The sequence below is a fragment of the Saccharopolyspora sp. NPDC050642 genome (genome assembly GCF_040654735.1).
Lineage (GTDB): Bacteria > Actinomycetota > Actinomycetes > Mycobacteriales > Pseudonocardiaceae > Saccharopolyspora > Saccharopolyspora elongata.
The window spans coordinates 119,989-176,575 of sequence record NZ_JBFAIN010000014.1 but is presented as its reverse complement, the minus strand read 5'-3'; the positions used below and the strand labels follow the sequence as shown (position 1 = coordinate 176,575).

General features: G+C 70.7%; 56 protein-coding genes (1 of these 56 cut by a window edge). 20 read left to right on the top strand and 36 right to left on the bottom strand.

Annotation, left to right across the window (positions count from 1 at the left end; all coding sequences use genetic code 11):
* From AB0H93_RS22855 to AB0H93_RS22840, 4 genes are all read right to left on the bottom strand, one after another.
* A protein-coding gene (locus AB0H93_RS22855; RefSeq protein ID WP_358575032.1) for a glycerate kinase crosses the window boundary here: on the bottom strand, positions 1-788 show its 5' portion. 340 nt of this gene lie to the left of the window's left edge; only the first 788 of its 1,128 coding nucleotides appear in the window; the start codon lies at positions 786-788; its stop codon lies off the left edge, out of view.
* A 265-nt stretch (positions 789-1,053) separates the two neighbouring features.
* Positions 1,054-2,757 (bottom strand): glyoxylate carboligase, encoded by a 1,704-nt coding sequence (gene gcl, locus AB0H93_RS22850; RefSeq protein ID WP_358575031.1) that lies wholly within the window; start codon positions 2,755-2,757, stop codon positions 1,054-1,056.
* Positions 2,758-3,024: 267 nt separating this feature from the next.
* Positions 3,025-3,954 carry a 2-hydroxy-3-oxopropionate reductase gene (locus AB0H93_RS22845; protein ID WP_358575030.1) on the bottom strand — a complete coding sequence of 310 codons (930 nt, stop codon included), beginning with the start codon at positions 3,952-3,954 and terminating at the stop codon, positions 3,025-3,027.
* Positions 3,955-3,980: 26 nt separating this feature from the next.
* Positions 3,981-4,778 carry a TIM barrel protein gene (locus tag AB0H93_RS22840; protein ID WP_358575029.1) on the bottom strand — a complete coding sequence of 266 codons (798 nt, stop codon included), beginning with the start codon at positions 4,776-4,778 and terminating at the stop codon, positions 3,981-3,983.
* A gap of 206 nt (positions 4,779-4,984) precedes the next feature.
* Here AB0H93_RS22840 and AB0H93_RS22835 point away from each other — a divergent pair, with 206 nt between their 5' ends.
* The 9 genes from AB0H93_RS22835 (at position 4,985) to AB0H93_RS22795 (ending at position 12,224) form a co-directional block, all read left to right on the top strand.
* Positions 4,985-5,242 carry a thiamine-binding protein gene (locus AB0H93_RS22835; protein ID WP_358575027.1) on the top strand — a complete coding sequence of 86 codons (258 nt, stop codon included), beginning with the start codon at positions 4,985-4,987 and terminating at the stop codon, positions 5,240-5,242.
* The gene (locus AB0H93_RS22830; protein ID WP_358575026.1) at positions 5,220-5,618 is read left to right on the top strand and encodes a helix-turn-helix domain-containing protein; all 399 of its coding nucleotides are present in this window, start codon (positions 5,220-5,222) and stop codon (positions 5,616-5,618) included. The genes AB0H93_RS22835 and AB0H93_RS22830 overlap by 23 nt, the downstream gene beginning before the upstream one ends.
* Positions 5,619-5,969: 351 nt before the next feature.
* On the top strand, positions 5,970-6,479 hold the full coding sequence (uraD, locus tag AB0H93_RS22825) for a 2-oxo-4-hydroxy-4-carboxy-5-ureidoimidazoline decarboxylase (RefSeq protein WP_358575025.1): 510 nt from the start codon (positions 5,970-5,972) through the stop codon (positions 6,477-6,479).
* Positions 6,476-6,811, top strand: coding sequence for a hydroxyisourate hydrolase (uraH, locus tag AB0H93_RS22820; RefSeq protein ID WP_358575024.1), 336 nt, complete (start codon positions 6,476-6,478; stop codon positions 6,809-6,811). Before uraD ends, uraH begins: the two co-directional genes overlap by 4 nt.
* Positions 6,812-6,818: 7 nt before the next feature.
* The gene (gene pucL, locus AB0H93_RS22815; protein WP_358575022.1) at positions 6,819-7,709 is read left to right on the top strand and encodes a factor-independent urate hydroxylase; all 891 of its coding nucleotides are present in this window, start codon (positions 6,819-6,821) and stop codon (positions 7,707-7,709) included.
* Between the two features lie 278 nt (positions 7,710-7,987).
* On the top strand, positions 7,988-9,493 hold the full coding sequence (locus AB0H93_RS22810) for a nucleobase:cation symporter-2 family protein (protein ID WP_358575021.1): 1,506 nt from the start codon (positions 7,988-7,990) through the stop codon (positions 9,491-9,493).
* Positions 9,494-9,845: 352 nt separating this feature from the next.
* The gene (locus AB0H93_RS22805) at positions 9,846-10,907 is read left to right on the top strand and encodes a S8 family serine peptidase (RefSeq protein ID WP_358575020.1); all 1,062 of its coding nucleotides are present in this window, start codon (positions 9,846-9,848) and stop codon (positions 10,905-10,907) included.
* 181 nt (positions 10,908-11,088) lie between these two features.
* The gene (locus tag AB0H93_RS22800; RefSeq protein ID WP_358575019.1) at positions 11,089-11,289 is read left to right on the top strand and encodes a hypothetical protein; all 201 of its coding nucleotides are present in this window, start codon (positions 11,089-11,091) and stop codon (positions 11,287-11,289) included.
* 23 nt (positions 11,290-11,312) lie between these two features.
* Positions 11,313-12,224 carry a serine/threonine-protein kinase gene (locus AB0H93_RS22795; RefSeq protein ID WP_358575018.1) on the top strand — a complete coding sequence of 304 codons (912 nt, stop codon included), beginning with the start codon at positions 11,313-11,315 and terminating at the stop codon, positions 12,222-12,224.
* Between the two features lies 1 nt (position 12,225).
* Here AB0H93_RS22795 and AB0H93_RS22790 read toward each other — a convergent pair whose 3' ends face one another.
* Entirely contained in the window at positions 12,226-13,626 is a 1,401-nt protein-coding gene (locus tag AB0H93_RS22790) for an MFS transporter (RefSeq protein WP_358575016.1), read from the bottom strand.
* Between the two features lie 125 nt (positions 13,627-13,751).
* Here AB0H93_RS22790 and AB0H93_RS22785 point away from each other — a divergent pair, with 125 nt between their 5' ends.
* Positions 13,752-14,066, top strand: a complete 315-nt coding sequence (locus AB0H93_RS22785) for a helix-turn-helix domain-containing protein (protein WP_358575015.1) — start codon at positions 13,752-13,754, stop codon at positions 14,064-14,066.
* A gap of 1 nt (position 14,067) precedes the next feature.
* Here AB0H93_RS22785 and AB0H93_RS22780 read toward each other — a convergent pair whose 3' ends face one another.
* Positions 14,068-14,943 (bottom strand): SDR family NAD(P)-dependent oxidoreductase, encoded by an 876-nt coding sequence (locus tag AB0H93_RS22780; RefSeq protein ID WP_358575014.1) that lies wholly within the window; start codon positions 14,941-14,943, stop codon positions 14,068-14,070.
* Positions 14,944-15,017: 74 nt separating this feature from the next.
* Here AB0H93_RS22780 and AB0H93_RS22775 point away from each other — a divergent pair, with 74 nt between their 5' ends.
* Positions 15,018-15,620 (top strand): TetR family transcriptional regulator, encoded by a 603-nt coding sequence (locus AB0H93_RS22775; protein ID WP_358575013.1) that lies wholly within the window; start codon positions 15,018-15,020, stop codon positions 15,618-15,620.
* Positions 15,621-15,627: 7 nt separating this feature from the next.
* On the opposite strand, the gene AB0H93_RS22770 is transcribed toward AB0H93_RS22775, so the two are convergent.
* Entirely contained in the window at positions 15,628-15,954 is a 327-nt protein-coding gene (locus tag AB0H93_RS22770; protein WP_358575012.1) for a hypothetical protein, read from the bottom strand.
* A gap of 150 nt (positions 15,955-16,104) precedes the next feature.
* Here AB0H93_RS22770 and AB0H93_RS22765 point away from each other — a divergent pair, with 150 nt between their 5' ends.
* On the top strand, positions 16,105-16,500 hold the full coding sequence (locus AB0H93_RS22765; RefSeq protein ID WP_358575011.1) for a nuclear transport factor 2 family protein: 396 nt from the start codon (positions 16,105-16,107) through the stop codon (positions 16,498-16,500).
* Positions 16,501-16,504: 4 nt separating this feature from the next.
* On the opposite strand, the gene AB0H93_RS22760 is transcribed toward AB0H93_RS22765, so the two are convergent.
* The gene (locus AB0H93_RS22760) at positions 16,505-17,107 is read right to left on the bottom strand and encodes a hypothetical protein (RefSeq protein ID WP_358575010.1); all 603 of its coding nucleotides are present in this window, start codon (positions 17,105-17,107) and stop codon (positions 16,505-16,507) included.
* A gap of 93 nt (positions 17,108-17,200) precedes the next feature.
* The gene (locus tag AB0H93_RS22755) at positions 17,201-18,304 is read right to left on the bottom strand and encodes an alcohol dehydrogenase catalytic domain-containing protein (protein WP_358575008.1); all 1,104 of its coding nucleotides are present in this window, start codon (positions 18,302-18,304) and stop codon (positions 17,201-17,203) included.
* 309 nt (positions 18,305-18,613) lie between these two features.
* On the opposite strand from AB0H93_RS22755, the gene AB0H93_RS22750 reads away from it, so the two are divergent.
* The gene (locus AB0H93_RS22750) at positions 18,614-19,690 is read left to right on the top strand and encodes a hypothetical protein (protein ID WP_358575007.1); all 1,077 of its coding nucleotides are present in this window, start codon (positions 18,614-18,616) and stop codon (positions 19,688-19,690) included.
* A 43-nt stretch (positions 19,691-19,733) separates the two neighbouring features.
* Here the strand turns inward: AB0H93_RS22750 and AB0H93_RS22745 are convergent, their stop codons facing one another.
* The gene (locus AB0H93_RS22745) at positions 19,734-20,987 is read right to left on the bottom strand and encodes an aldolase (protein WP_358575006.1); all 1,254 of its coding nucleotides are present in this window, start codon (positions 20,985-20,987) and stop codon (positions 19,734-19,736) included.
* Between the two features lie 138 nt (positions 20,988-21,125).
* On the bottom strand, positions 21,126-22,718 hold the full coding sequence (gene aceB, locus AB0H93_RS22740; protein ID WP_358575005.1) for a malate synthase A: 1,593 nt from the start codon (positions 22,716-22,718) through the stop codon (positions 21,126-21,128).
* 241 nt (positions 22,719-22,959) lie between these two features.
* On the opposite strand from aceB, the gene AB0H93_RS22735 reads away from it, so the two are divergent.
* On the top strand, positions 22,960-23,739 hold the full coding sequence (locus AB0H93_RS22735; protein ID WP_093265570.1) for an IclR family transcriptional regulator: 780 nt from the start codon (positions 22,960-22,962) through the stop codon (positions 23,737-23,739).
* Between the two features lie 101 nt (positions 23,740-23,840).
* Here the strand turns inward: AB0H93_RS22735 and AB0H93_RS22730 are convergent, their stop codons facing one another.
* From AB0H93_RS22730 to glmS, 6 genes are all read right to left on the bottom strand, one after another.
* A complete protein-coding gene (locus AB0H93_RS22730) occupies positions 23,841-24,518 on the bottom strand; it encodes a DedA family protein (RefSeq protein ID WP_358575004.1) in 678 nt (225 codons plus the stop codon).
* Positions 24,515-24,994, bottom strand: a complete 480-nt coding sequence (tsaE, locus tag AB0H93_RS22725; protein WP_358575003.1) for a tRNA (adenosine(37)-N6)-threonylcarbamoyltransferase complex ATPase subunit type 1 TsaE — start codon at positions 24,992-24,994, stop codon at positions 24,515-24,517. Before tsaE ends, AB0H93_RS22730 begins: the two co-directional genes overlap by 4 nt.
* On the bottom strand, positions 24,991-26,085 hold the full coding sequence (locus tag AB0H93_RS22720) for an alpha/beta hydrolase (protein WP_358575001.1): 1,095 nt from the start codon (positions 26,083-26,085) through the stop codon (positions 24,991-24,993). Before AB0H93_RS22720 ends, tsaE begins: the two co-directional genes overlap by 4 nt.
* The gene (gene alr / locus AB0H93_RS22715) at positions 26,082-27,275 is read right to left on the bottom strand and encodes an alanine racemase (RefSeq protein ID WP_358574999.1); all 1,194 of its coding nucleotides are present in this window, start codon (positions 27,273-27,275) and stop codon (positions 26,082-26,084) included. Before alr ends, AB0H93_RS22720 begins: the two co-directional genes overlap by 4 nt.
* A 285-nt stretch (positions 27,276-27,560) precedes the next feature.
* Positions 27,561-29,078: an NAD(P)H-hydrate dehydratase gene (locus AB0H93_RS22710; RefSeq protein ID WP_358574998.1), complete on the bottom strand. Its 1,518-nt coding sequence runs from the start codon at positions 29,076-29,078 to the stop codon at positions 27,561-27,563.
* Between the two features lie 194 nt (positions 29,079-29,272).
* Entirely contained in the window at positions 29,273-31,135 is a 1,863-nt protein-coding gene (gene glmS, locus AB0H93_RS22705; RefSeq protein WP_358574997.1) for a glutamine--fructose-6-phosphate transaminase (isomerizing), read from the bottom strand.
* 116 nt (positions 31,136-31,251) lie between these two features.
* Between glmS and AB0H93_RS22700 the strand changes: the two genes are divergently transcribed.
* Positions 31,252-32,088, top strand: coding sequence for a dienelactone hydrolase family protein (locus AB0H93_RS22700; protein WP_358574996.1), 837 nt, complete (start codon positions 31,252-31,254; stop codon positions 32,086-32,088).
* A gap of 1 nt (position 32,089) precedes the next feature.
* Here the strand turns inward: AB0H93_RS22700 and AB0H93_RS22695 are convergent, their stop codons facing one another.
* The 16 genes from AB0H93_RS22695 to AB0H93_RS22620 all read right to left on the bottom strand — a co-directional run bounded on the left by AB0H93_RS22695 (position 32,090) and on the right by AB0H93_RS22620 (position 45,254).
* On the bottom strand, positions 32,090-32,929 hold the full coding sequence (locus AB0H93_RS22695; RefSeq protein WP_358574995.1) for a hypothetical protein: 840 nt from the start codon (positions 32,927-32,929) through the stop codon (positions 32,090-32,092).
* 219 nt (positions 32,930-33,148) lie between these two features.
* Positions 33,149-33,571, bottom strand: coding sequence for a hypothetical protein (locus tag AB0H93_RS22690; RefSeq protein WP_358574994.1), 423 nt, complete (start codon positions 33,569-33,571; stop codon positions 33,149-33,151).
* 5 nt (positions 33,572-33,576) lie between these two features.
* A complete protein-coding gene (locus AB0H93_RS22685; protein WP_358574993.1) occupies positions 33,577-36,324 on the bottom strand; it encodes a hypothetical protein in 2,748 nt (915 codons plus the stop codon).
* The gene (locus AB0H93_RS22680) at positions 36,324-36,629 is read right to left on the bottom strand and encodes a hypothetical protein (RefSeq protein ID WP_358574992.1); all 306 of its coding nucleotides are present in this window, start codon (positions 36,627-36,629) and stop codon (positions 36,324-36,326) included. Before AB0H93_RS22680 ends, AB0H93_RS22685 begins: the two co-directional genes overlap by 1 nt.
* A gap of 145 nt (positions 36,630-36,774) precedes the next feature.
* The gene (locus AB0H93_RS22675) at positions 36,775-36,993 is read right to left on the bottom strand and encodes a hypothetical protein (protein WP_358574991.1); all 219 of its coding nucleotides are present in this window, start codon (positions 36,991-36,993) and stop codon (positions 36,775-36,777) included.
* Between the two features lie 28 nt (positions 36,994-37,021).
* Positions 37,022-37,231, bottom strand: a complete 210-nt coding sequence (locus AB0H93_RS22670) for a hypothetical protein (protein WP_358574989.1) — start codon at positions 37,229-37,231, stop codon at positions 37,022-37,024.
* A 216-nt stretch (positions 37,232-37,447) separates the two neighbouring features.
* Positions 37,448-37,591, bottom strand: a complete 144-nt coding sequence (locus AB0H93_RS22665) for a hypothetical protein (RefSeq protein WP_358574988.1) — start codon at positions 37,589-37,591, stop codon at positions 37,448-37,450.
* A 9-nt stretch (positions 37,592-37,600) separates the two neighbouring features.
* Complete coding sequence (locus AB0H93_RS22660; RefSeq protein WP_165968348.1) at positions 37,601-37,756, bottom strand: hypothetical protein; 156 nt, start codon at positions 37,754-37,756, stop codon at positions 37,601-37,603.
* 51 nt (positions 37,757-37,807) lie between these two features.
* Entirely contained in the window at positions 37,808-39,142 is a 1,335-nt protein-coding gene (gene glmM / locus AB0H93_RS22655; protein ID WP_358574986.1) for a phosphoglucosamine mutase, read from the bottom strand.
* A 322-nt stretch (positions 39,143-39,464) separates the two neighbouring features.
* On the bottom strand, positions 39,465-39,866 hold the full coding sequence (gene rpsI / locus AB0H93_RS22650) for a 30S ribosomal protein S9 (RefSeq protein ID WP_235883929.1): 402 nt from the start codon (positions 39,864-39,866) through the stop codon (positions 39,465-39,467).
* Positions 39,867-39,970: 104 nt separating this feature from the next.
* Complete coding sequence (gene rplM, locus AB0H93_RS22645) at positions 39,971-40,417, bottom strand: 50S ribosomal protein L13 (protein WP_132491634.1); 447 nt, start codon at positions 40,415-40,417, stop codon at positions 39,971-39,973.
* 365 nt (positions 40,418-40,782) lie between these two features.
* Entirely contained in the window at positions 40,783-41,073 is a 291-nt protein-coding gene (locus AB0H93_RS22640) for a WXG100 family type VII secretion target (RefSeq protein ID WP_132491632.1), read from the bottom strand.
* A gap of 61 nt (positions 41,074-41,134) precedes the next feature.
* The gene (locus AB0H93_RS22635; RefSeq protein WP_132491630.1) at positions 41,135-41,446 is read right to left on the bottom strand and encodes a WXG100 family type VII secretion target; all 312 of its coding nucleotides are present in this window, start codon (positions 41,444-41,446) and stop codon (positions 41,135-41,137) included.
* 138 nt (positions 41,447-41,584) lie between these two features.
* Positions 41,585-41,929: a hypothetical protein gene (locus AB0H93_RS22630; RefSeq protein WP_358574983.1), complete on the bottom strand. Its 345-nt coding sequence runs from the start codon at positions 41,927-41,929 to the stop codon at positions 41,585-41,587.
* Positions 41,930-41,993: 64 nt separating this feature from the next.
* Positions 41,994-43,805: a type VII secretion-associated protein gene (locus tag AB0H93_RS22625; protein ID WP_358574982.1), complete on the bottom strand. Its 1,812-nt coding sequence runs from the start codon at positions 43,803-43,805 to the stop codon at positions 41,994-41,996.
* Positions 43,806-44,093: 288 nt separating this feature from the next.
* Positions 44,094-45,254 (bottom strand): MFS transporter, encoded by a 1,161-nt coding sequence (locus tag AB0H93_RS22620; RefSeq protein ID WP_358574981.1) that lies wholly within the window; start codon positions 45,252-45,254, stop codon positions 44,094-44,096.
* Between the two features lie 97 nt (positions 45,255-45,351).
* On the opposite strand from AB0H93_RS22620, the gene AB0H93_RS22615 reads away from it, so the two are divergent.
* Complete coding sequence (locus AB0H93_RS22615; RefSeq protein WP_358574980.1) at positions 45,352-45,678, top strand: helix-turn-helix transcriptional regulator; 327 nt, start codon at positions 45,352-45,354, stop codon at positions 45,676-45,678.
* A 105-nt stretch (positions 45,679-45,783) separates the two neighbouring features.
* On the opposite strand, the gene AB0H93_RS22610 is transcribed toward AB0H93_RS22615, so the two are convergent.
* Both AB0H93_RS22610 and eccCa read right to left on the bottom strand, forming a co-directional pair.
* Complete coding sequence (locus AB0H93_RS22610; protein ID WP_358574979.1) at positions 45,784-46,185, bottom strand: hypothetical protein; 402 nt, start codon at positions 46,183-46,185, stop codon at positions 45,784-45,786.
* A 102-nt stretch (positions 46,186-46,287) separates the two neighbouring features.
* Complete coding sequence (eccCa, locus tag AB0H93_RS22605) at positions 46,288-50,391, bottom strand: type VII secretion protein EccCa (RefSeq protein WP_358574978.1); 4,104 nt, start codon at positions 50,389-50,391, stop codon at positions 46,288-46,290.
* A 292-nt stretch (positions 50,392-50,683) separates the two neighbouring features.
* On the opposite strand from eccCa, the gene eccD reads away from it, so the two are divergent.
* A complete protein-coding gene (eccD, locus tag AB0H93_RS22600; protein WP_358574977.1) occupies positions 50,684-52,123 on the top strand; it encodes a type VII secretion integral membrane protein EccD in 1,440 nt (479 codons plus the stop codon).
* An 11-nt stretch (positions 52,124-52,134) separates the two neighbouring features.
* Entirely contained in the window at positions 52,135-53,547 is a 1,413-nt protein-coding gene (gene mycP, locus AB0H93_RS22595; protein ID WP_358574976.1) for a type VII secretion-associated serine protease mycosin, read from the top strand.
* Positions 53,548-53,606: 59 nt separating this feature from the next.
* Here the strand turns inward: mycP and AB0H93_RS22590 are convergent, their stop codons facing one another.
* Positions 53,607-54,302: a hypothetical protein gene (locus AB0H93_RS22590; RefSeq protein ID WP_358574975.1), complete on the bottom strand. Its 696-nt coding sequence runs from the start codon at positions 54,300-54,302 to the stop codon at positions 53,607-53,609.
* A 142-nt stretch (positions 54,303-54,444) separates the two neighbouring features.
* On the opposite strand from AB0H93_RS22590, the gene AB0H93_RS22585 reads away from it, so the two are divergent.
* Positions 54,445-55,569: a sensor histidine kinase gene (locus AB0H93_RS22585; protein WP_358574974.1), complete on the top strand. Its 1,125-nt coding sequence runs from the start codon at positions 54,445-54,447 to the stop codon at positions 55,567-55,569.
* The gene (locus AB0H93_RS22580) at positions 55,566-56,237 is read left to right on the top strand and encodes a response regulator transcription factor (RefSeq protein WP_358574973.1); all 672 of its coding nucleotides are present in this window, start codon (positions 55,566-55,568) and stop codon (positions 56,235-56,237) included. The genes AB0H93_RS22585 and AB0H93_RS22580 overlap by 4 nt, the downstream gene beginning before the upstream one ends.
* The last annotated feature ends 350 nt before the right edge of the window (positions 56,238-56,587 follow it).

The window sequence follows — 56,587 nt, the reverse complement described above, 5'->3', positions numbered from 1 at the left end:
CCCAGCACCGCGAGCGCCCCGTAGCCGACGCCGCCGGCCGCCCCGGCACCCGGCTGTTCGGCGACGTCGCGGCCGCCCGCGGCCAACACCGCGCGCGACCAGTTGCCCAGCGCCTCGTCCAGGAAGCGGACCTGTTCCGGGTCCGCGCCCTTCTGCGGCCCGTACACGTGCGCCGCACCGCGCTCGCCGAGCAGCGGGTTGTCCACATCGGACGCGAGGATGAATTCGGTTTCGGCCAGCCGGGGGTCCAGGCCAGAAAGGTCCACTGTGGCCACTCGGCCCAGTGGTCCACCGCCTGGGGGCAACGGGTTATCCGCAGCGTCCAAGACCCGCGCCCCCAGGACGGTGAGCATTCCGGCGCCGCCGTCGGTGCTCGCACTGCCACCGACGCCGAGCACCACGGTCCGCGCTCCCGCGTCCAAAGCCATCAGGATCGCCTCGCCGGTGCCTTCGCTGGAGGCCGCCAGCGGGGCGAGTTCTTCCGGGTCGAGCAGCGCCAGCCCGGAGGCCGAGGCCAGCTCGACCACGGCGGTGTCGCCGCTGATCGCGATCTCGGTGTCCACCGGCTCGCCGACCGGGCCCGCGACCCGCACCGGAATCGGCGCGTATCCGCTGGCCAGCGCGGCCTGCACGGTGCCATCCCCGCCGTCGGCCACCGGCGCCAAGCGCACCTGCGCGTCGGGGCGGGCCCGGCGCAGCCCGGCGGCCACCGCCTCGGCGACTTGCGGCGCCGTCAGCGAGCCCTTGAACTTGTCCGGCGCGATGAGGACGGGTCCTGGCACAACCAACTCCGATCGCTAGGGCGGCATCCTCCGCCGGGACGCCCGGCACGAACCCGGCGGAGGACACCAAGGGGTCTTACGGATATTCCACCCGAGGACCCCGTCCGTGGGAAATGCGGGGCACGCTCGCCGACCACGCCACCGCGCGTCGCCGGCGAGCGCACCTCGCGCAGGGCTGCCCTGAAGCCCCGCCTGGGGTGCGGGAGTGTGTGACAGGACCAACCGACGCGGTTCCCGTACGCGTCGGCCAGCCTCCGCACCCCGAGGACCATCACGCGTTGGGCACCGGCTCCGGCTCGATCATGGCGTCGATGCGGATGCCCCGGGCGGTGTTGGCCTCCCGCTCGATCATCACCTCGACCAGGACCGGGCGGCTGGTGGCGACAGCCTCCTTGCGGGCCCACTCGATGGTGTCGGCCAGGTCGCCGGGCTCGAACACCCGGCGGCCGGAGCAGCCGTAGGCCTCCATGATCTTGACGTTGTCCGTGCCGTACTCGTCGTAGTGGATGTCCACCTCGGTCTTCATGCCGAACGCGTCGCCCTCGGCCTGGCGGATCAGGCCCAGGTACTCGTTGTTCAGCATGATGATCACGAACGGGACGTTGTACTGGGCGGCCACCGCCAGCTCCTCGACCAGGAACTGGAAGCCGTAGTCACCGACCACCGCGACGACCTCGGCGTCCGGCTCGGCGGACTTCACGCCGATCGCCGCCGGGATCTCCCAGCCGAGCGGACCGGCCTGGCCGCACACCTGGTAGTGCCGCGGCAGGTGCGCGGTCTGGAACTGCCCGCCCCAGATCTGGTACAGGCCGATCGCGGTGACGAAGTACGCCTCCGGCGGGAAGATCTGGTTGATCTCCCGGTACACGCGCGGCGCCTTGATCGGCACGGTGTCGTAGTCGTCCGGCCGGGTCAGGGTCTGCTTGAGCACGCCGACCCGGGAGACCCACTCGGAGTAGTCCTTCTTGGCGTTGCGCTTGCGCGCGGCCTCGATCAGCGCGTCCAGGAACAGCCGGGTGTCCGAGACGATGCCCAGGTCCGGCCCGAAGACCTTGCCGATCTGGGTGGGCTCGATGTCGACGTGGATGAACTTGCGCTCACCGCGGTAGGTGTCCAGGGCACCGGTGTGCCGGTCGCCGAAGCGGGCGCCCAGCGCCAGCACCAGGTCGGCCTCCAGGAACGACTGGTTGCCGTAGCGCTGGCTGGTCTGGATACCGGTCATGCCGGCGAACAGCTCGTGGTCCTCCGGGAAGGAACCTTTGCCCATCAGCGTGATCTGCACCGGGACGCCGAGCAGCTCGGCCAGTTCGCGGACCTGCTCGTGGGCGTCACCGAGGATGACGCCGCCACCGGCGAGGATCAGCGGCCGGTCGGCCTCCAGCAGCAGGTCCAGCGCGCGCTCGACCCGCGGCAGGTGCGGCTCGACGGCCGGGATCGGCAGCGGGGCGTCCAGCGTCGGGTCCCACTCGATCTCCTGCTTCTGCACGTCCAGCGGCAGGTCGATCAGCACCGGGCCGGGGCGGCCGGACCGCGCGATGCGGAACGCCTCGCGGAAGATCCACGGCGCCTGCGCGGCCTCCTTGACCTGCACCGCCCACTTCGTCACGGGCTTGGCGATGTCGACGATGTCGACCGCCTGGAACGCCTCCTGGTGCAGCTTGGTGGACACCGCCTGGCCGGTGATGCACAGGATCGGGATCGAGTCCGCCTGCGCGGTGTAGAGGCCAGTGATCATGTTGGTGCCCGCCGGGCCGGAGGTGCCGATGGCGACCCCGACGTTGCCGTTGGTGCGCGCCCAGCCGTCGGCCATGTGGGTCGCGCCCTCTTCGTGGCGGACGATCAGGTGCTTGATGCCGCTGTCCTCCATCGCCGCGTACAGCGGGAGGATCGCCGCGCCGGGGCAGCCGAAGGTGATGTCGACGCCCTCGGACTTCAGCACGTCGACGACGGCCTGCATGACAGGAACTTTGGGCATGGTGTAAGACTTCCTCTCGGGTGCCGCGCTTTCGAGGCGCACCTTGTTGGGAACGGGTCAGTGGTTTTGGTTGCTTGGCGGCGCTGGAACCGCTGACCCGTGACCGTCTTGCTTCGAGATCGCCCGGCCGGGCGAGTTCTTCCGCAATTTCAATGGAAATCGAACCTCTGATTTCCATTGAAATTGCGGACCTGAGGAGTGGGGTGGCGGTGTCGCGCGGGGCCGTGGCCGCAGGAGACGAGGAACTCCCCGCGCGACACCGCGGTCTCAGTCGCGGCCGTTGAGCTGCGTGATCTGCTTGAGCAGACCGGAGTGGTCGAGCTTGCCGTCGCCCTGCGCGACGGCCGCGGCGACGAGCTGGCTCACCAGCGAACCGATCGGGATCGACAGGCCCGCGTCGCGCGCGGCCGCCTGCACGATGCCCATGTCCTTGTGGTGCAGTTCGAGCCGGAAGCCCGGGGCGAACTCGCGGTTGCGCATCTTCGCGCCCTTGGCGTCGAGCACGGTGCTGCCGGCGAGCCCGCCACCGAGCACCTTCAGCCCCGCCTCGGTGTCGACGCCGTGCGCCTCCAGGAACACCAGGGCCTCGGCTACCAGCCCGATGTTGCCCGCGACGATGAGCTGGTTGGCCGCCTTCACGGTCTGCCCGGCTCCGGCGGGTCCAACGTGGACGATCGTGGTACCGACCGCGCCCAGCGCGGCCTCGGCCGCGGCGAAGGCGTCCGCCTCGCCGCCGACCATGATCGACAGCGTGCCGTCGATCGCCTTCGGCTCGCCGCCGCTGACCGGCGCGTCGATCGCCTGCACGCCCTTCTCGGCGGCGGCTTCGGCGACGCGGCGCGACACGTCGGGACGGATCGTGCTGCAGTCGATGAGGAGGGCGCCCCGCTTGGCGTTGGCCAGCACGCCGTCCTCGCCGAGCACGACGGCCTCGACGTCCGGCGAGTCCGGCAGCATGGTGAAGATGATCTCGGCGTCGCGGACGGCCTCGGCCACGCTCGCCGCGGCCTTGCCGCCGTCGGCGACCAGCTGGTCGACCTTGGCCCGGCTGCGGTTGTAGCCGGTGACCTCGTGGCCGGCCTTGACCAGGTTGGCCGCCATCGGGCCGCCCATGATGCCCAGCCCGATGAATCCGACCTTGCTCATGGTTGTGGTACCTCCGTGGTTGTCGCCGCTCGTGAGCGCTGGTTCCGGCAAGAACCGGGACGAACGCTCACGAGCGCTCAGCGCTTGATCCAGCCGAAGCTGTCGGCGCTGGCGCCGCTCGGCTTGTACTCCAGTCCGATGTGGCCGGTGTAGCCCGCCGCGTCGAGCTTGTCGAAGTAGTGCTCGAAGTCGATCTCGCCGGTGCCCGGCTCGTTGCGGCCCGGCGCGTCGGCGATCTGCACGTGCCCGATGGCGTTCGCGTGCTGGTCGATCACCGCGTCCGGGTCGTCGCCGTTGACCGTCAGGTGGTAGAGGTCGAACAGCAGCCGCAGGTTGTCGACGCCTTGGGCGTGCACGCGGTCGATCACCGCGAGCGCGTCGGCGGCGGTCTTCAGCGGATACGCGGGCGTGCCGCTGACCGGCTCGATCAGCACCACGCCGCCGATGCGCTCGGTGCCCTTCGCCGCGCGCACCAGGCTCTCGACGGCCACGTCGTCCTGCGCCGCCGCCTCGACCCCGTCGATCCGGTTGCCGTACAGGGCGTTGAAGGCCCGGCAGCCCAGCCGCTCGCCGATGCCGACCGCGACGTCGACGTTGTCGGCGAATTCGCCGGCGCGGTCCGGGTTCGACAGCACGCCGCGATCCCCCGCGGGCATGTCACCGGCGAAGAAGTTCAGGCCCACCAGCGAAACCCCGGCGTCGGAGATCGCCTGGACGAACCGGTCCACCTCGCGGTCGGTGGGCACCGCGACCGGGAACGGCCACCAGAACTCCACCTTGTCGAATCCGGCGGCCTTCGCCGCGGCGGGACGGTCCAGCACGTCCAGTTCGGTGAACAGGATCGAGAGGTTGACGTCGTAGCGGTTCGGATTCATCGGCACCCCCTCGGGAGAAGTTTCGTTATGCGGAAGTCTTATTTCGTACAACGATAGATTAGCGACAAGGGAGTCGGCGGTCAACGCCCAACCCCGGTTACCCACCGGTCACCCACGGCCGCCCCACCAGCGCAGAAGCCGCGGAGAGCCAGTCCTGCGCGGCGGCCCCACCTGGGCGGATACGGTTCAACCGGGAGGTCACACCAATGATCTTGCGAGCTGAGTTCACGACCGAGCCCTTCGAAGGGGAGGGCGAGCCGCCGGCCCACGCCGTGGCCGCCCGAGACTGCCTGCTCGCCGCCGGGCTGGAGCCCGAATTCGGCCCGCTGGGCACCTCGATCACCGGCGAGCGCGAGCAGCTGCTGCCCGCGCTCGCCGCCGTGATGGAAACCGTGCTGAGCACCGGTGCGAACCGGATCACCCTGCAGGTGACCGTCGGCGATGCCGACGACGACCGGGTTTAGGCTGGTCGGCGTGCATCCGCTCGCCAACGCGCTCGCTCCGCTGCTGGAGCACATCGGCGGCACCGCCGTGCCCGCGGACGAGCGCGAACCCGGCGACATCGTCCTGTACTGGGAGGGCGCGCCGGCGGTCGCGGTCAGACTGCCCGGTCAGGAGCTGACCAGCGCCCTCGACCGGATGATCCGGGATGTCGAGGGCGAGCTCGGCGGGCGCCTGCCGGACCTGCCGCGCCCGGACAAGCAGCGCGCCGTCCGGCTGCTGGAGGAGCGCGGCGCGTTCACCCTGCGCAAATCCGTCGAGACGGTGGCCAAGGCGCTCGGCGTCAGCCGCTTCACGGTCTACAACTACCTCAACCGCGAGCAGACCAACCGGAGCTGAACCCGGGCAGCACCTCGAAGCGCCCCGTTCCCGCTGGTCACACCCCTTGCTGCCAGAGCGGCACGAAGTGCGCACGGGCCACAGCGGCTCCCGACCCACCCCCTCCGCCGAAGCGTCGGCGCACGCCTCCACGCGCCGGGCGGTTCGCCCGGATTTGTGCCAACCGCACAACGCGCGACCAGGATTTTTCAACAAAGTGTTGACACTTGGCTGAGCACAGTCGTAGCTTTTGCCGCACCGGAGCTCGTGACCGGCAACCGCAGCACAGCCCAGGCATGCTCGGACTCTCGTCCGCCGCCTCCGCCAATCCCGAAAACCTCTTCGGGGCCGCACATCCTGTGAGAGTTTGCGATGTCAACAACCACCGAAACGGACCGGCTGAACGGCCTACCCCGAGCGGAACTCGTCCAGCGGCTCCTCGCCTGCCTGGACATCCCCCGCTGGGCCGCCGACATCGCCGACCGGCGCCCGTTCGCCGACGTGGACGCCGTCTACCAGGCCGCCGACGCCGCCGCGCCGGAGCTGACCCCCGAGGAGATCGACGGCGCGCTCGCCGCACACCCCCGAATCGGCGAGCGCGCCACCGGCGAGAACACCTCGGCCAAGTTCTCCCGCAACGAGCAGTCCGGGGTCGACGGCGGCGACGCCGAGCTGACCCGCGCACTGCGCGAGGGCAACGAGGCCTACGAGCAGCGGTTCGGGCGCGTGTACCTGGTCTGCGCCGCCGGTCGCAGCGGCGCGGAGCTGCTGGAGATCCTGCACTCGCGGCTGGACAACGAGCCCGGAGCAGAGCTGCGGATCGTCGCCGACGAACTCCGCAAGATCGCACGTCTGAGATTGGCAAAGGTGATCGAAGGATGAGTGCCGTCACCACCCACGTGCTCGACGCCGCGCGGGGCGCCCCCGCCGCCGGGGTCGCGATCCGGTTGGAGGCCGCCAAGGGCACCGACTGGAATTCGATCGCCTCCGGCCGCACCGACGACGACGGCCGGATCAAGGACCTGGGCCCGGACCGGCTGGAGGCCGGGGACTACCGGCTCACCTTCGAGACCGGCGAGTACTTCGACAGCCAGGGCGTCGCGACCTTCTACCCGCAGGTGCAGATCACCTTCCGGATCGCCGACCCCGCGCAGCACTACCACGTCCCGCTGCTGCTGAGCCCGTTCGCCTTTTCCACCTACCGAGGGAGCTGATCACCGCATGGGCATCGTCATGGGCCCCAACCAGTACGGCAAGGCCGAGGTCCGCATCGTCTCGGTGAACCGGGACAACGCGCGGCACACCATCAAGGACCTCAACGTCAGCTCCTCGCTGCGCGGCGACCTCGATGACGTGCACCTCACCGGCGACAACAGCAACTGCCTGCCGACCGACACGCAGAAGAACACGGTCTACGCCTTCGCCAAGGAAGCGCCGATCGGCGAGATCGAGGACTTCGCGCTGCGGCTCGGCCGGCACTTCGTCGGCACGGCCGACGGCATCACCGGCGCGCGCATCCTCATCGACGAGTACAGCTGGGAGCGGATCCCGGTCGGCGGCACCGGCCACGACCACTCCTTCGCCCGCTCCACCGACGAGAAGCGCACCACGGCGGTCACCATCGACGGCGACCGGGCGCACGTGGTGTCCGGGCTGAAGGACCTGATCGTCCTCAAGTCCACCGGCTCGGAGTTCTGGGGCTACCCCAAGGACAAGTACACGACGCTGGCCGAGACCAACGACCGGATCCTGGCCACCGCGGTGACCGCCCGCTGGCGCTACCTCCACACCGACGTGGACTGGGGCAAGAGCTTCGAGTCGATCCGGGCGACGATGCTGGAGGCCTTCGCCACCACGCACAGCCTGGCGCTGCAGCAGAGCCTGTACGAGATGGGCAAGGCCGCGATGGAGAAGCACCCGGAGGTGGCCGAGGTCCGGCTGTCGCTGCCGAACAAGCACCACTTCCTGGTCGACCTCGAGTACTGCGGGCTGGAGAACAACAACGAGGTGTTCTTCGCCGCGGACCGGCCGTACGGCCTGATCGAGGGCGTCGTCACCCGCGACGACGTCGAGGAAGCACCGCAGGCCTGGTACAGCCTGCCGCAGTTCTGATCGTTCACCGCAGTTCTCGCAGTTTTCGACCGCCGGGCCTCCCCACGCGCGAGGAGGACCGGCAATCGAGGATCACCGTTGATCCTGCAGTTGGGGCCACCGGAGATTCCCTGGTGGCCCCTTCTGCTACCCGAGCTTCGGGCGCCCGGCAGTCGCCCGAAAACCATCGGTCCATTGTGGATCGAAGGTTGATTTCCCGGCAATGAAGAGAAACAGCGAACAAACCCGGCGCTGATAGTGACTTGATCTGACCAGCCCCTGCGGCCCAGGAGTCCCCTATGGCCCTCTTCAAGACCCGTCGCAACCGCGGCACCAGAAACGGAAAACCCACCGATGTCCACCCGGTGGACGAGGTAATGCCGCCGGCGCGTCTGCTGGCGTTCGGCATCCAGCACATCGCCGCGATGTACGCCGGCGTGGTGGCGCCGCCGCTGATCATCGGCGAGGCCATGGGCCTGGCGCCGCTGGAGATGACCCTGCTGATCGGCGCGAGCCTGTTCACCGCGGGTCTGGCCACCATGTTGCAGTCGCTGGGCGTGTGGAAGATCGGTGCCCGGCTGCCGTTCGTCAACGGCGTCACGTTCGGCTCCGTCGCGCCGATGCTGGCCATCGTCGCGCAGCAGGGCCAGGGAAATCCGCTGTCGGTGATCTACGGCTCGGTGCTGATCGCCGGCGTGCTGGCGTTCGTGATCGCCCCCTACTTCTCCCGGCTGGTGCGGTTCTTCCCGCCGGTGGTCAACGGCACCGTGATCACGCTCATCGGCCTGTCCCTGATGCCGGTGGGCATCAAGTGGATCGCGGGCAACAACGCCGAGGCGCCCGACTACGCGGCACCGGAGAAGATCGCGCTCGGCGCGGTGACGTTCGCGCTGGTGCTGCTGTTCAACCGCTTCCTCAAGGGCTTCTGGAACCGGATCGCGCTGCTGCTCGGCCTGGTGGCGGGCACCCTGATCGCCTGGCCGGTCGGGCTGATCGACACCGAGACCTTCGAGTCGGCGCCGCTGTTCAACTTCCCGACCCCGTTCGCGCTGGGCACTCCGACGTTCAACATCACCGCGACCATCTCGATCTGCATCGTGATGCTGGTGGCGATGATGGAGACCACCGCGGACATGATCGCGCTCGGCGAGATCGTGGACCGGCCCGCGGACGAGAAGACCATCGCGGCCGGCCTGCGCGCCGACGGCGCCGGCAGCGCGATCAGCGCCGTCTTCGGCGGCTTCACCTGCAGCGCCTTCGCGCAGAACATCGGCCTGGTGGCGCTGACCCGGGTCCGCAGCCGGTACGTGGTCGCCACCGCCGGTGGTGTGCTGGTGCTGCTGGGCCTGTTCCCGGTGGTCGGCGCGGTCGTCTCGCTGGTCCCGCAGCCGGTGCTGGGCGGCGCCGCGCTGGTGCTGTTCGGTTCGGTGACCACCAGCGGCATCCGGACGCTCGGCAAGTCCGACCTGGGCGACCCGTTCAACTCGCTGATCGTGGCGGGGTCGCTGGGCATCGGCATGGTCCCGGTCGTCGCACCGCACTTCTACGAGCACTTCCCGGCCGCGCTGCGCACCGTGCTCGACTCCGGCATCAGCACCGGCTGCATCGCGGCCCTGCTGCTGAACCTGCTGTTCAACGCCTGGCGGAAGCAGCCCGCGGAGGCGGAGCCGACGGTGGGCGGTGACACGGTCGCGGTGGTCGGCACGGCCCCAGGGGAGTACCACCGCGACGAGGCCGACGCCGGTCGCGTGGACGCCGTTCCGGAGCCGCGAACGTCCGCGCAGGAATCCGAATCCACCAGGTAACAACCCCACCCGAGGGCGTCCTTCACCGGTTGCACCGGCGAAGGACGCCCTTCGCGTTTGCCGAGCTCCCCCTCCGCAGGTCTCCCCAGGTCGCCCGCAATTTCCATTGAAATCGAAGGTTCGATTTCAATGGAAATTGCGGGACCCCGGACCCCGGTACGGCCCGCAGCCGGGCGACCCACCCTCCGGGTGGAACCGGAAATCCGGCGCGGGGAAGGCATTTCCGGCGTCGGCGTTGGGCCGAGCGTCCGAACTTGGCGCGGCGAACGGCCGCTTCCGCCCCGCGCCGCGCACCGGCTCCCGGCGAGGCTCGTTGATCCGGCGAAATTCCTGCCGAAGTTGGGAGATCTCGATGCGGATGCGGGCCCTGATCACCGCCGGATTGGTCGGTTTATCGGTCCTCGCGACCCAGGCGGCCGCGAGCGGGCAGTCCGCGGTGGACCCGCTCGGCGAGAAGCAGTGGGGACTCGCCCAGCTGCGGGCCCCCGAGGCGTGGGCCACCAGCACCGGCGCGGGCCAGGTCATCGCCGTGGTGGACACCGGCGTCGACCTCGGCCACCCCGACCTGGCGCCGAAGCTGGTGCCGGGCGCGACCTTCGCCGGCTGCGGCGACCGGCCGGCGCCGTGCGGCAACGGCGACTGGCTGGGCGTGGACGGCGTGGGCCAGCCGACCGACGTGCACGGCACCCACGTCGCGGGCATCGCCGCGGCGGTCGCCGGGAACGGCATCGGGATCGCCGGCGTCGCGCCGGACGCGCGGATCATGCCGATCAAGGCGCTGGAGAACGGTTCCGGCACGTTCGCCGACATCGGCGCGGGCGTCCGCTACGCCGCCGACCACGGCGCGAACGTCGTGAACCTCAGCCTCGGCGCGCAGCCCGGCACGCAGGTCCTGACGCTGCTCGGGCTGGCCAACGAGACGAAGGACGCCATCGCCTACGCCCGCGAGAAGGGCGTGGTCGTGGTCGCCTCGGCGGGCAACGAGACCGCTCCGCTGTGCGACACCCCGGCCTGGGAGTCCGGCGCGCTGTGCGTCGCCGCGACGGACGCCAACGAGCTCCACTCCACGTACTCCAACCTCGCCCTCAAGCTGGACACCAGGGCCGTGTCGGCGCCGGGCGGCGCGTCCAAGCAGGGCTGCGACGACGACGTCTGGTCGACGGTGCCGCGCGGTGCCGGTTCGGCGAAGTGCGGGCAGGCCGACTACGACTCCTTCGCCGGAACCTCCATGGCTGCCCCGCAGGTCGCGGGCGTCGCGGCGCTGCTCGGCGCGCAGGGCCGCAACGCCGACGGCATCGAGAAGGCGCTGATGACCACCGCCCGCACGCCGCTGGTGGGGCTGCGCGGGGTCTTCAACCCGGTTTACGGCTACGGCGTCGTCGATGCCGCCGCAGCGGTCCAGCAGCCGCTGTGACCAGGCGATGACCGCTCGTCGGCGGCGATGGTCATACCACTGGCCATCGCCGCCGACGAGTCCGCCATTGGGCCGAATTCGCGAAAGGTGCAAAACTCCTCGACCGCGCCCCCGAATCCAGGAACAATGATCAAAGGACCGCGCGACCGCGCGGCCACCGATCGATGCGGGAGCTGGGCCGATGGACCTTTCGAAGCTGTTCAAGATGGTGTCACCGGCGAAGCACCATTCGCACGGGCACTCCAGCAGCGGTGGGCACCGCCGCAGGCATTCGAGCAGCGGTGGGCACCGCCGCCGGTACGACAGCAGCAGCGGGCACCGCCGCCGTCGCCACTCGAGCAGCAGCAGCCACGGCCACTACCGCCGTCGCAGCCACAGCTGACGCCGCGCAATCGGCTCGGTTCGGTGCTGATCGATTCGTTGAGCTCCTACTACTACGGCGAACCCGACCAGGACTGGGGACCGCCGGGGCCGCCGCTCGCGCCGGGTGACGTGCTCGCCCCCGGCTACCGGGTCGTCGGGCACCTGCGCCGCGGCAGCCGACTGGACGTCTACGACGTGTGGAGCGAGGAGCGGTCCTGCCGCTGCATCGCCAAGACCGTCCGGCCGGAGCGCGCCGCGGACGAGCGCGCGATCGGCTGGCTCCGCAACGAAGGCGTGCTGCTGACCCAGTTCACGCATCCGCACCTGGTGCGCGGCTACGAGATCGCGCAGGCCGACGAGCCGGCGCGGCCGGTGGTGATCACCGAGACGCTGCCGGGGCACACGCTGGGCTTCCTGATCGAGGAGCTCGGGCGGCTGCGGCCGATCGACACCGCGGTGCTGGGCATCCAGCTGTGCTCGGTGCTCGGCTACCTGCACCGCCGCGGCTGGGTGCACATCGACGTGAAGCCGTCGAACGTGGTCGAGGTCGGCGGCCGGGCGGTGTTGCTCGACCTCAGCCTCGCCTGCCGGATCGGCGAGCACAGCTCGGCCGGGACGTTCGACTACCTCTCCCCGGAGCAGGCGGCCGGCGGCGAGATGACGCCGGCGGCGGACACCTGGGGCCTCGGCATCACGCTGTACGAGGCACTTTCCGGCACCACGCCGTGGGCCGAGGTGTCCTCCAGCGAGCGCAACGACGACGGCACCCGCTACTACCCGCAGCGGCACAACACTGCCGCGCCGCTGCGCACCCACCGGCGCCTGCCCGCGGCGCTGTCCCGCACCGTCGACGCCTGCCTCGACCCGGACCCGAAGTCCCGTCCGACGGTGGGAGAGGTCGCGGACCGCCTGATCGCCTGGTCCGGCATGAACCCGGAGACCATCGACACCTGAGCTACCGGATCTCCTTGCGCGGCAAGGCGAACGCGAGCAGCACCCCGAGCACCATCCCCATCGCCGCGAGCAGCACCGCGAGCCGCCCGCCGTCGGCCAGCACGGCGGGCTCGGCGGCGTGCCCGGCGTAGGCGACGGCGGTCAGCACGGCGATGCCGATGGCGTTGCCCAGGTTCAGCGTCGTCGAAGCCATGCCGGACGCGACGCCCTGTTCCCCTGCGGCGACGCCGGATCCGGCCGCGATCCACATCGCGGTCCAGGTGATCCCCTGCCCGATGCCGGAGACCAGCAGCCCGGGAACCGCGACGAGGTAACCCGCACCGTCCTGGAAGCCGACGGCCAGGACCGCAGTCCCGACCACTCCGATGACGCCGCCCGCCACGAGCGTGGCACGGGTGCCGAACCGGGTGGCGGCGCGCTCGCCGAGCTGCGTTCCGGCGGCGATCGCCAGTGCCGGCAGCAGGAAGCCGAGCCCGGTCTGCAGCGCGCTGAATCCGTGCACCTGCTGGAAGAGGATCGTGAGGAAGTACGGCAGCGCACCGAACGTGCCCATGTAGACGAACGTGGCGGTGACACCGACGACGAGGCTCCGGTTGCGCAGCAGGCGCGGCGGCATCAGCGGATCCGCGCTGCGCACCTCGATGAACGCGAACGCGATGAGGAGTACCACCGCAAGCGCTGCAGCCACGACTACATCCGTTGCGCCCCAACCGAATTCGGCTCCCTGCACGAGCGCGTACACGAGCAGCGTGGCGCCGCCGGTGACCGTCAGCGCGCCCGGCACGTCGAAGCGCCGCCCCCGCTGCGCGGCCGCATCGCGCGGAATGACGACCAGCGCGGCGACAGCGACCAGCCCGGCCAACGGCACGTTCACGTAGAAAACCGCGGGCCAGCCGAAGAACTCGGTCAGGACGCCGCCCAGCAGGGCGCCCACGGTGAGCCCGCTGGCACCCGCCCCGCCCCACACCGCGAGCGCCCGGTTCCGCCGCGGCCCCTCCTCGAACAGCGTGTTGATCAGCGAGAGCGTCGACGGCAGCAGCATCGCGCCGCCGATGCCCTGCACCATGCGCGCGGCGATGATCAGCCCGGGGCCGGTCGCCAGCCCGCCGGCCAGCGACGAGGCCGCGTAGACGACGAGGGCCGCGACGAACATCCGGCGGCGGCCGAACAGGTCGGCCGCCCGGCCGCCGAGCAGCAGGAAGCCGCCGGCGAACACCGCGTACGCGCCGACCACCCACTGCTGGGTCTGGTTCGGGAAGCCGAGTTCGGCGCCGATCTCCGGGAGCGCGACGAACACGATGTTCAGGTCCAGCGAGAAGATCAGCTGCGCCAGGGCCAGCAGCGCCAGGCTCCACCCCAGGCTGCGACCGGTGTCGGGCGGCGATGTCGAGAGCGCGGACATGTCGGCCCTTCCATTCGATTGATCTTGATTGACTGTACGCACATTAGTGAACAGTTCACATATGCGTCAACAATCGAACGGAAGTCAGTTCACGTCCATGCGTACTTTTGCGTAGACTCGACGAGGTGATCGGCACGCATCCGGACCGCGACCAGATCCAGCTGCAGGACGTCCTCTCCGCGCTGGCCAACCCGCTGCGGATGACCATCGTCCGCGCGCTCGCCACCGGCGGCGAGCAGAGCTGCGGAAGCATCGTCGAAGGCGTGTCGAAGTCGACCCTGACCAGGCATTGGCGGGTGCTGCGGGACAGCGGCGTGATCTGGCAGCAGCCGTCCGGCCGGGAGAACCTGCTGTCGCTGCGCCACGACGACCTCGAAACCAGGTTCCCCGGCCTGCTCGACACGATCCTGGCGGCGGCCGACCGCGAAGACGGCCGCTGAATCAACCCTCGATCCGGCCGAGCTCCCGGCACAGCGCCCAGATCGCGTCCCGGTTGCGCCGGTCGCGGATGCTCGCCGGCCACGGGGCGCGTTCGGCCTTGCTGTTGAAGTAGACGCCGTGCACTTCGGCGAGCCCCGGATCGGACGCCAGGCGAATGCTGGAAGCGGCCGCTTTCTCCACCGCCGCACCGCCGTAGATGACCGGCATGAGGATCCTCAGCAGCGGCACCAACGGCCGCGCCGCCAACGGGTACGCGCTCGTCGTCAGGTTCTTGTTCATGGACGTGTAGGCGTGTCCGGGATACGCGACGTTGATCGTGATCCCGGGCTCCCGCAGGCGCTCGGCGAAGGCGCGGCTCATCGCCATCAGCGCGAGCTTGGTCTGGTTGTAGAACGCGAGCCCCGCGTAGGACTTCTCGCCTTGCAGGTTGCCCAGGTCGATCCGGCCGCGCGGCACCCCGCCGGCGATGTTGATGACCCGCCCGCGACCGGCGCGCCGAAGCTCGGGCAGCAGGAGGTGGGTGAGCACGAACGGGGCCAGGACGTTGGCCGCGAACGCCATCTCGACGCCGTCCGCGGTCAGCTCCCGGCTTTCCTTGGCGACCCCGGCATTGTTGATCAGCACGTGCAGGCCGCCGTCACGAGCCCGCACCTGCTCCGCCAGGCGGCGCAGGTCATCCTGCCTGGTCACATCGGCTATCAGCGCCTCGACGCCGGGATTGCCGGTGTCGCGCCGGAGCTCCGCGGCCGCCGCTTCGGCTCGATCCGCGTTGCGCCCGACCAGGATCACGTCGGCCCCCAGCCGCGCGAGGCCGCGCGCCGTCTCCTTGCCGATCCCACCGGTGCTACCGGTCACGAGCACCGTCTTGCCGCTCATCGTCGCCACTTCTCGCCTCCCATGTCACCAGATGTCGTGTTTGACACCTGATGACATAAAGTAGACTAGGGTGCGTGAACAGCGCGAGTGGCACCGATGGACTGCGGGCACGGGCGCGACGTGCGGTCCGCACGGAGCTCGCCGACCTGGCCCTGGAGATGTTCGTCGAGCACGGCTTCGACGAGACGACCGTGGACGAGATAGCCCGGGCCGCCGGGCTGACGAAGCGCAGCTTCTTCCGGTACTTCCCGTCGAAGGAGGACGCCGTCTTCGGTGGGATCGACGCGCTCGGCGAACAGGTCGTCGAAGACCTGCGCGCCCAGCCCGCCGACCAGCCGCCGTGGGCATGCCTGCACCACGTGCTGCGCCGCTGGGCGGAGAAGATCCACTCCTCGCAGCACGACGCGACCAGCCTCCGGCTGATCGAAACGACGCAGTCGCTGCGCGCCCGGCTGCACCAGAAGCGGGAGCAGTGGCGCCAGGACGTCGCCGATGTCCTGCGCGAACGCTCCGGACTCGACGCGTTCACCGCGGATCTGCTGACCAACGCGGCGACAGCGGCCCTCGACACCGCATCCCGGGAGTGGGTGCGCGGCGACGCGGACCGGATGAAGTCGATCGACCGGGCCTTCGAGCAGCTGGCACCGGCTTTCGCTGCCGGAGTCCCGAAGGCCTGACCGCGGATCAGCGCTTGCGGCGGAAGGCGATCGCGAAGGAGACGACGACGGCGGCGAGCGCCAGCTGGCCGCCCCAGACGATCTTGTTGACGTTGACGGCCGGGTGCCAGGCGACCTTGCCGTCGGCGGAAACCGAGAACGCGCCGACCGGGCGGGCATCCACGCCGATGCCGACGCCGTCGTCGTGACCGTGGCGACCGCCGCCGGTGCGGACGTGGGCGACCGGCAGCAAGGTGGTGTCGCCCTGCCGCACGGGTTCTCCGAAGACCTGGCGCTTGCCCAGCCGCTCGGCCAACGTCTCCAGGATGTCCCCCCGGGCGGACTGCTCTTCCATGATCTGCTCCTCGCGACGCCGTCGGACCGGACCGACGCTAGCCGCTGCCGCGGCGCCGTGCCGCGCAGTTCTCCCATTACCCGCGGGGTAATCGACGCGATGCGGCATCGCCACGAGACTCGTGGCAGTTCCGATCCGAGGAGAAACGCGATGAACTTCAGGAAAACCGTCGACGACTTCCTGCAGACCCTGGCCGGCGGCGACCCCGACGCCATCGCCGCGCTGTTCGCCGAGACCGTCGACTGGAAGATCGTCGGATCGCCTGCGGTGCCGTGGATCCGGCACTGCACGACGCGCGCCGACGTCGCCGAGTTCTTCCGCACGATGCTGGGCGGTTTCGTCCCCGGGGAAACCGCGGTGCGCCTCGGCCACATCCTCGTCGACGGGCCGCACGCGGTGGTGCTCGGCGAGGTATCGCAGGTCATCAGGGCCAACGGCCGGGCCTTCACCACCCCGTTCGCCCTGCACCTGACCGGCGAGGGCGGCCTGATCACCCGCTACCACATCTACGAGGACAGCCTCACCGTCGCCGAAGCCGCAGCGTAGCGGCCTACTCGTACGGGAGCGTGCCGCGGGATTCGCCCCGCACCTGCCCCAGCCACAGCTGCGGCGCATGCCGGCGCACTGCGCCGATCACCTCGTCGCATCCCCTGCGGCCCAGCGGAATCCGGTAGTGCAGCGCCGCCAATTCCGGGCCCAGCGGCTCGGCCGGTTCTTCGTCCCGCACGAATCGGCCCAGCACCGCGTCGTCCCGGTCGATCGGACCCGACGGCCACAACTCGATGCTGTACGAGGGCATGCGCCCCGTCTGCCTCGACCCGTCGGCCCAGTGCGAGGAGACGCCGCTGAGCTGCCGCCACTCGATCACGTGCTGCTCTTCGCCATCGCAGCACCACACCCCGGCGGCATCGACGCTCAGCCAGTCGTGCCGCCGCTTCCAGGCGGGGACCAGGAGCAACGCCGCCCCGGCGCAGCAGATCAGGAGGACCCCCGCCGCCAGCAGGCCGAATGCGGTATTGCCCGCGTTGACCGCCACCAGCACCACCACGAGCCCGAGCGCGATCAGCCCCGCCGAGAAGAGGACACCGAACAGCAGGCGACGGCGTCCCGTCCTGAGCACGGTGTCGGTGGGCTGGGCGTTCGGCGCGGACACCAGGGCGACCTTACCCAAGCACCTCGAGAGCACGAGTCGGCGAAACAGCGGGCCCTGCGCGGGAGTTCGGCGCGAACTGCCAGCCGAAACGGATCAGAAGCGGATGACCTGGCGCATGGCCCGCCCGGCGGCGAGCTCGTCCATCGCGTGGTTGATGTCGTCCAGGTCGATGGTGCCCGACACCAGCTGGTCGACCGGCAGCTTCCCGGCCCGCCACAGGTCCGCGTACTCCGGGATGTCCCGCGCGGGCAGGCCGGAACCGAGGAACGAGCCGATGATCGTGCGGGTCTCGCTCACCAGCGCCAACGGCGAGATGCTGCTGCGCGCCTCCGGCGAGGCCAAGCCGACCGAGACCGTCCGCCCGGCGGGCGCGGTCACCGAAACCGCCGTCTCGAACGCCTTCGCGTTGCCGCTCGCCTCCACGACCACCGAGGTCTTGTGCCCGGATTCGACGGCCTCCTCCGGCGTCAACGCCTTCGTCGCGCCGAGTTCGAGGCCGCGAGACCGCTTGCCCGCCAAGGGATCCACGACGGTCACGCTGCCCGCGCCACAAGCCAGCGCCACCAGCACCGCCGCCATGCCGACCCCTCCGACGCCCACCACCGTGACGTCTTCGCCGGGCTCGATGCGGGCGGCGTTCTTCACCGCGCCACCGCCGGTGAGCACCGCGCAGCCGAGCAGCGCGCCGATCTCCGGCGGCACGTCGTCGGCGACCGGCACGACGGAGTGGCGGTCGACCACGGCGTGCGTGGCGAACCCGGAAACGCCGCAGTGGTGGTGCACCTCGCGGCCGTCCCACTTCAGGCGGCGAGCGCCGGAGAGCAGCGTGCCAGCACCGTTTGCGGCCCAGCCCGGCGAGCACAGCGCCCGCCCACCCGCTCGGCACGCGTCGCATTCCTCGCACCGCGGCACGAAGTACAGGACGACGCGCTGCCCGACGGCGAGATCGGTGACGTCGGCACCGACCTCGGTGACCCGGCCGCAGGCCTCGTGCCCGAGCAGCATCGGCACCGGGCGCACCCGGTTTCCGTCCACAACGGACAGGTCGGAGTGGCAGACCCCGGCGGCCTCCAGCTGCACGAGCAGCTCGCCCGGCCCGGGTGAGTCGAGGTCGAGTTCGGTGACGGCGAGCGGCCGCGACCGCTCCCACGGCCCAGGCCGACCGCATTCCTGCAGCACCGCACCCCTGATCTCCATCACCACGCTCCTCCACGCCGCCGGATCCGTACCCATCCGCTCACACCGAACACCGACTTTCAACCCCTGCCCCGGCGCCGACCGCATCCGGGGTCCCGCAATTTCAATGGAAATCGAAGGTCCGATTTCCATTGAAATTGCGGAAGTTCTCCACAGCCTCCGGCGTGTCGGACCCCGACACGCCGAAGGACCCGTGCGCCGACGCCGGACTCGACTCCCCACGGTTCCTGACACCCGACGCCGGGTGCGTGAACCGTTTTCGGGCCCCGTGCGGACAACCGGATGTCAATCCGATGAAGGAGGCACCGAGTGAAGCATCTGGGAATCGCGGGCGCTGCCGCGACGACCGCTCTCCTGCTGGGGCAACCCGCCTCGGCTGCGGGAGCCTGGACGGAAGAACCGTTCCCAGCACAACCGGCCGACGCAGTGCTGCAGAGCGCGGCCGCAGGCGATGGCGAGGCGTGGTCGTTCGGCGTCCTGAACCGCGAGCAGGACCCGGACCTGCACACCCTGGCGTTCCGCCGCGGCGAGCAGGGCTGGGAGCAGGTGCCGACGCCGGACATCGGGCGGACCAACGCGGCGACGGTGGTCGGCCGCGACGACGTCTGGGTGGTCGGCGACGGCAAGTCGATGCACTGGAACGGCGCGGAGTGGCGGGAAGTCCCGGTGGTCGCGCCGCCGGAAGTCGACACCCAGCTGTTCGACGTGTCCGCGATTGACCCCGATGACGTGTGGACCACCGGGCTCATGCCGGAGCTGGACGGTGAAGGCGGGCGGAACACGGTCCAGCGCTGGAACGGCGACGAGTGGGCGGAAGTTCCGGTGCCGCAGATCGGCGGAATGCTCTACGGCATCGGCGGCACGGAGGCGAACGACATCTGGGCAGTCGGGCTGAAAGGCGTCGGCACCGGGGATCAGGCCCGCACGGCGGGCGCCGCACTGCACTGGGACGGTCGGCAGTGGCAGGAGTCCCCGTCGCTGGAAGTCCCGGGATGGTGGGTGAGCCTGGAAGACGTGCTGGCGGTGGCGCCCGACGACGTGTGGGCGGTCGGCGACCGTTCCTCGGATCGCGAGTCGTACCCGTTCGTCGCGCATTGGGACGGCACCAGGTGGTCCGCGGTCGAGACGCCGAACGAGCAATGCCGCCTCAGGGAGATCACGCAGGGGCCGGACGTCCTCTGGGCGATCGGATACGCCCCGGACGGCCCATGCGTCCTCCGGCACGACGGCACGAACTGGCAACGAGTGCCGGGCCCCTCAGGCCCGCAGGGCATGGGGGTCTCGACGAATGGTGGCGCAGTGCTGGACGACGGGCGGCTGATGGTGACCGGCTTCGCGGGCAACGCAGACGTATCGCAGCCCTTCGCCGCGACCTACGGCGGCTGACGCGATGAGGGCCGCCGGTGCCGGGGACCGGCGGCCTACCGGCCTAGAGGCGGCCGAGCTTGCGGATCTCCGGTTCCGCCAGGCCCGTCATCTCCTTGACCTCGTCCGCGTCGATCGCGCCGTTGTCCAGCGCCCGCACGAAGGACGCCGCCAGCGCTCGCGCCGTCGCCGGCTCGTCCAGCACCGCGCTGCCGCTGGCCGACACGTACGCCGACAGCCGCGCCGCCTCCGCCGGAGCCGAGTCGCGGAACGCCGCGAACACCGCCGCGTACCGCGTCACCAGCTGCGCCGGGTGCAGGTCCCAGCCCTGGTAGAAGCCGTGCTCCAGGGACCGGCGGGTGAGTTCGTAGTGGGTGCGCCAGCCGTAGTGCACCTGGTCGCCGACCGGCAGCACGTTCGTCGAGCCGTCGGACAGGAACACCCCGGTGCCCGCGGCGGACACCTGCATCGCGTGCCGCGCGAAGTCGCAGGCTCGGTGCGCGAGGTGCTGGTGCGCGGCGGTCAGCCCGCAGCTCGCCGTGTAGTCGTAGGTGCCGAAGTGCAGCCCGGTGACCCGGCCGGCTCCTGCCCGCAGGAACAGCGGCAGCGCGAAGCGACCGTACGAGTCCACGATGGACTGCGTGGTCTCCACCTGGATCTCGAAGCGCAGCGACTTCTCCGGCATGCCCAGCTGCTGCTCGAAGAGCTCCAGCAGCTCGACGAAGACCTCGACCTGCGCGACGTCGACGACCTTCGGGAAGGTGAGCACGAATCCGGCGGGCAGGCTGCCCCACTGCTGCAACAACGCGGTGAGAAAGACGTCCAGCGTGCGAACCGAGCGGGCGCGCAGCTCCGGGGTGTCGAAGGACTTCACCCGCAGGCCGAAGTTCGCCGGCTCCACGCCGTCGCGCAGCCACCCGGCGACCACCCCGGCGGTCCGCTCGGCGTCGGCGTCCTCGACGTCGTCACCGGGCCGCCCGTAGCCGTCCTCGAAGTCGATGCGCAGGTCCTCGACCGGCGAGTTCTGCAGCTTCGCCCGCACCCGCGGGTGCACGGCCCGGGCGATCTGCTCGTCCAGGCCGAGGATCTCGACGAGGTCCTCGGGCCGGGCGGCGTCCCGGTCGAGCGCGGCCAGCGCCTCCCGTCCCCACTGCCGCACCGTGTCGGCGTCGACCTTGCTCGCCGGCACGTAGCAGGTGTGCACCGGCTGGCGGGCCGCGCTCGCGCCCGGGTACGTGCGGGCGATGTGCTTGTCCACCTCGGACAGGCGGGCGAGCCGCTTCGCGATCTCGGTGGATTCCAGCGAGGTTCTGGCCACTTGCGCTCCCTTCGTCCGGCAGCCGGGAGGCGTCCCCGGCTGCCCAGTTCGGCTACGGCGAGGGGGCCGTGAGTGCTTTCGGCCGCTGCAGCGACCAAAAACGCTCACGACCCCAGGCTCACCGCGGCCTTTCCGTACTCAGTCGATCTCTTCGTAGGCGGGCAGTGTCAGGAAGTCGACGAACTCGTCGGCCACCGCCACCTGCTCGAACAGCTCGACGGCCCGGCCCAGGTTGTCGACCGGGAAGCCGTCTTCGGACCGCAGCTGCTTCTCGGTGTCGGCCAGCACCTCGCGGACCAGGTCCGCGGTGACCTGCTCGCCACCGGCCAGCACCACGCTGTTGTGCAGCCACTGCCAGATCTGCGAACGCGAGATCTCGGCGGTCGCGGCGTCCTCCATCAGGTTGTGGATCGCCGCCGCGCCGTTGCCGCCCAGCCACGACACGATGTAGCGGACGCCGACGTCGACCGCGGCGCGCAGGCCCTCGATGGTCTTCTCACCGGGGGTGTCGGCCACCGACAGCAGCTGGTCGGCGGTCACCGAGACCTCGTCGCGGGTGCGGTCGATCTGGTTGGGCTTGTCGCCCAGCACCGCGTCGAACTCCTCGAAGCAGATCGGCACCAGGCCGGGGTGGGCGACCCAGGAGCCGTCGAAGCCGTCGCCGGCCTCGCGCTTCTTGTCGTCGTGCACCTTGCCCATCGCGGCCTCGTTGGTGGCCGGGTCCTTGGTGGGGATGAACGCGGCCATGCCGCCGATCGCGAACGCGCCGCGCTTGTGGCAGGTGCGCACCAGCAGCTCGGTGTAGGCGCGCATGAACGGCGCGGTCATGGTCACCGAGTTGCGGTCCGGGAGGATGTACTTGTCCGAGTCGCGGAAGGTCTTGATCACGCTGAACAGGTAGTCCCAGCGGCCCGCGTTGAGGCCGGCGGAGTGGTCGCGCAGCTCGTAGAGGATCTCCTCCATCTCGAACGCGGCCGGGTAGGTCTCGATCAGCACCGTGGCGCGCACCGAGCCGTGCGCGACGCCGAGCTCCTGCTGGGCGTGCGTGAACACGTCGTTCCACAGCCGCGCCTCGAGGTGGCTCTCCATCTTCGGCAGGTAGAAGTACGGCCCGCTGCCGCGGCTGATCAGTTCCTTGGCGTTGTGGAAGAAGTGCAGGCCGAAGTCGACGAACGCGGCGACCACCGGCTTGCCGTCGACCAGGATGTGCTTCTCGTCGAAGTGCCAGCCGCGGGGGCGCACCAGCGGAACGGCGTGCTTGACGTCGTCGCGCAGCTTGTAGTGCTTGCCCTCGGGCGTGGTCAGCTCGATCTGCTTGCGCACCAGGTCGTAGAGGTTGACCTGGCCGGAGACCACGTTGCGCCAGTGCGGGGTGTTGGCGTCCTCGAGGTCGGCGAGCCAGACGCGCGCGCCGGAGTTCAGCGCGTTGATGGCCATCTTGCGGTCGGTCGGGCCGGTGATCTCGACGCGGCGGTCGGCGATGTCGGCCGGCGGCGCGGCCACCTGCCAGTCGCCTTCGCGGATGTGCCGGGTCTCCTCCAGGAAGTCCAGCCGCCCCTTGGCGGTGGCCTCGGCGCGGCGCTCCTTGCGGCGGGCGAGCAACTCGTCGCGGCGGGCGCCGAAGGCGCGCTGCAGACCGGCGACGAACTCGAGCGCTTCCTTGGTGAGGATCTCGTCCCCGCGCTCGACGGCACCGCCGAGCACCTGCACTCCTGCTGGGGTTTCGGACATGGGAAGTCCACCTCTTTCTGCTGCCGGGTTCAAGACGGTGGCTTTGTTGGCTCACCTTGCCGCGTGGCGGACTGTCGCGCACCCGACGAGGCGCGCGGCGGCCGTTCCGCTAGCGGTACGCCCGTTATGTTTTCTGCATCGTGGATGTTAGTTTCCATATAGCGTTCGAAGCAACATGAGCTGGCGCACCCGCCACGGACTAGACTCTGCTCAGCCAGCACAGTGGAAAGGGAGTTCTGCGATGACCACTGGCCCGCAGCGGGCGACTCAGGGCGGAGGGGTGCAGTCGGTCGAACGCACCTTCGAGCTCCTGGAACTGATGGCCGACGCCGGCGGTGAAGTCGCACTGTCCGAGCTCGCCGAGAAGTCCGGCCTGCCGCTCCCGACGATCCACCGCATCATCCGCACGCTGGTGAGCAACGGTTACGCCCGCCAGCAGCCCTCGCGCCGCTACGCGCTCGGGCCCCGGCTGATCCGGCTCGGCGAGACCGCCAGCCGCGCGCTCGGCTCCTGGGCCCGCCCGTACCTCGCCGAGCTCACCGACGCCACCGGCGAGACGTCCAACATGGCGGTGCTCGACGGCGAGCAGATCGTCTACGTCGCGCAGGTCCCCTCGCAGCACTCCATGCGGATGTTCACCGAGGTCGGCCGCCGGGTCGACGCGCACGCCACGGCCGTCGGCAAGGCCGTCATGGCCACCATGCCGCCGGAGACGGTGACGCAGCTGCTCTCCCGCACGACGATGCACCCGCAGACCGAGCGCACCATCATCACGGTCGAGGCGATGCAGGAGGAGCTGGGCCGCATCCGCCAGCAGGGCTACGCGCTGGACGACGGCGAGCAGGAGGTCGGCGTGCGCTGCTACGCCGTCGCCGTGCCGGGAGCGCCGGCGGGCGCGGCGATCTCGATCTCCGGCCCGGAGGGCCGGATGACGCGGATCTCGACGGACGAGGTCATCCCGCTGATGAAACGCCTGGCCAACGACCTGTCGGCCGAGCTCAGCGTCAGCAACACGGCCTGATCCGCCACGGTTTCAACGGAAACCGCCGAATCCAGCACCATCTGGCTGGTGCACCTGGCAGTTTCAATTGAAACTGGGGTCCAGTTTCAATTGAAACTGCGTCAGTCCGAGGTCTCGCGTTGACCGACGGGCGGCTGAGACGAGGTTGAGACAGGTCCGGCAAGCGGCGAAGGCACTTGCGAGACCTGGCGGAGCTGCTTGCGGCGGCGGAGCCACCACACCGCCAGCACCAGCACCGCGGCGATGCCGAGCAGCGGCAGCCCCAGCAGGCCCACCGTCGCCTGCACCTGCTCGTAGGCCTCGCCCGACCAGGCGCCGAGCAGCACCAGCGTCGTCGCCCAGGCCGCCGCCACCGGCACGTTGCAGATCGTGAACCGCAGGTGGGTGACCTTGGCGTGCCCCGCCAGCCGGGGCACCAGCGTCCGCACCACGGCGAAGCACTGCGACGCCGCCACCGTCACCTCCGCGCGTCCGTCCAAAGCTGACTCCGCGCGCGCGAACCGCTGCTCGCCGAAGCGCTTGACCAGCTGCCGCCGCAGCAAACCGTCCCGGCGGCCGCGGAAGTACCCGTGCTGGCAGCCCAAAGCCGTCGCGCCGAAGGCGCAGACCGCGGCCAGCCACACCGCCACGACGCCCTGCCCGGCGAGCCAGCCGAGCGCCAGCACGGTGCCCGACCCCGGCAGGAAAACCCCGATCAGCAGGCCGGATTCGGCGAACAGCAGCACCGCGACGACGACGAGCGCGAGCGGGCCGGGGATCCCGGCCAGGAAATCCGTCATCGAGCAGCGAGCTCGCCCAGCCGCGGTTCCCAGGGTTCGCCGTGCGGCTCTAGGGTGATCTCGCGGACGTCGTCGTCCCGGCGGCGGATCCGCAGCAGCAGGTACGCATCGGCGAGCCGCTCCGCGAGCCCCTCGCCCCACTCGACGACCACCGCGGCATCCGTCAGGTCCGTGTCCAGGTCGAGGTCGTCGATCTCGTCCAACCCGCCCAGCCGGTAGGCGTCGACGTGCACCAGCGCCGGGCCGTCGCCGGACTCCGGCCGATGCACCCGCGCGATCACGAACGTCGGCGAGGTCACCGAGCCGGTGACGCCCATGCCCGCGGCGATCCCCCGCGCCAGCACGGTCTTCCCGGCGCCCAGCGGCCCGTCCAGCAGCACGAGGTCGCCGGCGCGCAGCACGGCTCCCAGCCGGCGGCCGAACTCCAACGTGTCGGACTCCGCCGGCAGCTCGACGGTCTGCAGTGCAGGGCTCAACTCCCGGTCACCTCTCCGCTTCCTCCTCCAACTGCCCGCCGGATCAGCGCGATCAACTCCTCGGTGACCAGCTCCGGTCGCTCCAGCATCACCGGGTGCCCGGCGCCCTCGACGCGCACCAGCGTCGCGCCCGGCAGTTCCGCGGCGAGCACCTCGGCGTGCGGCGAGAACGGCGTGACCCGGTCGGCGTCGCCGGTGAGCACCAGCACCTCGCAGGTCCGCAGCGCCGCCAGCGCCTTCTTGCGGTCGTGCAGGCTGATCGTCTCCAGGAAGTCGGTCACCACCTCGACGGTGGTCGCGCCGATCATCTCGGCCATCAGGTCCACGATCTTCGGCGAGATGTCGCGATCCCCGAAGGACAGGTTGCGCACCAGCGTCCAGGTCAGCTTGTCGCCGAGCCGCCGGGTGCGCTCCACCAGCTCCGGCTGGAAGTCCGCGAGCAGCGCGAGCCCGCGCGGCACCGGATTGGCTCGGTGCAGCCACGGCCGGGGCAGCCCGGACGCGCCGACCGCGCCGGCGGAGGTGCCGATCAGGGCGACCGCGCGGACCCGGTCGCGGAACAGCTCGGGGCGCTGCTCGGCGAGCGCCATGATCGACATGCCGCCCATCGAGTGCCCGACGAGCACGATCGGACCCCGGCTCGCCGCCGAGCGCAGCACCGCGTCCAAGTCCCTGCCGAGCTGGTCGATCGTGCTGTTGCGCTTGGCGGAGTGGCCGGAACGACCGTGGCTGCGGTGGTCGAACAGCACCAGCTGGACCCGCGGCTCGGTGAGCTCGGGCAGGTCGCGGCGCTGGAAGTGCCAGCAGCGGGAGTCGAGCGCGAAGCCGTGCACGAGCACCACGGTCAGCTCCGCCTCGCCGCCGTCGGCGGGCCCGATCTCCTGCACCGACAGCGGAACCCCGTCGTCGGCGGCCACAGTGGACTGCCGGTCCGGGCGAAGCCTGCCGAGCGGCTCGTCGGCGTGGGGGTCGTCGGCCTTGCGCTGCGCGGCGATCCGCGAGCTGCGCGCGGCGACGCCGACCGCGGCGCCGGTGATCGCGGCGCCGAGCACCCCGCTCGTCCAGGCCAGCGCCTGCCAGACCGGCTTCACGGCAGCCCCTGTCGTGAGTGGTCGTTCCGGTAAGAACCGGAATCAACGCTCACGAGCGCGTCGACGACGGTGCGCGTGACCCGCGGCCGGTACATGCCGGTGACGATCTCGTAGTGGATCGTGCCGATCGTGTCGGCCCACTCGGCGGCCGTCGGCTCGCCCCGGTCGCCGGGCCCGAACAGCAGCACCTCGGCACCGTCCGCGACCTGGTCGTCGCCGAGGTCCACCACCAGCTGGTCCATGCACACCCGGCCGACCACCGGCCGCCGCTTCCCGGCCAGCCACACCGACATCCGGCCCGACAGGGTGCGCGGCACGCCGTCGGCGTAGCCGACCGGCACCAGCGCGATGTTCGTCGGCCGCTCGGCCGTCCAATGCTGCCCGTAGGAGACGCTCTCCCCCGCCGCGATGCGCTTGGTCGACGTCACCGAGGAACGGAAGGTCATGGCCGGGCGCAGGTCATGATCCCCGTGCTGCGGAACGGGATCCAGGCCGTAGACCGCGATGCCCGGCCGGACCAGCTCGAAGTGCAGGTCGGGGCGGGTCAGCACGGCCGCCGAGTTCGCCAGGTGCCGGATCGGGTTCAGCCCCGCCGACCGCGCCTGCTCGTAGGCCAGGCCGAAGCGCTCGGCCTGGCGGTCGATCGAGGGGTGGTCGAGCTCGTCGGCGCACGCCAGGTGCGACCACACCGCCACGACCTCGACGTGCCCGTCCGCCTCGGCCTTCGCCGCGTCCTCCACCAGCGCGGGCCACAGCTCGGCCGGGCAGCCGTTGCGGCACAGCCCGGTGTCGATCTTGAGGTGCACGCGGGCGACGCGGCCCTGCTGCTCGGCCGCGCCGACGATCCGGCGCAGGCTTTCCTGCGAGGCGGCGGAGAGCTCGATGTCCGCGGCGACGGCCGGGCCGAAGTCGTCGTCCTCGACGTAGAGCCAGCACAGCACCGGGGCGGTGATGCCGCCGGCGCGCAGCTTCAGGGCTTCCCCGATGGAGGCGACGCCGATCTGGTCCGCGCCCGATTCTAGGGCGGCGGCGGCGACCGTCAGGGCGCCGTGACCGTAGCCGTCGGACTTCACGATGGCCATCGTGCGGGCACCCGAATCGCGGGCACGCGCCGAGAGCACCCTCACGTTGTGGCGGATCGCGTCGACGTCGATGCGCAGGTCGGCGCGGTACGCGGGCTGGTCACTCATGGCAGGCACATGGTCGCACACCACTCCGATGCCCCTCTCGAGGTACCGGAGCCCGGCACCCTCCCCGATCGGCCGCATCGCACCGCCGCGAAACCGACCCCGCCGAACATGAACGTCCGCCGAAATCTCCCCGCTCACCACGGGAGAACTTCCACGATCCGGAGCAATGCTTCTGACATGTCCGATTCTAGGCGGAATCGGACACCGCCTCGCACGGCCCCGGCCGCGAACACGGCAGTGTTTTCGCAGCTCACCAAGGCCCTTGACGGCGGGCCGCTCAGCGGCTCAGGACAGCGCCGCTTCGCGGACCTTTCGGATCGCCGTGGGGACCGCCGCGAGCAGCGCAGAGGCCCCGATCGGGGCGCCGACCTCCTCGGGGTTCCGGGCCGGGGCGCCGTGCGCGGCGAGGTCGGCCGCGAGGGCGTGGACGTGCGCCGCGTAGCCGCAGGCCAGCCACGGCTCCACACCGCTGGCCAGGAGCGCGCCGATCAACCCGGTGAGCACGTCGCCGGAGCCCGCCGTCGCCGGCCAGGCGTGCCGCGAGTCGTTGACGAGCACCCGGCCGTCGGGCGCGGCGACGATCGTGGTGTTGCCCTTGAGCAGCACCACCGCGTCGAAGCGCGCGGCGACGTCCCGCGCCGCGGTGACCCGGTCCTCGCCGGGTTCCCCACCTGCCAGTCGCGCGAATTCGCCCGCATGCGGCGTCAGCACCAGCGGCGCATCCGGATCGCGCGCGTCCCACAGCGTGCTGTCGTTGGCGAACAGCGTGATCGAGTCGGCGTCCGCGCACACCGGTCGCCCGGAATCCAGGACGTGCCGCAGCACGTCGCGGCCGCTGGCCCCGGTGCCGATGCCCGGCCCCACCGCCCACGCCTGCACGCGCCCGGCGTCGCTGACGGAACCGGTCGCCACCACCTCCGGCCAGTGCGTGCGCACCACGTCCGCGGCGGGACCGGCGTAGCGCACCATGCCCGCGGTCGCCTGCACCGCCGCCCCGCTGGCCAGCACCGCCGCGCCGGGGTAGGTCGCCGATCCGGCGGCGACCCCGACCACGCCCTGGCTGTACTTGTCGTCGGTCGGGCCCGGAACCGGCCAGCCCGCGCCGATCTCGGCGTCCTGCAGCAGGTAGAGCTCGGGATCGGGCAGGTCGTCGGCCAGTCCGATGTCGATCACCTCGACGTCCCCGGAGTGCACCGCGCCGGCGCCCAGCACGTGGCAGGGCTTGCGCCCGCCGAAGGTCACCGTGACGTCGGCCAGCACCGCCGGGCCATCGACCGCGCCGGTGACCGGATCGACGCCGCTGGGCAGGTCGACCGCGACGATCGGCACCTCGACCCGGCGCACCAGCTCCGCCGCCACCGGCCGCAGCGGACCGCGCGCGGACAGGCCGACGATCCCGTCGATCACCACATCGGCGCGCTCCACCGCATCCGCGGACTCCGCCCCGATCCCCGCGGTGTCCGGGCTCGCACCCTCCGCCGGGACCGCACGGCCGCCGGCTCGCCGCAGCGCGGCGAGGCCCGCGGCGTGCGCCCGCTCCGGGGCGAGCAGCACCGCCGTGACGCCGACCCCGCGGCGCCGGAGGAACGCCCCGGCCCACAGCGCGTCGCCGCCGTTGTTGCCGGCGCCGACGAGCAGCGTGACGTGGCGACCGGCGACGCCGCCGGTGAACTCGGTGAGGACCCGCGCGGTGTGGACCGAGACGGCGTACGCGGCACGGCGCATCACCGCGGGCTCCGGTGTCCTGGTGAAAAGCCGCTGCTCGGCGGCGCGGATCTGGTCGGGCGTCCACACTCCGTGCATCGCGTCCTCCTCGCAGTCGGCGATCGCCGCACAGTCTGCCTCGCGCGGCCCGTCGGCATCCGATCTTCCGGCAAGCCGCGCGGTTTCCGCTGACGACTCCGGCCGTGAGCCTTCCGGGTCGCGCTAGCAGCCCAGAAGACCCACGGCCGGATTGCCGTCAGAAACGCCGATCCGGGCTCGGGGCCCGGCGAGAATCACTCGACGGTGACGGACTTGGCCAGGTTCCGGGGCTTGTCGACGTCGTAGCCGCGGGCCCGGGCGATCTCCGCCGCCAGCACCTGCAGCGGAACCGTCGACACCAGCGGCTGCAGCAGCGTCGGCACCGCCGGGATGGTGACCAGCTCGTCCGCGAACGGCCGGACCTCGTCGTCGCCCTCCTCGGCGATCACGATCGTCCGGGCGCCGCGCGCCTGGATCTCGCGGATGTTGGAGACCAGCTTGGAGTGCAGCAACGCCCGCCCCTTCGGCGACGGCATCACCACGACCACCGGCAGGCCCTCCTCGATCAGCGCGATCGGCCCGTGCTTGAGCTCACCCGCCGCGAAGCCCTCCGCGTGCATGTACGCGAGCTCCTTGAGCTTGAGCGCGCCCTCCAGCGCCACCGGGTAGCCGACGTGCCGCCCCAGGAACAGCACCGCCTTCGCGTCGGCGAGCTCCCGGCCCAGCTCCCGCACCTGCTCCACCGTGGACAGCGTGCGGTGCACCGCGTCGGGCATCGCCGACAGCTCCGCGAACTCCCGCGCCACCTCGTCGGAGTACTTCGTGCCGCGCGCCTGCGCCAGGGCCAGCCCGACCAGGTAGTTCGCCGCCACCTGCGCCAGGAACGTCTTGGTCGCCGCGACGCCGATCTCCGGCCCGGCGTGGGTGTAGAGCACCGCGTCCGACTCGCGCGGGATCTGCGCGCCGTTGGTGTTGCAGATCGCCAGCACCCGCGCCCGCTGGGTGCGCGCGTGCCGCACCGCCTCCAGCGTGTCGGCGGTCTCGCCGGACTGGGAGATCGCCACCACCAGCGTGTCCCGCCCCAGCACCGGGTCGCGGTAGCGGAACTCGCTGGCCAGCTCGACCTCGACGGGCACCCGGCACCAGTGCTCGATGGCGTACTTGGCGAGCAGCCCGGAGTGGTAGGCGGTGCCGCAGGCGACCACGAAGACCTTGTCGATGTCCCGCAGGTCCTGCTCGGTGAGCCGCAGCTCGTCGAGCACGATGCCGCCGCCGGAGAAGTGCCCGCGCAGCGTGTTCTCCAGCGCCTCGGGCTGCTCCTCGATCTCCTTGAGCATGAAGTAGTCGTGGCCGCCCTTCTCGGCGGCCGAGAGGTCCCAGTCCACGGTGAACGGCTTGGCCTCGACGTCCGCGGCGGAGAAGTCGGTCACCCGGTAGCCGTCACGGGTGATGGTGACCACCTGGTCCTGGCCGAGCTCCACGGCGTCGCGGGTGTGCTCGATGAACGCGGCGACGTCGGAGGCGAGGAAGTGCTCGCCCTCGCCGACCCCGACGACCAGCGGCGACGACCGGCGGGCGGCCACGATCTTGCCGGGCTCGGCGGCGTGCGTGACGACCAGGGTGAAGGCGCCCTCCAGGCGCCGGGCGACCGCGCACACGCTGGCGGTCAGGTCACCGGCGGTCGGGCCGTCGTCGTAGGCGGCGGCGACCAGGTGCGCCGTCGTCTCGGTGTCGGTGTCGCTGGCCATCTCGATGCCCGCCGCTTCCAGCTCGGCGCGCAGCGCGGCGAAGTTCTCGATGATGCCGTTGTGCACCACCGCGACCTGGCCGCTGGCGTCGCGGTGCGGGTGGGCGTTGCGGTCGGTCGGCGCGCCGTGGGTCGCCCACCTGGTGTGCCCCATGCCGCTGTGACCTGCGAACTTGCTGCCGTCGACCTCGGCGAGGCGCTTCTCCAGGTTCGACAGCGCGCCCGCGGCGCGCTCCACCGCGAGGCCGCCCTCGCCGTCGAGCAGCGCAACCCCGGCCGAGTCGTAACCCCGGTACTCGAGTCGCCGGAGTCCGCCGAGGACGACCTCGAGCGCCTGGCGATGTCCTACGTAACCAACGATGCCGCACACTCGGCCCAGCGTAGCTACTCCACATGGTCTGAACCTGTTCGCGTCAGCCGGAACGGCGAACCCCTCCCGTGGCGGCTACCGCGCGCGCATGAGCAGGTCCGCTACGGTTGCTGACCATGGCGCGCACTGCCAAGAAGGCCCCTTCCGCGAAGAACGCGTTCCAAGAGCTGTCCCGCCGCGGACCGCACGACGTCCTGCACGGTGACCTCGCCCTCGTCGGGCTGCCCGGCATCGTCTGCACGCCGCGCAGCGGGCTCGGCCTGCCGGCGGTCGCGTTCGGGCACGGCTGGCTCCAGCCGCCCCGGCGGTACCTCGGCCTGCTCCGGCACCTCGCGTCGTGGGGCATCGTGGTCGCCGCGCCCGGCTCGCAGCGCGGCGCGTTCGCATCGCACCGGCTGTTCGCCGCGGACCTGCGGACCGCGCTGGACATCTGCGTCGGCGTCCGGCTCGGCGAGGGCGAGATCAGCGTCGACGAGAAGCGGCTCGGGGTCGCCGGGCACGCCATGGGCGGCGGCTGCGCGGTGCTCGCGGCGGCCGACGACCCGCGGATCCGCTCGGTCGCGACGCTGGCCGCCGCCGAGACCATGCCGTCGGCGTTCGAGACCGCGAGCCGCGTCGAGGTGCCCGGCCTGCACATCGCCGCGGGCCAGGACCTGCTGGCGCCGCCGGTGGCCAACGCCGAGCCGATCGCCCGGGCCTGGGGCGGCCCGGTGCAGCTGCGGACGGTGAAGAAGGCCAGCCACCTCGGCTTCACCGAGGGACGGCACTGGACCCAGCTGCTGCTGCACGGCAAGCCCGAGTACGCGACGCAGCGCGTCACGAAGGCCCTGCTCACCGCGTTCTTCCTCCGCACGCTGGCCGGCGACCGGCGCGGCGAGGCGCTGCTGACCGCCGACATCGGCGGCAGCCGCATCGATCACGAGCACAGCCGCGGCGACCTCGCCGCGGCGTGACTCACAGCTTCGGCGCGATCTCCTCGGCGACCTTCTTCGCGGCGGCTTCCGCCTCCTCGATCGGCATCCGGCCGTCCTCCAGGCCGTAGGACTTGTCGGTCCCGTCGTAGCTGAGGCTCACGACCTTGGTGCCCTTGCGGAAGACCAGCTCCGCCGCGGCCAACTCCCCGTCCCCGACCAGGTAACCGGCGTCCCACGGGCCGGAAACGTCGGTGATCCGCGTCGCCCCCGGAGGCACGTTCTGCCGCTCGTAGTCGTAGTTCGACTCGGCTTCCTCGGTCGGCTCGGAGTAGTCGGCGTAGTCGGCGACGTTGATGTCCAGGTAGCGCTCGTTGGTGCCGTCCTTGCCCTTCGTCGGGCGCCACATGCAGGTGAAGCTGGTTTCGCCGACGGCGCCGCTGACGAAGTTCGTGGTGTGCAGGTCGCGCAGCGTCTTCTCGCTCAGCAGGTCGCATTCGGAGACCATCGGCTCGCCGCTCGGCGCCTGCCCGGCCGGCTCGGTGACGTGCTGGTGCCGGAAGTAGAGGTAGCCACCGCCGACGAGCCCGATCAGGAGCATCGGAATGGAGACCAGGATGACGGCCAGGATGCAGCCGACGCGGCTCTTCTTCTTCGGCGGCGGCGGAACCGGGTAACCGGGCTGCGGAAACGGCTGTCCCGGCGGCGGAACAGCCTGCCCGGGCTGCGGAAACGGTTGCCCCGCCTGGGGAACCGGCTGTCCGGGCGGCGGAACGGGCTGCCCGGCCTGCGGAACAGGCTGTCCCTGCGGGTTCTGCGGAGCCGGCGGCTGCTGGGGCTGGTACTGCGGCTGCCCCGACGGGTCGGGCTGTTGCGGATTCACCCGGAAAGAATAGGCGACCACCCGAAGCGATCACCCGATCACGGGCACCGTCTAGTTTGGACGAATCCGCCGCCGAACCGGCACGGCGGTACGAAACCTTTGGTGCGCAGGGATTTTCAAGGAACGCTCGCTCGGCCGGGCGGAGTCCGATCTCGACCCGGCCCGGCTCGAGACGACGCGAAAGCCCGGGCCGCACCCGGCCCGGGCTTCGCTTCGGCGCTACCTCAACCAGCTCTGGTTCTCGTAGTCGTCGTCATCGTCGAACGCCGCCCGCCGGCGCGGTGCCGGCTTCGGCGCCGCCGGAGGCGGCGGTGGCGGTGCGGGAGGAGGCGTGTGCCGGGCGGCCGGCTGCTGCTCCTCCTCGAACTCGTCGTCGCCCCCGAGGCTGATCTCGTTGCTCTGCTCGTTCCGCTTGCCCGCCCAGTCGTTCCGCGGCTTGTCCTCCTCCGGCGGCTGGGCGTTGGCGGCCTTCTCGACGAGCTCCTGCTTGCGCTCGTCCGCGGCCGCCTTGATCTCCTCGTTCTTCTGCGCCGACGCGGCTTCCGCGGCGCGGACCGCATCCATGCTGTCCTCGACGCCGTAGCGGTGCCGCGCGACCAGGGTCGCGATCTCGTCCGCGACCTGCTGGTTGATCAGAACCATCACGCTCACCTATCCCGGTCTTCGCCCAGGACCGACCGGAACCGCATTCCGGAGGCATCGACCCCGTCGTCGAAGAGCTGGCCCTGGGTGCGCCACGGACTGTCGTTGGTCCGCTCCTGGTCGCCGCCCTGCTGAGCGCCGTGGCCGCCGCCCATCGCGCCCATGCCGCCCATCATCCCGCCGCCCATGGCGGCGCTCTGGTTGCCCCCCTGGCCGCTCTGCGGTCCGGACTGGCCCTGCCCGGCACCACCCGGGTCGCCCAGCGACGACAGGCCGGTGGCACCCTGCGGGCTGCCGCTGGCGGAGTCGCCGGCGGACGACGACAGCGAGGCGAGGCCGGTCGATCCGTGCTGGTCGGAGCCGCCGGGCATGCCGGGCTGGTCCTGGCCGCCGAAGAGCTGGCCGGAGGCGCTGCCGAACGAGTTCTGCACCCCTTCGCCCAGGCTGCTGAACGAGCTCATGCCAGCCGACTGCGGCGCGGTGGACGCCGGGGCACCCGCCGACGCGGCCTCGGTGGCCGCCGGAGCACCGGCACCGGTGTCGAACGCGGGCATGGTGCCGACACCGCCGCCGAAGGCGGGCGCGCCGAAGCCCGGATCCGCCGCGGGCATGGTGCCCACCCCGGTGTCGTAAGCGGGCATCGTGGTGCCGAATCCGGCGTCGGGAGCGGGCATCGGAGCCCCGAGATCCGGCGCGGGCATCGGAGCACCCATGTCCGGCGCGGGCATCGGACCGCCGCCCATGTCCGGTGCGGGCATCGGCGAACCGATGTCCGCGGGCATCGTCCGCACGTTCTCCGGAGTTCCCGTGCCTGCGTCGGGCGCGGGCATGCCGGTCTCCGGCGGACGGAGCCCGCCCGCGTCGGCGGGCATGGTCCCGATGCGCTCGGCGTCGATCGGCGACTTCGGGTCGCTGCCGAAGTCGATCGTCTGGTTCAGCGGCGGCTGCCCGCCGCCGTTGTCGATGTTGACCTTGACCTGGCCGTCCGGCGTCCGCTCCAGCGTGATGGTGCGGTCGCCCTCCTTGATCACGGCCTTGCCGTCCTCGCCCGCCTTCACCTGGGTCGGGCCTTCGCCACCGGGCGGCCCGCCGACCGGCGGCTGCCCCGGCGCCCCACCCGGCGCGGGCATCGTCTGCACGCCGTCGGCCGCGCCCCCGCCGGGAGCGCCGCCCGCCGGGCCGAAGTCGACCTCGTAGGTCTTCGGCTTGCCGTCCGGGCCGATCAGCTCGACCTGCGTCTTGCCGTCGGGGCCGGGCTTCTGCACGGTGACCGCGTCGTCGCCCTCGCCGAGGGTCACCTTCTCCTGCTCGCCCTGCTCGCCGGCGCCGCCGTCCATTCCCGGCATCTCCGGCGGCTTCGGCGTCTCCGGCTGTTCCGGCATCTCCGGCGCCCCACCGCCGCCGCCACCACCGGTGCCGGAACCGCCGCCGCCACCGCCGGTGCCCGAGCCACCGCCGCCGGTTCCGTTGCCACCGCCGCCGGTGCCGTTGCCGCCCTTGTCGCCGCCGCCGCCGTCGCCGTCGCCGTCGAGACCCTTGAACGGGTCGTCGCTGACCTTGGAGGCCTCCAGCATCTTGTCGTACGAGGCCTGGACGGCGTCCTGAGTGGACTTGCTCTGGTCCTTGAAGGACTGGTACTTCTGCTCCATCTCGGGCTTGAACGACTCGTCGAGCCACTTCTTGGCGTCGTCGATCAGGCCCTGGCGGATCTGGTCGCAGGCGTCCTTGGCCCCGAAGAACTGGCCGATCATCCCGCCGATCGGACCGCCCAGGATCAGGCCGATCGCCTGGTCCTTGATCATCGACCAGGCACCGGAGAAGATGTCGTCGATCCCGATGTCCTTGAGGTCCTCGAGATTGATGTCGCCGCGCGCCTTGCGGATCTCGTCCTTGGTGTCGTCGGGGTCCTTGCCCGCGCACTTGATCTCTTTGCCCAGCTCCAGCACGAACTTCGCGTACTCGCGCACGGTCTGCTGGATGCCGTCGACGGCCGGGGTGATGGCACCGGCCATGTTCTCGGTCTCGTTGGTGACCGTCGTGCCCGCCTGGCTGTACTTGCCGACCTTGGCCTCGGCCGATTCGGCGGCCTTCCCCTGCCAGGTCTGCCTGGTGCCCTGGAACGACTGGCCCATCGAGTCGTTCTGGTCCAGCAGCGCCTGCTGCACGCCGCCCAGCCGCTCGGCGTCCTCCCGGAACGCGCCGAAGTCGATCTCGCGGAGCTGGTCGTACTGCTCGACCACGTCGGCCTTGAAGTCCGCGCCCTTGCCGGCCCAGTCCTTGTACAGCGGCAGGAACTTCTCGAAGAAGTCCAACCCCATCTTGCCGTCGTCGAGCAGTTCGTCGGAGGTGCCGACGGAGCCGCCGCCTTCGAGCTTCTTCTTGGCGTCGTCGAACTTGCCCTTGCGCTCCTCGGCGGCCTTGGCCTTCTCCTGCAGCGCGGAGAAACCGCCGTCGGTGATCTTCTCGAAAAGCGCGCCGCCGACCGGGTTGACGATGCTCATCGCGGTGTCGGCGATGCCGCCCGCGTTGTCGACCAGCCAGCTGCCTGCGTCGGCGACGGTCTCACCGACCCATTCGCCCGCGTCCTGCACGGCCCCGCCGACCGCTTCCCCGACCTCCGAGCCGATCTTCGCGCCGGCCACGGCGCCCGCCGGGCCCGCCACCAGGCCGGTGATGCCACCCTGGATGCCGCCGACGACGGAACCGAACTCCTCGCCGAAGCTGCTTTCCTCTTCCTTCTTCTCGTCCGCCATCAGGCCTGCACCTTCCCGACCTCGTTGGCACCCGATTCGTCGCTGGCCTGGTATTCCTTCGCGGTCGCCGAGAAGTCTTCGGACAGCTTCGAGCCGTGCTCGCCGAACGACTCGATGTTCTTCCCCAGTTTGTCCAACGCGTCCTTGTAGGCCTTGCCGGCCTCGTGGAACTTCTTGCCGAACTTCTCCGCGGTCAGCTTCGTATCGGTGGCCTTCTTGGCCTGCTCCTTGAGTGACCCGGCACCGTCGGAGAACGCATTGGCCGCCTTCGAGATGTCGGTCCCCGAGGTCTGCGCCCCACTCATCGTGCCCCCTTCACCGGACCTGTCGCGCACGTCGCACCAGGGGTGTGACGGCACGTGTGCCTCACCGGTTCCTCATCTTGACAGGTTCCCCGAGGCGAAACGGCAGATCCGGCGAGGTGCTTGCATCCGCGAAGCGAGAAGTCGATCACTGCGGCGGGTACGGCCCCTGCGGCGGCTGCCCGAAATCCTGCTGCGGCGGGAACTGCTGCTGCGGCGCCTGCGTCGGCTGCGGGGTGAAGCCCTGTTGCGGGAACGGCGCGGGCCGCTGCGCGCCGCTGCCGCTCTTCAGGATCAGCATCGCCGTCAGCGCACCAGCGCCGCCGCCGAAGATCAGGCTGCCCACCAGTGCGATGATCAGATGCACCGCTCCTCCTCTTCGCGCCGTCGCGGATTCACTGCTGGTAAGGGCCCTGCGGCGGCTGCCCGAAGCCCTGCTGCGGCGGGAACTGCTGCTGCATCGGCGGCTGCGGTTGTTGCGGCGGGAACTGCGGCATCGGCTGCTGCGCAGGAGCCTTGCTCTTCATGATCAGCGCGACGACCGCGCCGCCACCGGCACCGAAGATCACGCTCAGCACGATCACGATCAGGATCGACAAGATCACTACGGCCTCCAATCGCTCGGCTCGAACCTATCGGAGCGCACCGCGTCGACGGGTCGGCGACGCCGAAGTTCAGCGCCGCCCCCGGAACAGCACGATCAGGACCACCATGAGGCCGATGGCCGCCAGGAGGCCGAGCAGCAGAACGACGAGCCGCAGATCGATGGAGATCACGGCACCGAATGATCCCGGATCACACCGCGCGGGCTCAGCCGGCGGTCAGTAGTGGACGCCGCCCTCGAGGATCAACGGCAGGCCCCAGCCCTGCGCCAGCACGACGGCGAACACGAATGCGCCCAGGACCATGAGCACCAGGGGTACCACCAGGACGATCAGCAGGTCACCGAAGAGTTGTCCGCGCATGGCTCGTGCTCAGCTCCGCCTGCGGTTGATGAACCACGACCTGCTCTCGTGCGCGGCGTTGACGGCTTTCATGCCGGCCAGCGCGAGCGCGGAGAAGATCACGATACCGACGACGAGCCCGACAGCGACGAGCCCGACAACCATGGCGACAACGATGGCACCCATGTGAGCAGGGTCTCACAGATCGCGTCGCCACGAGAGATCAAAATCACAAGATCACCGGATTGAAGCAACAAGTTCGGCCAAACGCTCGGCCACCGCCTGCGCTCGGTCCTCGCTCTGCGCCTCGACCATCACCCGAACCAGCTGCTCGGTGCCCGACGGGCGCAGCAGGATGCGGCCGGTGTCGCCGAGCTCCGCCTCGGCCGCCGCCACCGCCGACGCGACGTCGGCCGCCGCGCACACCGTGGCCTTGTCGGCCACCCGCACGTTGATCAGCACCTGCGGCAACCGCCGCATGACCTTGGCCAACGACGCCAACGGGGAGCCGGTGGCCGCCATCCGGCCCATCAGCCGCAGCGCGGTGAGCAGGCCGTCGCCGGTCGTGGCGTGGCCGGGAAGCACGACGTGGCCGGACTGCTCGCCACCGAGCGCGAACCCGCCGGCCCGCAGTTCTTCCAGCACGTACCGGTCGCCGACGGCCGTGGTGCGCAGCGCCACACCCTGCTCGCGCATCGCCAGGTGCAGGCCGAGGTTGCTCATCACGGTCGCGACCAGCGTGTTCTCGGTCAACTCGCCGGTCTCGTGCATGGCCACCGCGAGGACCGCCATGATCTGGTCGCCGTCCACCGCGGCGCCCGTGGCGTCCACCGCGAGGCAGCGGTCGGCGTCACCGTCGTGCGCGATGCCCAGGTCCGCGCCGTGTTCGAGCACCGCCGCCTGCAGCACCTCGAGGTGGGTGGAGCCAACGCCGTCGTTGATGTTGATGCCGTCGGGCTCGGCGCTGATCGCGATCACCTCGGCGCCCGCCCGGCGGTACGCCTCCGGTGCCGCGACCGAAGCCGCGCCGTTGGCGCAGTCCACGACGACCTTCAGCCCACCGAGCGGCTGCGGAGCAGCGGTCAGCAGGTGATCGACGTAACGACGCACCGCGTCGGGGACATCGCGGACGCGGCCGACCTGGGCCCCGGTGGGCCGGTCGACCTGCTCGTCCAGGCGCGCCTCGATCTCGTCCTCGACGGCGTCCGGGAGCTTGTTCCCGCCGGCCGCGAACAGCTTGATCCCGTTGTCCGGCATCGGGTTGTGCGAGGCGGAGATCATCACGCCGAAGTCCGCGCCCAGCTCGGCGACCAGGTGCGCGACGGCCGGGGTGGGCAGCACGCCGACCCGCAGCACATCGGCGCCGGCCGAGGTCAGGCCCGCCGTGACCGCCGCCTCCAGCATCTCGCCGCTGGCGCGGGGGTCGCGGCCCACCAGCGCCACCCGGCGCTGCGAATCGTCCCGGTCGTAGAGCACGCGTGCCGCCGCAGCGGCCACCGACATCGCCAGCTCCGGCGTCAGATCGGCGTTGGCCAACCCGCGCACCCCGTCGGTGCCGAACAACCGAGCCATCAGCAGCACGTCCTCCTCGTGTGACGCGGAAAACTCCGCGGGGCGCGACCGGACGCGCCACGTCGAGTTCTTGTCCTTGCAGCGGCGAAGCCGCTTGACCCACGCAATCAGGTGACCACCGGCGGGTTCTCGGACGTCTCCTCGGGAGGAAGCCCCGACGCATACACGAGTCGGGGATCCCGGATCGAGGGGCGTCTGAGGTTCCGCTAGGGGACCACCTACGCAGATTGAGTTTGAAACCCGGCCTTCGGTGCATACGACTGCGGGAGCAGTCTCGTCCACAACGGACGAGACTGCTCCCGCAGATCGGATGAAATTCGCGTCAGCGCTTGCTGTACTGCGGCGCCTTGCGGGCCTTCTTGAGACCGTACTTCTTGCGCTCCTTCTCCCGCGCGTCACGGGTGAGCATGCCGGCCTTCTTCAGCGCCGGGCGGTCTTCGGCCTCGTAGGCGACCAGCGCACGGGCGATCGCCATGCGCAGCGCGCCGGCCTGGCCCGACGGGCCGCCACCGCGCAGGGTGGCCAGCACGTCGAAGCTCTCCACGCGCTCGACGGTGACCAGCGGCTCCTTGATCAGCTGCTGGTGCACCTTGTTCGGGAAGTACTGCTCGAGGGTCTTGCCGTTGAGCTTGAAGCCACCGGTGCCCGGCACCAGCCGGACCCGGACGACGGCTTCCTTGCGGCGACCCACGGTCTGCACCGGGCGGCCGGTCGGCACCGGGATCGGGGCCGGGGCGACCGCTTCTTCTTCGACGGTCTCCTCGACGGCGACCTCGGCGGTCTCCTCGGGAGCCGGGGTCACGTTCTCTTCCTGCTGAAGTTCGTCAGTCACTTCTCGACCTTCGCGTTGATCTCGAACGGCTGCGGGTTCTGGGCCTGGTGCGGGTGCTCCGCGCCGGCGTAGACCTTGAGCTTCTTGCCCATCGCGCGGCCGAGCTTGTTCTTCGGCAACATGCCCTTGATCGCCTTTTCGAGCAGCCGCTCGGGGTGCTTCTCGAGCACCTCACCGAAGGACTGCTTGCGCAGACCACCGGGGTAACCGCTGTGCCGGTAGTGGAACGCCTGGGTGCGCTTGTTACCGGTCAGGGCCACCTTCTCGGCATTGACGATGACGACGAAGTCACCGGTGTCGATGTGCGGCGCGTAGGTCGGCTTGTGCTTGCCGCGCAGCAGCGTCGCGGCCTGAGTTGCCAACCGGCCGAGCACCACATCCTCGGCGTCGATCACATGCCAGGCGCGGGTCACCTCGCCGGGCTTCGGGCTGTACGTGCGCACGGATCTACCTCGTCGTCGTTCGCGTCGGAATCGTCAGTGCGGAGCCCGTCTCGATCACGCCGGTCGGTCCCGCAGGAACTCCCCTGGGAACCGGCACGTCCGCCAGTACCGCCGCCGGGACCGTGACCCGCTGGGCCCGATCCGCTGGCGCGAACTGCAGCCGCGCACCGCACAACAAAGAATGAGGGTACTTGGTGGCTTCTGGCCCGGTCAAAACGGGTCCTCGATACTTGCTCGGAGGTTTCTGACCTGGCAGATCGCCGCTATCAGGATAGCGAACGCCGGGCGCGGTACCCGCGCGGCCCCGGACAGCGTTGCGGCCCCGGCGTTCGCCGGGGCCGCAGCTCGCTCTTCAGCAGGTGGGATCAGCCACCGAAGCGACCGGCGTTCTTCTTCTCACCGGCCTGGAAGGACTCGTTGGCGGCACCAACGGCCATGCCCATCTTCGCGGCGGTCTCCTGCATGCGGGCCGCTTCCTCGTCCCAGGACTTCTGCGCCTCCTGGTAGGCGGCCACGGCCTCGCCCTCCCAGGTGGAGACCAGCTTCTGGATCTTGCCCTCGAGGTCGTCCAGCTCGCCCTGGATCTTCTGCGCGGCGGCCTGCAGGTCGTCGGAGGCCTGCTGCAGCTCAGCGAAGTTGACTGCAATCTCGCTCATTGCTTATCCCCTCAAATGCCTATGGTGAAGATTTCGGAAGATGCGTTGGTCGAAGTCCGGCTCAGCCGTCGAGCAGGCTCGTGATCTTGGAGATCTCCTGGGCCTGCTCCTCCTGGACCTGCGCGTAGTCCGCACCGGAGCTCTGCACGTTCTGGCCCAGCTCGTCCAGCTTCTGCAGGATCTTCTTGCCGCTCTCCTCGTAGGAGTCCATCAGCTTGCGGAAGACATCCGCGGCCGCGCCCTTCCAGTTCGCGACCGGCCCCTCCAGCTGGCCGCTCAGCTGCGAGAGCGCCTGCTCGACCGCGTTGCGAGCCTCGTCGATGTCGACCGACGCCTGCTGAATCGCCTCGGTGTCTGCACCAATTCCAGCCATGTCCGGGTGACCCCCTTCAAACTCGTCATCAAGTCCTGATGAACCTGCGACGCAGACATTGCCATGTTCGGTTCCATGTTGTCCTGGATTTCTTCGGAACCCGTTGCTGATGTAAACGCCGAACGGGGAACCCGCAGGTCATCGCATGATTCGCGCTTGCGAAAAGTCGAGATCGCTGCCGTCGGAAGGCGTTTGCTCTTGCGATTTCCCGGTCGCCGACTCGTTCTCGGCGGTGTCCGGGCGCACATTGGACTCGGTTTCGGCGAGCTCTTCGACTTCCAATCCCATCCGGGCGCGGTAAGCGATCGCCGCGGCCCGACGGCCCGATTCGGCACCCGCCGGCTTCGTTCCCGCGAGTTCCCTTGTGTGCCTTTGGAAATCCTGCGCGCGGTGGTTCGCTTCGCCGCGGGCTCGCCGGCCGCGGCCCACCGCATCCGCGAGTTCGGACCGCAACCTCCGGACGGAATCCGCTGGATCTGCCATGGCAATGCCTCCCTGTCCGACGGCCGCGCGAAAACCATTCCGCCGCGGCGAATTCACCGCCGGTTCAACGCACCTTGAGCGACCCGACGACCTGCTGGCAGGCGCGGAGCACGTCATCCTTGCCGACCTCGCCGTACTTGCAGCCGACGCTGACCCGGAATTGTCCTTGGTGCACCACGTACCACTCGACCGTCGCGGCCTGCATTTTCTGCCGGTAGTAGACCACGTCCCGGCCCGCGAAACTGGTGGATGCGTTGAACAGGGAGAATTGCGCGCCGTTCGCCACGTTCTGCTGGTAGTCGCTGAGCAGCTGCTGGACCGCCCGGTTCCGGTCGGTGTCGGTGTCGAAGTTGAGCTTGCCCTCCTCGACCGCGATCAATGAGTCCTGCTCATCGTTCTGCGGGCCGATCATGGTCTGCCACTTCTTCGCGTCGCCGCCGATCTGCTTCCAGTCGCTGGGATAGGCGAATTCGTAGTCGTACTGCACGATCACCCGGGGCGGCACCTCCGGTCCGGCCTGCGGCTGGCCGGCGCTGGTCAGGACCAGGGTCAGGACCACGCCCGCGGCCACCACGGCCGCGGCGCCGGCGCCGATCAGCCACGGCAGCTTGTTGTTCTTCCCGCGGCTGCGCTGGTGCGCGACCGGCATCGTCTGATCGCTGCCGCCGATGACGACGGTCCGGGCCCCGCTGAGCGAGTCGCCCGCGGTCACGCCGGGGCCGGTCTGGGGCGGGACCACCGGGAGCGGATGCGATCGCACCGTCGAGGTGCCCGCCCAGGCGCCGGCGGGCGCCAGCCCACCGCTGCGGTCCGGGTCGAGCCGGACCGCGCGCAACGCGCCGCGCGCCACGACCGTCTCGGGCTGGTCCAATGTGGTCGGAACGACGCCGGTGCGCTCGTGGATCAGCCGCGCCACCATCGGGATCCGGCTCGAACCGCCCACCAGGAACACCCCGGCCAGCTGCTGCCGGGCCACCTTGCCCTCGCGCAGCGTGGTCAGCACCAGGTCGGCGGACTTGGCCAGCGGCGCGGCGATCAGCGCCTCCAGGTCGACGCGGGTGACGTGCGCGTCGGAGAACGGCGGCGGCATCGGCACGTCGGTGTAGGCGTGCCGGGACAGGGTTTCCTTGGCGCCGCGGACGTCCTGCCGCACCACCCGGCGACGGCGGCGATCGGGCATCTCGCGGCCCTCGACGAGCTGGCTCCAGGCTTCGGGGTCGGTGCCGGAGACGAGCCGGCCGATGTGGTCCAGCAGCGCCTGGTCGATGTCGGCGCCGCCGAAGTTCGGTTCGCCGCGGGTGGCGAGCACCTGGAACGACGAGCCCTGTTTGCGGACGACGCTGGCGTCCACGGTGCCGCCGCCGAGGTCGAGCACCGCCAGCGCGCCGCCGTCGGGGAGCCCGTGCCCGGCGGAGTGGAACACCGCCGCCGCGACCGGTTCCGGCACCATGACGAGTTCCTTGCCCAGGCCGGCGGCGGCCTGGCGCAGCGCCGCGGTGCGCATCGAGCCCCAGTCCGCGGGGTGGGTCAGCACCAGCAGGTCGACGGCCGCGCCGCCGGCGAAGCGGCGGGCCTCGCCGACCGCGCGCTGCAGCACGGCGCGGATCACGTCGGCGACCTTCAGCACGCTGCTGCCGAGCAGCAGCTCGCCCTCGTCGATGCGGCGCTTCGGGTGCGGCTCGAAGCGGGCCGGGTCGACCGCGGCCTGGCGTTCGGCCTCGTGCCCGACGAACAGCGTGCCGTCGGCCGCGGCGAACACCGCGGACGGCACCAGCGGCTGCCCGTCGATGACGACCACCTGCGGTTCGGCACCGCCGACTGACACCACCGTGCATGTGCTCGAGGTGCCGAAGTCGATCGAGACGTGCAGGGACACCCAGAACTCCTTCACCGTCGCCGAAGCGCCTTTTCCGGCGACGTCTGTCGTCCGACCGCCGATCCGGCGCGCCGACTCCCCCCGAGCACCCTAGAGGTTAAGGGTGCGAGCGCACCAACAGTCTGCCCCTGACCGGGCGATCAGCGCGAGCACCCGTCACGGATTGTTGCCATCCGAAGGCGCCGCAGGAGCTCCTCGCGGGTGTCGGGCTCCCCGAGTGGTGCAAGCCTGCACGCGGTGTGCTGCAGGGCAGGAGTCGGGACGTCCGAAGTGGACCGACAGCTCTTCTCAGGCGTTCGCCGTCTGCGCCGGGGCGGCCGCCTTCCGGGGCATCGCCGTCGCCAGCGCCAGCAGGAGGCCGAGGGCCGCGACCGTTGCGGCCGCCGGTGCCACCCAGGCGGCTCCGGCCGTCGCCAGCACCCCGCCGCCCACCGCCGAACCCAGCGCGGCTCCGACGTAGATCGCCGATCCGTTCAGCCCGAGGGCCACCGTCGGGGCGTCCTGGGCCAGCGCGAACAGCCTGTGCTGCTGCGGCACCATCAGCATGCCGCCGAACACGCCCGCCGCGATGCCGACCGACAGCGTCGTCGGCAGGGTCGACACACCCCAGTTGAACAGCGCGAACACCAGGACGCTGCCGCCCAGCGACAGCAACAGCACCGGGCGCGCCCCGAATCTGTCGGTCCACCGGCCCGCCAGCGAGTTGCCCAGGACCTGCCCCACCCCGAACGCCACGAGCACCCAGGACAGGACCGCCCCGCTCCCGAACCGGCCGAGCAGCAGCGGCAGGTACCCGGTGACGGTGAAGCCGGCGAACATCCCGACCACGGTGATCGCCAGCACCCGGAGGATCGACGGCCGCACCAGCACGGCGAGCCGCTCGGCCAGCCGCACCGCGGGCAAGCGCACCGCGGGCAGGGCCGGAATCGCGACCGCCACCAGCACCCCGATCACGCCGATCGCCCACATGATCGGCCGCCAACCGAACCACTGGCCGCCCAGCACCCCGAGCGGCACGCCGAGCACCGTCGACACGGTCATCCCCGCCGCGACCGCGGCCAGGGCGCGCCCGCGCTGCTCCGGCGCGGCCAATGCGCCGGCCACCGCGTAGGCGTTCGACTGGAAGGCCGCCGCGCCGAGCGCCGCCAGGACCCGGGCCACCGCGACCACCGCGTAGGTCTCGCCGAGCGCTTGGCCCGCCATGCCCGCGGTGAACAGCGCGAGGCCGCCGCCGAGCAGCAGCCGCCGGTCCCAGCTGCCGGTGACCGAGGCGATGATCGGCGAGGCCACGGCGTAGGTCACCGCGAAGATCGTGGTGAGCTGGCCGGCGACCGATTCGGGAACAGCGAGGTCGTGGGCGATCTGGGGCAGCAGTCCATTGAGGATGAACCCGTCCGCGCCGAGCGCGAAGGTGCCCACCGCGAGCACGGTCAGCGCACCCCGCCGCAAGCCATCATTTGATGATCGTCGAATCGTCACGGCGCATGATCGTGTCCTACTATTCGATGATTGTCAAACGATCGAATCGAAGGCAGGCTGGACGCCCGTGACGCGCACCCTCCCGCAACCGAGCCGCAACGATCTGGACATCGTGAAGGTGCTGCACGCCCTCGCCGACCCGGTGCGGCTCGAACTGCTCCACGAGCTCAGCCAGGCGAAGGACCCGATGACCTGCTCGCTGCACGCCTACGACGTCGACATCAGCGCGCCGACGCTCTCCCACCACTGGCGCGTGCTGCGCGAGGCGGGCCTGAGCACGACGTTCGTCGACGGCCGCAACCGCTGGGTCGAGATCCGCCGCGACGACTTGGAGGCGCGCTTCCCCGGCCTCCTCGACTCCGTCCTGGCCGGCTTCGAGCAACGGCCCGCCTGATCGCCCGGAAGCCGTTGCCCCACAACTGAAGAACCTCCCCTGCCCGGAGGGGAGGAGGTTCAGCGCGTCAGACAAGTCCGAAGTGGACCGCTTGCGGGAGTTCTGTCACCAGGTCTGCGCTTCGGTCGGCAGGCTCCGGGCGGCCGTGGCCTGGCGCGGTTCGGAGCGCGTCGGCGTCTCGGAGCGCGTCGGCATCTCGGGGACGTCGACGCTCGTCACCACGGGGACGTTCGGCAGCCGCGTTTCGGGCGGCGGCGCCGGCTGTTCCTCCGGTTCCGGCTCCACGTAGAACCACGCGACCACTTCGCCGTCCGGCTTCAGCTCCACCTTGGTGATGACGCCGTTCGCGCCGATGTCCTGGCGCACGTGGTGCACCCAGTCGCGCAGCGGCCGCAGGTTCCGGCCGGCCCCTTCACCGCGGGCGTACTCCTGGAGCAACCGCTCGTCGTCCGCCTTGCGGCGCGCGAGGCGCTCGCTCCAGCCGACCGGCTTGATGAATCCGCTCATACCGCCACCTCACACGTGATCGGGGTCCGCGCCTTCCGGCGCTTCCCAACGAAAAACCTCCCCCGCCCGGAGGCGGGGGAGGTTTTTCGCGCTAGCCCATCGTCACTCCGGCTGGAGGAACGCGGTCTGGATCATCTGCGGCCCGCCGCGCAGGCTGCGGCTGACCAGGGTGCCCCGGCCAGGCGGCAGCTGCCGCGACTTGATGTTGGCCACCAGCTGACCGTCGTCCTTGTTCGCGCTCATCGCCAGACCCGGCGACGACGTCTCCCGCATCTTGCCGATGATCGGCTCGTACAGGGCACGGCTGGCACCACCGGAGTTGCGCGCCACCACGATGTGCAGACCCACATCGTTGGCCTGCGGCACGAACTCCGCCAACGGCGCCAGCGGGTTGCCGCCCTGCGGCGCCACCAGCTCGTAGTCGTCGACGATCACGAACAGCTCCGGACCCTTCCACCAGGAACGGTTCCGCAACTGCTCCTGCGTGACATCCGGACCCGGCAACCGCTTCTTCAACGACCCGCAGATGTCCTTGACATCGCCCTTCAGCTGATCCGCGTTGACCACGTAGTCCAGCTTGTGCGACTCCGGCAGGACGCCGAGCAGGCTGCGCCGGTAGTCGACCAGCATGATCAGCGCTTCCTTCGGGCTGTACCGCTCGGTGATACCGCGGACGATGGTCCGCAGCAACGCCGTCTTGCCCGACTCCCGCTCGCCGAACGCGTAGAAGTTCGGCTCGGCGTTGAAGTCCAGGTACACCGGGTGCAGGCCGTCCTCGTTGATGCCGATCGGCACCAGCTTCGGGTTCGGCTGCTGCTCCGGACGCGGCAACTGCTGGTACGGCAGCAGATCGGGCAGCAGCCGGACCTGCGGCGCCGGACGCCCCTTCCACGAGCTCTTGACCCGGTTCACCAGGTCGGCGACGCCGTCGGGGAGGTCGTCGTTGTACAGCTCCCAGCCCATCCGGGGGGCGCGGACCTCCTTGCCCTCCTCGATGTCCCGCTTGACCTGCTCGATCTCCGCCTCGACGCGGTCACCGATCTTCTCGCTGTCCACGCGGGGCAGGGCCGTCAGGAAGTGCAGCTTGGTGCCGTGCATGCCGCGGCCGGGACGCCCCGGCGGCACCTTCACCGCGAACTTGCGGTCGATCTCCGACTCGCTCGGGTCACCGAGGCGCAACTCGATGCGGGTCTGCATCAGGTCCTTCATCGCCGGGCGGATCTCCGCCCACCGCGCCGCGGTGACGATCACGTGCACGCCGAAGGCCAGGCCGTTGGCCGCCAGGCCCAGCACGTCCTGTTCGAGCGCCTCGAATTCCTCGCGGAACGTCCGCCACCCGTCGATGATCAGGAACGCGTCGCCGAACGGGTCGTCCTCGAACTCACCGCGCCGCTTCCGGTTGCGGTAGTCGTTCATGTTCTCGACGCCGTGCTGCTGGAACCGGCCTTCGCGGTCGGCCAGCATCGTCTTCAGCTCCGCGATCGTCCGCCGGACGGTGTCCTGGTCGCGCCGCGTGCCGTAGCCGCCCATGTGCGGCAGGCCGCGCAGCGCGCCGATCGAACCACCACCGAGGTCGACGCAGTAGAACTGCACTTCCTGCGGCGTGTGCGTCAGCGCCATCGAGGCGATCAGCGCACGCACCGTGTTCGACTTGCCGGCACCGACACCGCCGACGATCGCGCCGTGACCGCCCTGACCACCGAGGTCCACCACCATCGGGTCCTGCCGCTGGTGGTACGGGACGTCGATCAGGCCGACCGGCACCTGGAGCCGACCGCTGCCCGAGTAGCCCGCGGCCGTGTAGCCGCGGTCGTCGGTCTGCTGCATCGGCGGCAGCAGGGCGTCCAAAGTGGGCGGTGTGTCCAGCGGCGGCAGCCACACCGCGTGCGCCGGCGGGCCCTGCCCGCGAATCTTGTCGATGATGATCTGGAAGTCCGTCGGGTCGAGGTCGCTCTTCTGCTCCTTGACCTCCTCGACGACCGGCTTCTCCGGTTCCGGCGGCTTCTCGATGTAGTCCGGGATGAACTCCCGGGGCATCTTGTCGCCGGTGACCGGGGCCGCGCCGCCCTTCAGCGTCGGGCGGCGTCCGCTGGTCTGGTGCAGGTGGCCGGACACGAACGCGGCGCGGAACCGCTCCATGCCGTTGGGGTGCTTCAGGTAACCGTGACCACCGGTGGCGGGCAGGTCGGCGGCGTCCGGAACACCGATCGCCGCGCGGGAGTCCGCCGCGTTGAAGGTCTTCAGACCGATCCGGTACGAGAGGTGCGTGTCCAGGCCGCGCAGCTTGCCCTCTTCCAGCCGCTGGGAGGCCAGCAGCAGGTGGACCTGCAGCGATCGACCCAGTCGACCGATCATCACGAACAGCTCGGCGAAGTCCGGCTGCTGCGACAGCAGCTCGGAGAACTCGTCGATGACCACGAACAGCGCGGGCAGCGGCTCGGCGCAGCGCTCGTCGCCCGCCTCGCCCATCTTCCGGTAGTCCCAGACGTTCTTCGCGCCCGCCTTGTTCAGGATCTCCTGGCGGCGGTTCATCTCACCGGCCAGCGCGTCCTGCATGCGGTCGATCAGCGAGCCGTCGCCCTCCAGGTTCGAGATCGACGCCGACACGTGCGGCGCGGGCTCGAAGCCGTTGAACGTCGCACCACCCTTGAAGTCGACGACCACGAAGTTGAGCATCGACGACGAGTGGGTGGCCATCAGGCCCAGCACGATGGTGCGCAGGAACTCGGACTTACCGGAACCGGTCGAACCGATGCACAGCCCGTGCGGGCCCATGCCGCCGGAGGCGGTCTCCTTGATGTCCAGGTGCACGATCTCGCCCTGCTCGCCAGGACCGATCGCGACGCGGTACAGGTCGTCGCGCGACCGGGGCCGCCACGCCTCGTTGAGGTCGAAGGTGACGACGTCACCGGCCAGCCCCAACTGCTCGATGTAGTTCAGCGGCGTGGTCAGCGGCTCGTAGCCGCCGCTGTCGGCGTCGGAGGCGGAGAAGCCGCCGGCGACCCGGTACGGGGCCATCTGGCGGGCCAGCGAGGTGGCCTCCTCCATGGTCAGCGAGTCCGGCTTGCCGAACCACTCCACACCGGACCCACCGCGGGCACCGATGCGGTCCTCCTCCACGACCATCCGCATGCCGCGGCGCGCGGTGAGCTGCCCGAGCAGGTCGGACAGGTCGATCATGGTGACGCCGGCCAGGCCGCCCTCGACGTAGAGCGCCTCTTCGCGGCTGATCTCGGCGTCATCGATGATGATCACGATGTGCGGCTGGCCGTCCGGCGGCGCGGCGTTGCGCTGGAAGCGCGGCCGATCTGCCAGCTGCTCGGCGAGCATCTGCTCGATGACGCCCAGCGAACCGGCCATCAACCGCATCTGGCCGATGCCGTCGGTCTCGGTCGGGTGCTGCGCGTGCGGCAGCCACTTCACCCAGTCCCACTCCGTGCGCGCGCGGCCGCTGCTGGCGACCGCGATCATCACGTCGTCGGGGGTGTGGAAGGTGGCCAGCTGGCACACGATCGCGCGGGCCAGGCCGCGCACCAGTTCGCGGTCGCCCTGCAGGCCGACGGCGGCGAAGCCGCGCAGCGAGGTGGCGATCGGCAGTTCCGGCACCAGCGAGTGGGCGCGCACGAAGCGGCGCAGCGCCAGCGTGGTGATCGGCTCCAGCTCGTCGACGGGGCCGGTCTGCGGCGGCACCAGGCGGGTTTCCAGCCGCTGCGAACCGCGGCCGACCCGGACCTGGCAGAAGTCGTTGTCGTTGGGACGGCGCTCCCACATCCGCCGGCTGCCCGCGGCCAGCGACCACAGGGTCTGCGGGTCGGGGTGCACCCACTCGCGCGCCAGGCGCTGCTCGTCGGCCGCCTCCCGCGCGCGGTCCCGCATCTGACCGAGGTACCGCAGGTAGTCCTTGCGGTCCTCGTTCATCTCGGCCTTCTTCTGACTGCCGTCCTTGCCGCCGCCGGCCATCATCCCGAACGTTGAGATGAGCATCATCATCGGCATCATCATCATCATCGGGTTGTCCTTGGCCCGCTGGAGCATGAAGACCATCATCCCCAGCGAGGCCACGATCATGACGCCCGGCAAGACCTTCTGGACGATGTTGCCCGGAATCGTCCGCGGAATCTCCGGCGGTGGTTCGAGGTGCACCTCCCCGCCCGGTGGCCTGGGAGCGGCCAGGCGTGGCGTTCGCTTGAACTGCAGCGTGCTCACCGGACGCAACAACCTTTCCGTGTCAAACGTGCTCTCGAATGTGTCGCAGCCAGCATTCTGCATCGCCGCAACACCGCCGGCGCCGGGGAGCGAGTCGGGCGTGACCAACCAGATATGAAGTAGTTGGCACGAGTTCGACCAAACCTGTCACCCGTCGACGGTCGGTGTGGCCATACTAGGGGCGCTCTTCGACCGGGCGGGTGGGTTTCGGAAGAAAAACCGGCCTTGGTTGGATCGAGCCCAGCGACACAAATGAAGCAAGGCAATCAACCTCAGGGAGTAGGGGGCCCAAGTGGCGACCGGTACCACGGTGTTCAGCCGCGTGACGGTGGTGGCGCCTACAACTCGCATCGACCTGGCGCTTCCCGCCGACGTAGCGGTGGCCGATCTGTTGCCGATGGTGCTGGACATGGCCCGCGGGATCACCCCGGACGGCGGTTCCCGGCACGGCGGGTGGTGCCTGGCCAAGCTCGGGGAGAGCCAGCCCCTCGACCCGAGTCAGACGCTGTCCTCGCAGGGAATCGTCGACGGCGACATGTTGCAGTTGCGGCGCCGGTCGGACGACCCGCCGCCGCCGCTGTACGACGACGTCGTTGACGCGCTCGCGGAAGCGGAGCCGGGCAGCTACCGGCCGTGGACGAAGGAAACCGCGGCCAAGATCGGGCACGCGGCCGGCGCGCTGGCGCTCATCGGCGCGGCCGTCGCATTGGGACTCGCGGGCCCGGCCGGGCTGCTGCACCCCACCATGGAGGGCACCGCGCCGATCGTCTACCAGATCGTGGCCGCCGTGACGGCGGTCGTGGTGGCGATCTTCGCGACCGGCGTCGGGTCGATCGTGACCCGCGCCTACGCGGCCCCCACCACCGGCACGGTGATCGCCGCCGCCGGCGGTCTGCCGATGGCGTTCGTCGCCGGCTTCAACATCGTGCCGGGCAACGCGCTCGAACCACGGTTGCTGCTGGCCAGCGCGCTGACGCTGATCTTCGCGGCGGTGTCGATCATGGTGATCGGCGCGGGCATCGTCACCTTCATCGCGGCCGCCACGGCGGCGGCGTTCGGCACCATCGCCTTCCTCGTCGCGACCCTTGTGGACGCCGCGACCACCGCGGGCATCGCTGCGGGCGCCGCGGCCGTCGGCCTGGCGGGCATCTCGCTGCTGCCGCGCATCACCATCCAGCTCGCCAAGCTGCCGCTGCCGCACGTGCCGGGCAGCGCCGAGGACCTCAAGGAAGACACCGGGTTCCCGGACTACCGGATGATCGAGCGACAGACCGGCCTGGCGCACCAGTACATGACCGGCCTGATCATCGGCTGCGGCGTGGTCGCCGCGCTCGGCTCGATCCTCGCGGCCGCGGCCAGCATCTGGGGCGCGGTGTTCGCCATCGTCGTCTCGGCGGTCCTGCTGCTGCGCGGCCGCAACTACGCCAACGGCAGCCAGGCGATCGCGCTGCTGCTGAGCGGTCTGCTCTCCTCGCTGGGCGTCACCATCGGACTGCTCGTGCAGGTCGCGCAGTGGCCGCTGGCCGTCGCCTGGGTGTTCCCGCCGCTGCTGCTGCTCGGCATCCTGTCGATCGTCTTCGGCGTGGTGTTCCCGAACCGCCGGTTCTCGCCGGTGCAGCGCCGCATGGTGGACATCCTGGAAGCCGTCCTGATCGCACTGGTGCTGCCGCTGGCACTGGCCGCCATGGACCTCTACATGATGATCCGCGACCTCAACCTGAACTTCTTCTGAGGGGCAGCGTGATGCGCTCTAGGACCTTCCGCTCCCGCGGCGGGCTGCGCGGATTCGCGCTGCTCGCCGCGGCGGGCACGCTGGCGCTGGGCGGTCCGACGGCACCTGCGGTCGCGCAGACCGTCGGCCCGCCGCCACTGGATCCGTCCAAAGTGGCCACCGGTGGCCTGACGCCCCTGAACTACAAGCAGAAGCAAGGCTGCATGCGGGGCAACCCCGGCAACTCCCTGATCGAGGAGAAGCCGTGGAGCCAGCTGGTGCTCGGCTTCGAGCGGGCCCACGATGAGGGCCTGAGCGGTGCCGGGCAGACGGTGGCCGTCATCGACACCGGCGTGAACGCCTCGCACCCGCGCCTGGGTGGCAAGGTCCTCAACGGCGGGAGCAGCGTTCCGGACGGCGGTGCGGACAAGGACTGCGACGGGCACGGCACGATCGTGGCGGGCATCATCGCCGCGAGCCCGGACCCCACCGGCCAGTCCGGCTACGTCGGGGTCGCGCCGGACGCCCAGATCCTGTCGCTCCGGCAGTCCTCCAAGCTGTGGATCAACGAGGCCACCAACGCCACGATCGGCGACACCGAGACGATGGCGAGGGCGATCAACAACGCGGTGGACCGCAACGCGAGCGTCATCAACATCTCGCAGTCGTCCTGCCAGTCGATCGCGCAGGCCAGCAACTACAACGACTACGGCAACCAGATGTTGCACAACGCGGTCAAGCGCGCTTACGAACGCAACGTCGTGGTCGTCGTGGCGGCCGGGAACACCGGCGAGGCCTGCCAGAAGAACGCCTCCGGCAGCCCGACGACCGCGGTGCTGCCGGCCTGGTTCGACGAGTACGTGCTCACCGTCGCCTCGGTGAACCAGCAGGGTGCTCCGTCGGAGTTCACCGTGCCGGGCCCGTGGGTGGACGTGGCCGCGCCGGGCGAGAACCTGATCGCACTCGACCCCGGCGTCGGCGGCAGAGGACTGGCCAGCCAGATCGCCACGGGAGAGAACGGCCAGGCGGGCCCGATCCAGGGCACCAGCTTCGCCGCGCCGTACGTGGCCGGGCTGGCGGTGCTGGTCAAGGAGAAGTACGACCGCGAGAACCGGCCGCTGACCGCCGGGCAGATCATGGACCGGATCAAGGAGACGGCGCTGCATCCGGGCGGCATCAACGGGCGCAACGACATCGTCGGCTACGGCATGGTCGACCCGGCCGCGGCGCTGGCGGACGTGGTGCCCGCCGAGTGGGGCAAGCAGGCGCCGCCGCCGAAGCCGACGAAGCTGGACGCGGATGTGATCCCGCAGAAGGATTACCCGGCCCTGATCATCGCCCTGGGCGGTGCCGGAGCGGGAGTCGCGGGGATCATCTTCACGGCGTTCCTGATCAACGCGGTGCGCAGCGTCCGGGCGAGGAGCCGGGAGAACGGCGGCCGCTGAGCAACACGACGAAACGGCCCGGTGTCCACTTCGGACACCGGGCCGTTTCAGTTCCGGCATCAGCCGAGCGTTCCGAGGAGCGCCATCGCCGCGATCACCGCCGCTGCGAACGCGATTCGCCGGGCCGGCGGGCGGGGTGCGGCGCGCAGCTCCTGCCAGCCCAGCGACACCAAGGCCACCGCGAGTCCGGCGAGCGCGATCACCGAGAGCGCGGTGGTCCCCTTCAGGACGCCGATCGGCAACGCCGCCATCAGGCCCAACGCCACCGCCCGGAACGGCCCGAGGACACCGGCCCGCCAGGCGCCGAGGGCCAGCACCACCCAACCGGCCATGATCGCCGGGTTCAGCGCGCTCATCACGTGGTAGGCGCCGTACTCGTCGCCCACCAGGCTCGTCGCGGACGCCACTCCCCGCAGATCCGCCAGCTGGAACGCCAGGTGGTCGATGCCGGCGTGGAAGGCGCGGGCGAAAAGGCCGAAGGCGGTCAGCATCCCGCCCCAGATCGCCCAGCCGGGACGGCTCCCGCCGATCCGCTGCGCGAGCAGCACGACTCCCGGCCACAGCACCACGTTGCCGATCAGGAACGCGCTGTACGCGACCGCGATCAGGGCCGGTTCGGCGGCGTACGCGGCGAGCTGGTCCGGGAAGAAGAAGTTGTGCCCGGCCCGGAGCAGGGCCCCGACCAGCATGAACAGCGGGCCGAGGACCAGCGCCAGCCCGCCGGGCCAGGCGCCGGGGAAACGAGTGTGCGTCATGCGGTGAACGATCGGCCCCGGCGCCCGTCCGGGCATCGGACCGGGGTCCGGACTTTCCCGTCATACCCGGGTATGACGGGCGTCGAGAACTCGCACACCTCGGTCGGACGACCTCCGCCGACCGCGCGATTAGTGTCGCGCTGTGCTCGGCAACCGCCTCGTTCTCCTCGATGCCGTCCTGGGCGTGGCGATCAGCGCCGCATACCTCTCCTTCGCGATGCAGGACGGCGCAGACGGGCTGCCGGTCTTCACCGGTCCGGCCTGGCTCGGCTGGCTGATCGCGGCAGCGGTCGGCCTCCCCGTCGCGGTGCGCGGCAGGTGGCCGCTGCCGGTGCTCGCCGTCGTGCTGGTGGCCACGACCGCGGCCACCTTGCTCGACATCACCCGCGAGCCTTGCATCTCCACCGCCCTCGCCCTGCACGCCGTGGGACGTTCCGAGCCGCTGCGGCGATCAGCGCCCGCCGTGGTGACCGCATTGCTGACCGTCGCAATCGGACTGTTCCTGGGCGAGGCCGTGCTCACCCCCACCGGGAACGTCGCCGACATCGCCGGGCTGGTCGGCGCCGTCTGGCTGCTGGCCGGTGGCGCTTGGGGGCTCGGCGCGCACTTCCGGCAGCGCGATGCCTTCGCCGAACGCGAGATCCGGCGCGTCCGGGCCGAGGAGCGGCTGCGGATCGCGCGGGAGATGCACGACATCGTCTCGCACAACCTCAGCCTGATCGCAGTGCAGGCCGGTGTCGCCAACCACATCGCCGAGCAGCGGCCCGCCGAAGCCCGGGAAGCACTGCGCGGCATCGAGGAGGCCAGCCGCAGCGCGCTGCTGGAGATGCGCGGCATGCTCGGGGTGCTCCGATCCGCCGAACCGCTGCCCCACGAACCCGTTCCGGGCCTTGCTGCGCTGCGCGAACTCGCCGATCGCGCGATCGCCGCCGGGGTCTCCGTCGACCTGGAGATCACCGGGACCGGGCACCCGCCCGCCGGGGTGGAGCTCGCGGTCTACCGGATCGTGCAGGAGTCGCTCACCAACGTCGTCAAGCACGCCGCTCCGGCTCGCTGCACCGTCCGCGTCGATGTCGGCGCGGATGCGGTCGGCGTGCACGTCGCGGACGACGGAACGCGGGCTGGCCGGCCCGGCGACGGGCACGGTCTGGTGGGGATGCGGGAGCGGGTGATGATGTACGGCGGCGAGTTCACCGCCGGGCCGCGCCCCTGCGGCGGATTCGGCGTCACGGCCCGGCTGCCCTGCGGAAAGGGGGAACGCGGGTGACCATCCGCGTGCTCGTCGTGGACGACCAGGCGTTGGTGCGCGGCAGCTTTCGGCTGCTCGTCGACACCGCTCCCGGCCTCGAGGCCGTCGGGGAGGCCGCAACCGGCGGCGAGGCCGTCGCGGCGGCCCGGCGGGTTCGGCCGGACGTGGTGCTGATGGACGTCCGGATGCCGGACGTGGACGGCATCGAGGCGACCCGGCGGATCTGCGACGATCCCGGGCTTCCCGGCGTGCGGGTGCTGATCCTCACCACGTTCGACCTGGACGAGTACGTGTACGCGGCATTGCGCGCCGGGGCCAGCGGATTCCTGCTCAAGGACACCCCGCCGGCCGACCTGCTCACCGCGATCCGGGTGGTCGCGGCCGGCGACGGGCTCCTGGCGCCGTCGGTGACCCGGCGGCTGATCGCGGAGTTCGCCCGCCGCCCGGAACCGCCCGGTATCCCGGCCCGCGACCTGGGTTCGCTGACCGGCCGGGAGCTCGAGGTGCTCGTCCTGGTGGCCCGCGGGCTGTCCAACGCGGAACTGGCCGAACACCTCCACCTGACCATGCCGACCGTGAAGACCCACATCGGCCGCCTGCTCGCCAAGCTGCACGCGCGGGACCGGGCCCAGCTCGTCATCGCGGCCTACGAATCCGGCCTGGTCACGCCCAAAACCCCGCGCTGAACCACGCGTCGAGGTCGGCGTGGGTGCCGACCCCGCGGAAGCGCACCTCGAGGTGTGGGCTTGGACGTCGTTCCAGAACCGTGCGCGGGCACGCGTGAGACGTGACCGGCTGAGACGCAGGACGCCGTTTTCGCGCGAAACCGGCGCTCCCGTGAGGGCCCGACGGCGATTTCGCGCGAAATCGACGCTCCGCGTGAGGGCGGAGTGGCGATTTCGCGCGAAACGGCCAGAACGACCTCTTAGTCCCGACGCTTCGGGGGCGGAGCGTCGCCGACCGATGCCGTGCCGGTCTTGGGTTTCGGCTGCGGAGCCTCAACCACAGGTGCCGTCTTGGACTTCGGCGGCGGAGC

Coding starts and splice junctions, on each gene's coding strand:
- AB0H93_RS22635 (WP_132491630.1), bottom strand. CDS start 41,446: ATGGCTGGAATTGGTGCAGACACCGAGGCGATTCAGCAGGCGTCGGTC.
- AB0H93_RS22835 (WP_358575027.1), top strand. CDS start 4,985: ATGATCTTGCGAGCTGAGTTCACGACCGAGCCCTTCGAAGGGGAGGGC.
- AB0H93_RS22630 (WP_358574983.1), bottom strand. CDS start 41,929: ATGGCAGATCCAGCGGATTCCGTCCGGAGGTTGCGGTCCGAACTCGCG.
- AB0H93_RS22805 (WP_358575020.1), top strand. CDS start 9,846: ATGCGGATGCGGGCCCTGATCACCGCCGGATTGGTCGGTTTATCGGTC.
- AB0H93_RS22680 (WP_358574992.1), bottom strand. CDS start 36,629: ATGAGTGGGGCGCAGACCTCGGGGACCGACATCTCGAAGGCGGCCAAT.
- AB0H93_RS22780 (WP_358575014.1), bottom strand. CDS start 14,943: ATGAGCGGCAAGACGGTGCTCGTGACCGGTAGCACCGGTGGGATCGGC.
- AB0H93_RS22765 (WP_358575011.1), top strand. CDS start 16,105: ATGAACTTCAGGAAAACCGTCGACGACTTCCTGCAGACCCTGGCCGGC.
- uraH (WP_358575024.1), top strand. CDS start 6,476: ATGAGTGCCGTCACCACCCACGTGCTCGACGCCGCGCGGGGCGCCCCC.
- AB0H93_RS22840 (WP_358575029.1), bottom strand. CDS start 4,778: ATGAATCCGAACCGCTACGACGTCAACCTCTCGATCCTGTTCACCGAA.
- AB0H93_RS22755 (WP_358575008.1), bottom strand. CDS start 18,304: ATGGAGATCAGGGGTGCGGTGCTGCAGGAATGCGGTCGGCCTGGGCCG.
- AB0H93_RS22610 (WP_358574979.1), bottom strand. CDS start 46,185: ATGAGCGGATTCATCAAGCCGGTCGGCTGGAGCGAGCGCCTCGCGCGC.
- AB0H93_RS22710 (WP_358574998.1), bottom strand. CDS start 29,078: ATGCACGGAGTGTGGACGCCCGACCAGATCCGCGCCGCCGAGCAGCGG.
- uraD (WP_358575025.1), top strand. CDS start 5,970: ATGTCAACAACCACCGAAACGGACCGGCTGAACGGCCTACCCCGAGCG.
- AB0H93_RS22690 (WP_358574994.1), bottom strand. CDS start 33,571: ATGGTTCTGATCAACCAGCAGGTCGCGGACGAGATCGCGACCCTGGTC.
- glmM (WP_358574986.1), bottom strand. CDS start 39,142: ATGGCTCGGTTGTTCGGCACCGACGGGGTGCGCGGGTTGGCCAACGCC.
- AB0H93_RS22810 (WP_358575021.1), top strand. CDS start 7,988: ATGGCCCTCTTCAAGACCCGTCGCAACCGCGGCACCAGAAACGGAAAA.
- AB0H93_RS22660 (WP_165968348.1), bottom strand. CDS start 37,756: ATGGGTGCCATCGTTGTCGCCATGGTTGTCGGGCTCGTCGCTGTCGGG.
- AB0H93_RS22590 (WP_358574975.1), bottom strand. CDS start 54,302: ATGACGCACACTCGTTTCCCCGGCGCCTGGCCCGGCGGGCTGGCGCTG.
- AB0H93_RS22640 (WP_132491632.1), bottom strand. CDS start 41,073: ATGAGCGAGATTGCAGTCAACTTCGCTGAGCTGCAGCAGGCCTCCGAC.
- aceB (WP_358575005.1), bottom strand. CDS start 22,718: ATGTCCGAAACCCCAGCAGGAGTGCAGGTGCTCGGCGGTGCCGTCGAG.
- AB0H93_RS22830 (WP_358575026.1), top strand. CDS start 5,220: ATGCCGACGACGACCGGGTTTAGGCTGGTCGGCGTGCATCCGCTCGCC.
- mycP (WP_358574976.1), top strand. CDS start 52,135: ATGCGCTCTAGGACCTTCCGCTCCCGCGGCGGGCTGCGCGGATTCGCG.
- AB0H93_RS22790 (WP_358575016.1), bottom strand. CDS start 13,626: ATGTCCGCGCTCTCGACATCGCCGCCCGACACCGGTCGCAGCCTGGGG.
- AB0H93_RS22800 (WP_358575019.1), top strand. CDS start 11,089: ATGGACCTTTCGAAGCTGTTCAAGATGGTGTCACCGGCGAAGCACCAT.
- alr (WP_358574999.1), bottom strand. CDS start 27,275: ATGAGTGACCAGCCCGCGTACCGCGCCGACCTGCGCATCGACGTCGAC.
- AB0H93_RS22700 (WP_358574996.1), top strand. CDS start 31,252: ATGGCGCGCACTGCCAAGAAGGCCCCTTCCGCGAAGAACGCGTTCCAA.
- AB0H93_RS22665 (WP_358574988.1), bottom strand. CDS start 37,591: ATGCGCGGACAACTCTTCGGTGACCTGCTGATCGTCCTGGTGGTACCC.
- AB0H93_RS22770 (WP_358575012.1), bottom strand. CDS start 15,954: ATGGAAGAGCAGTCCGCCCGGGGGGACATCCTGGAGACGTTGGCCGAG.
- AB0H93_RS22730 (WP_358575004.1), bottom strand. CDS start 24,518: ATGACGGATTTCCTGGCCGGGATCCCCGGCCCGCTCGCGCTCGTCGTC.
- gcl (WP_358575031.1), bottom strand. CDS start 2,757: ATGCCCAAAGTTCCTGTCATGCAGGCCGTCGTCGACGTGCTGAAGTCC.
- AB0H93_RS22735 (WP_093265570.1), top strand. CDS start 22,960: ATGACCACTGGCCCGCAGCGGGCGACTCAGGGCGGAGGGGTGCAGTCG.
- AB0H93_RS22685 (WP_358574993.1), bottom strand. CDS start 36,324: ATGGCGGACGAGAAGAAGGAAGAGGAAAGCAGCTTCGGCGAGGAGTTC.
- pucL (WP_358575022.1), top strand. CDS start 6,819: ATGGGCATCGTCATGGGCCCCAACCAGTACGGCAAGGCCGAGGTCCGC.